The organism is Blastocatellia bacterium, assembly GCA_016713405.1.
GTDB lineage: Bacteria > Acidobacteriota > Blastocatellia > Chloracidobacteriales > JADJPF01 > JADJPF01.
This window is the reverse complement of sequence record JADJPF010000004.1, coordinates 346,029-403,699: the sequence shown is the minus strand read 5'-3', so window position 1 is coordinate 403,699 and position 57,671 is coordinate 346,029. Positions and strand designations below refer to the sequence as shown.

General features: G+C 35.2%; 44 protein-coding genes and 1 pseudogene (2 of these 45 cut by a window edge). 26 read left to right on the top strand and 19 right to left on the bottom strand.

Annotation, left to right across the window (positions count from 1 at the left end; translation table 11 throughout):
• From IPK14_08085 to IPK14_08065, 5 genes are all read left to right on the top strand, one after another.
• A protein-coding gene (locus tag IPK14_08085; protein ID MBK7993375.1) for a peptidylprolyl isomerase crosses the window boundary here: on the top strand, positions 1-188 show its final stretch. The gene continues 1,111 nt to the left of window position 1, outside the view; the window shows 188 of its 1,299 coding nt (coding positions 1,112-1,299); its start codon lies off the left edge, out of view; its stop codon occupies positions 186-188.
• 136 nt (positions 189-324) lie between these two features.
• Entirely contained in the window at positions 325-1,164 is an 840-nt protein-coding gene (locus tag IPK14_08080) for an MBL fold metallo-hydrolase (protein MBK7993374.1), read from the top strand.
• 25 nt (positions 1,165-1,189) lie between these two features.
• Positions 1,190-2,068: an S-methyl-5'-thioadenosine phosphorylase gene (locus IPK14_08075; protein ID MBK7993373.1), complete on the top strand. Its 879-nt coding sequence runs from the start codon at positions 1,190-1,192 to the stop codon at positions 2,066-2,068.
• Between the two features lie 69 nt (positions 2,069-2,137).
• Positions 2,138-2,605, top strand: coding sequence for a hypothetical protein (locus IPK14_08070; protein ID MBK7993372.1), 468 nt, complete (start codon positions 2,138-2,140; stop codon positions 2,603-2,605).
• Positions 2,605-2,778 (top strand): hypothetical protein, encoded by a 174-nt coding sequence (locus IPK14_08065; GenBank protein ID MBK7993371.1) that lies wholly within the window; start codon positions 2,605-2,607, stop codon positions 2,776-2,778. Before IPK14_08070 ends, IPK14_08065 begins: the two co-directional genes overlap by 1 nt.
• 2 nt (positions 2,779-2,780) lie before the next feature.
• Here the strand turns inward: IPK14_08065 and IPK14_08060 are convergent.
• The 8 genes and pseudogenes from IPK14_08060 to IPK14_08025 form a co-directional block, all read right to left on the bottom strand.
• Positions 2,781-3,203, bottom strand: a pseudogene (locus tag IPK14_08060) (RNA methyltransferase).
• Positions 3,158-3,535, bottom strand: a complete 378-nt coding sequence (locus tag IPK14_08055; protein MBK7993370.1) for a 16S rRNA (uracil(1498)-N(3))-methyltransferase — start codon at positions 3,533-3,535, stop codon at positions 3,158-3,160. The pseudogene IPK14_08060 and the gene IPK14_08055 overlap by 46 nt, the downstream one beginning before the upstream one ends.
• Before the next feature lie 4 nt (positions 3,536-3,539).
• Positions 3,540-4,430 (bottom strand): 50S ribosomal protein L11 methyltransferase, encoded by an 891-nt coding sequence (gene prmA / locus IPK14_08050; GenBank protein ID MBK7993369.1) that lies wholly within the window; start codon positions 4,428-4,430, stop codon positions 3,540-3,542.
• Positions 4,417-5,364: a GTPase Era gene (era, locus tag IPK14_08045; protein MBK7993368.1), complete on the bottom strand. Its 948-nt coding sequence runs from the start codon at positions 5,362-5,364 to the stop codon at positions 4,417-4,419. Before era ends, prmA begins: the two co-directional genes overlap by 14 nt.
• Positions 5,351-6,646 carry an HlyC/CorC family transporter gene (locus IPK14_08040; GenBank protein MBK7993367.1) on the bottom strand — a complete coding sequence of 432 codons (1,296 nt, stop codon included), beginning with the start codon at positions 6,644-6,646 and terminating at the stop codon, positions 5,351-5,353. The genes era and IPK14_08040 overlap by 14 nt, the downstream gene beginning before the upstream one ends.
• Before the next feature lie 33 nt (positions 6,647-6,679).
• The gene (gene ybeY / locus IPK14_08035; protein ID MBK7993366.1) at positions 6,680-7,186 is read right to left on the bottom strand and encodes an rRNA maturation RNase YbeY; all 507 of its coding nucleotides are present in this window, start codon (positions 7,184-7,186) and stop codon (positions 6,680-6,682) included.
• 2 nt (positions 7,187-7,188) lie between these two features.
• Entirely contained in the window at positions 7,189-8,142 is a 954-nt protein-coding gene (locus IPK14_08030) for a PhoH family protein (GenBank protein ID MBK7993365.1), read from the bottom strand.
• Positions 8,143-8,282: 140 nt separating this feature from the next.
• A complete protein-coding gene (locus tag IPK14_08025; GenBank protein MBK7993364.1) occupies positions 8,283-9,077 on the bottom strand; it encodes an endonuclease/exonuclease/phosphatase family protein in 795 nt (264 codons plus the stop codon).
• A gap of 383 nt (positions 9,078-9,460) precedes the next feature.
• Here IPK14_08025 and IPK14_08020 point away from each other — a divergent pair, with 383 nt between their 5' ends.
• The 11 genes from IPK14_08020 (at position 9,461) to IPK14_07970 (ending at position 27,551) form a co-directional block, all read left to right on the top strand.
• Positions 9,461-10,681 (top strand): type II secretion system F family protein, encoded by a 1,221-nt coding sequence (locus IPK14_08020; protein ID MBK7993363.1) that lies wholly within the window; start codon positions 9,461-9,463, stop codon positions 10,679-10,681.
• Between the two features lie 98 nt (positions 10,682-10,779).
• Entirely contained in the window at positions 10,780-12,360 is a 1,581-nt protein-coding gene (locus IPK14_08015; GenBank protein ID MBK7993362.1) for a type II/IV secretion system protein, read from the top strand.
• 127 nt (positions 12,361-12,487) lie between these two features.
• Positions 12,488-15,097: a hypothetical protein gene (locus tag IPK14_08010; protein MBK7993361.1), complete on the top strand. Its 2,610-nt coding sequence runs from the start codon at positions 12,488-12,490 to the stop codon at positions 15,095-15,097.
• Positions 15,090-15,593 carry a type II secretion system protein gene (locus IPK14_08005; GenBank protein MBK7993360.1) on the top strand — a complete coding sequence of 168 codons (504 nt, stop codon included), beginning with the start codon at positions 15,090-15,092 and terminating at the stop codon, positions 15,591-15,593. The genes IPK14_08010 and IPK14_08005 overlap by 8 nt, the downstream gene beginning before the upstream one ends.
• 5 nt (positions 15,594-15,598) lie before the next feature.
• Positions 15,599-16,018 carry a prepilin-type N-terminal cleavage/methylation domain-containing protein gene (locus IPK14_08000; GenBank protein ID MBK7993359.1) on the top strand — a complete coding sequence of 140 codons (420 nt, stop codon included), beginning with the start codon at positions 15,599-15,601 and terminating at the stop codon, positions 16,016-16,018.
• Positions 16,019-16,084: 66 nt separating this feature from the next.
• Positions 16,085-17,023, top strand: a complete 939-nt coding sequence (locus IPK14_07995) for a hypothetical protein (GenBank protein ID MBK7993358.1) — start codon at positions 16,085-16,087, stop codon at positions 17,021-17,023.
• A 223-nt stretch (positions 17,024-17,246) separates the two neighbouring features.
• Positions 17,247-19,916, top strand: coding sequence for a glucosidase (locus IPK14_07990; GenBank protein MBK7993357.1), 2,670 nt, complete (start codon positions 17,247-17,249; stop codon positions 19,914-19,916).
• Positions 19,917-20,093: 177 nt separating this feature from the next.
• Positions 20,094-20,636: a WGR domain-containing protein gene (locus IPK14_07985; GenBank protein MBK7993356.1), complete on the top strand. Its 543-nt coding sequence runs from the start codon at positions 20,094-20,096 to the stop codon at positions 20,634-20,636.
• On the top strand, positions 20,591-23,257 hold the full coding sequence (locus IPK14_07980; protein ID MBK7993355.1) for a hypothetical protein: 2,667 nt from the start codon (positions 20,591-20,593) through the stop codon (positions 23,255-23,257). The genes IPK14_07985 and IPK14_07980 overlap by 46 nt, the downstream gene beginning before the upstream one ends.
• Positions 23,247-24,890, top strand: a complete 1,644-nt coding sequence (locus tag IPK14_07975) for an SWIM zinc finger family protein (GenBank protein MBK7993354.1) — start codon at positions 23,247-23,249, stop codon at positions 24,888-24,890. Before IPK14_07980 ends, IPK14_07975 begins: the two co-directional genes overlap by 11 nt.
• Before the next feature lie 1,116 nt (positions 24,891-26,006).
• Positions 26,007-27,551 carry an RNA-directed DNA polymerase gene (locus IPK14_07970; protein ID MBK7993353.1) on the top strand — a complete coding sequence of 515 codons (1,545 nt, stop codon included), beginning with the start codon at positions 26,007-26,009 and terminating at the stop codon, positions 27,549-27,551.
• A gap of 29 nt (positions 27,552-27,580) precedes the next feature.
• On the opposite strand, the gene IPK14_07965 is transcribed toward IPK14_07970, so the two are convergent.
• The 5 genes from IPK14_07965 to IPK14_07945 form a co-directional block, all read right to left on the bottom strand.
• Positions 27,581-28,972 carry an MATE family efflux transporter gene (locus IPK14_07965; protein MBK7993352.1) on the bottom strand — a complete coding sequence of 464 codons (1,392 nt, stop codon included), beginning with the start codon at positions 28,970-28,972 and terminating at the stop codon, positions 27,581-27,583.
• Positions 28,973-28,988: 16 nt separating this feature from the next.
• The gene (locus tag IPK14_07960) at positions 28,989-31,391 is read right to left on the bottom strand and encodes a WecB/TagA/CpsF family glycosyltransferase (GenBank protein ID MBK7993351.1); all 2,403 of its coding nucleotides are present in this window, start codon (positions 31,389-31,391) and stop codon (positions 28,989-28,991) included.
• A gap of 2 nt (positions 31,392-31,393) precedes the next feature.
• Positions 31,394-32,296, bottom strand: coding sequence for a class I SAM-dependent methyltransferase (locus tag IPK14_07955; GenBank protein MBK7993350.1), 903 nt, complete (start codon positions 32,294-32,296; stop codon positions 31,394-31,396).
• 5 nt (positions 32,297-32,301) lie between these two features.
• Positions 32,302-34,206, bottom strand: coding sequence for an asparagine synthase (glutamine-hydrolyzing) (asnB, locus tag IPK14_07950; GenBank protein ID MBK7993349.1), 1,905 nt, complete (start codon positions 34,204-34,206; stop codon positions 32,302-32,304).
• A gap of 64 nt (positions 34,207-34,270) precedes the next feature.
• On the bottom strand, positions 34,271-35,449 hold the full coding sequence (locus IPK14_07945; GenBank protein ID MBK7993348.1) for a glycosyltransferase: 1,179 nt from the start codon (positions 35,447-35,449) through the stop codon (positions 34,271-34,273).
• A 472-nt stretch (positions 35,450-35,921) separates the two neighbouring features.
• Here IPK14_07945 and IPK14_07940 point away from each other — a divergent pair, with 472 nt between their 5' ends.
• Complete coding sequence (locus IPK14_07940; protein ID MBK7993347.1) at positions 35,922-36,353, top strand: hypothetical protein; 432 nt, start codon at positions 35,922-35,924, stop codon at positions 36,351-36,353.
• A 125-nt stretch (positions 36,354-36,478) separates the two neighbouring features.
• Here the strand turns inward: IPK14_07940 and IPK14_07935 are convergent, their stop codons facing one another.
• Positions 36,479-37,312 (bottom strand): glutaminyl-peptide cyclotransferase, encoded by an 834-nt coding sequence (locus tag IPK14_07935; protein MBK7993346.1) that lies wholly within the window; start codon positions 37,310-37,312, stop codon positions 36,479-36,481.
• A 121-nt stretch (positions 37,313-37,433) separates the two neighbouring features.
• Here IPK14_07935 and IPK14_07930 point away from each other — a divergent pair, with 121 nt between their 5' ends.
• Both IPK14_07930 and IPK14_07925 read left to right on the top strand, forming a co-directional pair.
• Entirely contained in the window at positions 37,434-38,411 is a 978-nt protein-coding gene (locus IPK14_07930) for a hypothetical protein (GenBank protein MBK7993345.1), read from the top strand.
• 10 nt (positions 38,412-38,421) lie between these two features.
• A complete protein-coding gene (locus IPK14_07925; GenBank protein ID MBK7993344.1) occupies positions 38,422-38,850 on the top strand; it encodes a class I SAM-dependent methyltransferase in 429 nt (142 codons plus the stop codon).
• A 332-nt stretch (positions 38,851-39,182) separates the two neighbouring features.
• On the opposite strand, the gene IPK14_07920 is transcribed toward IPK14_07925, so the two are convergent.
• Positions 39,183-43,292: a tetratricopeptide repeat protein gene (locus tag IPK14_07920; GenBank protein ID MBK7993343.1), complete on the bottom strand. Its 4,110-nt coding sequence runs from the start codon at positions 43,290-43,292 to the stop codon at positions 39,183-39,185.
• A gap of 127 nt (positions 43,293-43,419) precedes the next feature.
• On the bottom strand, positions 43,420-44,808 hold the full coding sequence (locus tag IPK14_07915; GenBank protein MBK7993342.1) for a cation:dicarboxylase symporter family transporter: 1,389 nt from the start codon (positions 44,806-44,808) through the stop codon (positions 43,420-43,422).
• 323 nt (positions 44,809-45,131) lie between these two features.
• Between IPK14_07915 and IPK14_07910 the strand changes: the two genes are divergently transcribed.
• The 6 genes from IPK14_07910 (at position 45,132) to IPK14_07885 (ending at position 52,884) form a co-directional block, all read left to right on the top strand.
• A complete protein-coding gene (locus IPK14_07910) occupies positions 45,132-45,680 on the top strand; it encodes an AP2 domain-containing protein (GenBank protein MBK7993341.1) in 549 nt (182 codons plus the stop codon).
• 179 nt (positions 45,681-45,859) lie between these two features.
• Positions 45,860-46,924 carry a DUF362 domain-containing protein gene (locus IPK14_07905; protein MBK7993340.1) on the top strand — a complete coding sequence of 355 codons (1,065 nt, stop codon included), beginning with the start codon at positions 45,860-45,862 and terminating at the stop codon, positions 46,922-46,924.
• A 57-nt stretch (positions 46,925-46,981) separates the two neighbouring features.
• Complete coding sequence (locus IPK14_07900) at positions 46,982-49,159, top strand: 4Fe-4S binding protein (GenBank protein ID MBK7993339.1); 2,178 nt, start codon at positions 46,982-46,984, stop codon at positions 49,157-49,159.
• Positions 49,160-49,185: 26 nt separating this feature from the next.
• Positions 49,186-50,442 carry an aldo/keto reductase gene (locus IPK14_07895; protein ID MBK7993338.1) on the top strand — a complete coding sequence of 419 codons (1,257 nt, stop codon included), beginning with the start codon at positions 49,186-49,188 and terminating at the stop codon, positions 50,440-50,442.
• 375 nt (positions 50,443-50,817) lie between these two features.
• The gene (locus IPK14_07890) at positions 50,818-51,183 is read left to right on the top strand and encodes an RNA-binding protein (protein ID MBK7993337.1); all 366 of its coding nucleotides are present in this window, start codon (positions 50,818-50,820) and stop codon (positions 51,181-51,183) included.
• A 180-nt stretch (positions 51,184-51,363) separates the two neighbouring features.
• A complete protein-coding gene (locus tag IPK14_07885; protein ID MBK7993336.1) occupies positions 51,364-52,884 on the top strand; it encodes an FHA domain-containing protein in 1,521 nt (506 codons plus the stop codon).
• Between the two features lie 83 nt (positions 52,885-52,967).
• Here IPK14_07885 and IPK14_07880 read toward each other — a convergent pair whose 3' ends face one another.
• The gene (locus IPK14_07880; protein MBK7993335.1) at positions 52,968-55,280 is read right to left on the bottom strand and encodes an oligopeptide transporter, OPT family; all 2,313 of its coding nucleotides are present in this window, start codon (positions 55,278-55,280) and stop codon (positions 52,968-52,970) included.
• A 223-nt stretch (positions 55,281-55,503) separates the two neighbouring features.
• Between IPK14_07880 and IPK14_07875 the strand changes: the two genes are divergently transcribed.
• Positions 55,504-56,304, top strand: coding sequence for a Uma2 family endonuclease (locus IPK14_07875; GenBank protein ID MBK7993334.1), 801 nt, complete (start codon positions 55,504-55,506; stop codon positions 56,302-56,304).
• Between the two features lie 44 nt (positions 56,305-56,348).
• Here the strand turns inward: IPK14_07875 and IPK14_07870 are convergent, their stop codons facing one another.
• Positions 56,349-56,723 carry a hypothetical protein gene (locus IPK14_07870; protein ID MBK7993333.1) on the bottom strand — a complete coding sequence of 125 codons (375 nt, stop codon included), beginning with the start codon at positions 56,721-56,723 and terminating at the stop codon, positions 56,349-56,351.
• 42 nt (positions 56,724-56,765) lie between these two features.
• Positions 56,766-57,671, bottom strand: partial view of a penicillin acylase family protein gene (locus IPK14_07865; protein MBK7993332.1) — the 3' end only. It continues 1,203 nt past the right edge of the window; the window shows 906 of its 2,109 coding nt (coding positions 1,204-2,109); its start codon lies off the right edge, out of view; its stop codon occupies positions 56,766-56,768.

Genomic DNA, 57,671 nt, shown 5'->3' with positions numbered 1-57,671 from the left:
AAAAATTCATTGAAAAAATAGACGCTCTAAAAGCTAAAAATACTGTAGTAATTGAGGAAGGTTTTAATTTTCCAGCTATTGATCCAAATGCTGTAAGTCCACCACCACCAGCACATGCTAATCCACAAGCCAATCCACAAGCCAATCCACAAGCTAACCCAACTAGTGATGGTCATAGAAGGTCATGATCACGGTGAAATAAAAGGTGCTGAGACAGAAAAAACTAATCCTCAAAAAGAACCTGTTAGTAAAGAAACAGGAAAAGCCAGTAGCAAAGCTGCAAAGACAAATAAATAATTTTGTCTTTATTTTCAAGGATTGTTTGTGAAACTTTTGGATTGTCAATTAGATATTATTTCTGATGGTACTTTACGATTAGATGGTGGAGCAATGTTTGCTGTTGTTCCAAAAACAATTTGGGAAAAAGTAGCCCAGCCCGATGAGAAAAACCGAATTCTTATCGGGCTAAATTGTTTGCTAATTCGCACAGAAAAAGAAAATATTCTAGTAGATACTGGAATTGGTGAGAAATGGACAAAAAAACAAATAGATATTTACGCAATTTCTCATCCACCAACAATTTTAACTTCCCTAGCTAAACTAGGTTTAACGGCTGATGATATTTCTATTGTAATTAATACTCATTTACATTTTGACCATGCTGGTGGAAATACTAGTTTTAATTCTAAAGGTCAAATAGTACCAACTTTTCCTAAAGCTCGTTATTTTGTTCAAAAACAAGAATATCTTCATGCCTGCAATCCGCATGAACGCGATAGGGCCAGCTATTTAGCGGAAAATTGGGAAGTGCTTTTAGAAAATAACCAACTTTATTTTATTGATGGGACTCAAGAAATATCAAAAAATATTACTGTTTTTCGCGTTCCTGGACATAATTTAGATACACAATTAGTAAAAATTACCTCTCAAGATACTACAGTAATATTCTTAGCAGATATAATTCCAACAACTGCACATCTGCCAGTAGCTTGGATAATGGCTTATGATCTTTATCCTGTGGAGTTAATAGAGCAAAAAAAGCATTTACTTGAAGAGGCATCTAGCCAAAATTGGGTTTGTATTTTTGAACATGACGTTAAAATACCCGCAGGAAAAATTATAAAAAGTAATAATACTTATCAAGTAATTCCAATAGACTTTTAATTTTAACTTTTATGGAGAAGAATTTATGGCACAAGCAACAATAGGTGTAATTGGTGGCAGTGGACTTTATCAAATGGAAGGTTTAACAGATATAGAAGAAGTTAGTGTTGACACTCCTTTTGGCGCACCTTCAGATAATTTTATTATTGGGACATTAGAAGGTGTAAGAGTAGCTTTTTTAGCTCGTCATAGTCGCGGCCATCGTTTAATGCCTTCAGAATTGCCTTTTCGCGCCAACATTTATGCAATGAAAAAGCTTGGAGTAGAAAGAATTATTTCTGCTTCGGCAGTAGGCTCACTTAGAGAGGAACTTAAACCTTTAGATCTCGTAATCCCAGATCAGTTTTTTGACCGCACTCGTGGAAGAGTTTCTACATTTTTTGGTGAAGGCGTAGTAGCACATATTACTTTTGCTGACCCTGTTTGTCATCAGTTATGCAATGCAATAGAGTCAGCAGGAAAACCTCTAATAGACATTAAGATTCATCGTGGTGGTACTTATATTTGTATGGAAGGCCCTGCATTTTCTACTCGTGCAGAATCAAATGTTTACCGTTCTTGGGGAATGGATATAATTGGAATGACAAACCTTCAAGAAGCTAAATTAGCACGTGAAGCAGAACTTTGTTATAGTACAATTGCTTTGGTGACTGACTATGATTGCTGGCATGAAGGACATGATGCAGTAACAGTTGATATGGTAATTCAATATCTAACTCAAAATGTTATTAATGCTCAAAGAGTAATTCGAGGTACAATTAAAGAACTTGCTGGATTAGAGAGAACTTGCAAATGTTCTTCAGCATTAAAACACGCTGTGTTAACCTCACCTCAAGCAATACCTGAAGCAGCTAAGGAAAAATATAAGTTATTAATTGGTAAGTATTTTCCTAGTGAAAATTAATTTAACAATCTCAAAAAGGCCCAAAGTATTTTGGGCCTGTAAATTAAAAAAATTTAAGGGGGTTACGTTTTGAGTAGCCAAATAGAATCCGTAAAAAAAACAGATAATGAAAGCATTGTTTCTTATCCAGCCCTACCAATTCATCAAACAATTATAGCTTGTATACTTGCTTATTTAATTCCTGGTCTTGGACATATTTATTTAACTCGTTGGAAAAGAGGTCTAGCTTTTTTTGCTAGTATCTATGGGATGTTTCTCTTAGGTATAATAATGAAAGGACATTTATATGGTCTAGATATTAATTTTGCTACTGAAAAACTATCTATTTTGCTGGCTTTTGCCAACGCTGGAACAGGTTTAGTTTATTGGGTTCTTCATCTTTTGCACTCGCTTTCAAATATTTCAATAGGCTTTGGTCTACCTCAAGCAGAAGTGCCTACTTATGAATATGCTAATACATTTCTATGGACAGCCGGACTACTTAACTATTTAGTAGCAATGGATGCTTATGATATTGCCGTAGGGAGAAAAAAATAATGCACTTGTTAATGATGATTACTTTTGCTTTTTTTGTTTCAATAGTTTTTGCTGGAATTAATTTTGAGACTAATACAGGTAAAGAGCGTTTTTCCTATGGGTTAAAGATATTTGGCTCATTTATGGGGGTTGGTTTAGTTCTAGCTTGGTTAATTTATTTCTTAGGTTATTAAATCTAGTTAGTTAAATCACCAAATAAATATTGTATTAAAGCAACTGCTGTAATACCTGCTGTTTCTGCGCGTAAGATTCGCTTGCCTAAACTAGCTAAATAGAAGTTAGCTAAACCCGCTTCTTTAAGCTCTTTTGTTGTCCAGCCCCCTTCAGAACCTACTATTAAATTAATAGAATTAATAGAATTAATAGAGTCATTTTCTAATTTTATGTGGTTAATTATTTGATTAAGTGGTTTTGCGTTAATTTCAGCAAAAACTATTGTTGGTGTAGAAAGATTTTTAACAAGATCTGACCATTTAATTGGAGAAAGAATTTCTGTTAGTTTTCGTCGTTTAGATTGTTTTGTAGCCTCTAAAGCAATTCTTTGCCAACGTTCTAAACGTTTTTCCCTTTTGTTGGTTGTATATCTGTATGTTCTGTTATTAAAGGTTGTATTTTGCTAACACCAAGTTCAACCGCTTTTTGAATTACCCAGTCAAATTTATCACCCTTGATCAAGCCTTGAGTCAAAGTAATTTCTAACACAGACTCAACATTATCAACAAATTTTTCTTCTAAACTTAGCTTAACATTTTGCCCAATAAACTCATCAATTACAGCTAACCATTCATCCCCTAAACCATTAAAAATAGAAACTTTATCACCTATATTTAGGCGTAAAACTTTTCGTAAATGATGTGCTTCATCTCCAGATATTACAGCATTACTACTAGTAAAATTTTCTGATGATGAAAAAAATCTATGGCCAGGCATTAAATTAATCTACTTGATGAGAGCTAACAATTGCTATCCATTCACCTGCTGCAAGAATGGTTATTATTTTTTGTTTGTGAGAGCTTAAAACACTACAAACTTGTTCTTTTTGATCAGCCAAAATTCCTGATAAAATCAATCGTCCTTTTTCGGCTAAACAGGCAGTTAAATCATTAATAATACTAGCAATAACATCTGCTGTAAGATTAGCAACAACTAAAGAAAATTTTTCAGTGCAATAATCACTAGCTGACCCAACAAAAAGTTTTATATTCTCTACTTTATTAATTTCCAAATTTTCCTCAGCAACCGTTATTGCTTCAGGGTCGTTATCACAAGCTACAACTCTAGAATCAGGATAAAGCTTTGCTGCTGCCATTGCTAAAATTCCTGTTCCACAGCCAACATCTAAACAAGATCCGCCTTGCCAATAATCTTCAATAGCCTTTAAGCAAAGTTGTGTAGTTTCATGTGTACCTGTACCAAAAGCCATTTTAGGGTCTATTTCAATGATAATTCTTTTTGTATCAGTAACTTCTGATCTTAGCCAAGAAGGTGTAATTAAAAATTTTTCCCCAACATTAACTGGACGATAATTTTCTTTCCATTTCTTTAACCAATCCTCATTTGGCACTTCTGCTTGTTTTATTTCTTTTAAGTCTTCAGATGAATAACCTAGATTGATAAACATCTCTTGCAATAGGTTTTGCCAATATAAAACATCTATCTCTTGATTAAAGTAAGCTTGTAAGGTAATAGACGCTGGTGTTTCTTTACTAAGAGTTATACCAAGAGTCCCTTCTTCCCACAAAATTGCAGTTACAATTTCTTCTAATTCTGGGCTAATACTTAGTTCTAAAACAAACCATAGATTAGCCGTTTTAACTTGACTCATGACTTACTCCTTCTAAACCTAACTCATCTAAAACTCTTTCATCATTCCGCCAATTTTCTTTTACTTTAACAAACAAAGAAAGAAAAATTCTTTTTCCTAGTAAATGCTCAATGTCTTTTCTAGCTGCACTACCAATTTGTTTTATTTTTTGCCCTGCGCGACCAAGAATAATTGCTCTTTGGGAATCCCGCTCAACATAAATTGCACAATTTATATTTGCCTCCTTTGCATTCTCTTGCCAATATTCCGTTACTACGGCTGTAACAAATGGTAATTCTTCACCAGTAAATCTAAGTACCTTTTCCCTTACCATTTCAGCAGCAATTGAACGCATACTGCGGTCAGTTAAAGTATCTTCCTCAAATAACCTAGGGCCAATAGGCAAATGTTCTAGCAATTTATCAACTAAAATATTAGTGTTTTTTCCTGTGCGGGCTGAAAGTGGGATGATTTCTTGAAATTCATACTCCTGGCGATAAAAATCAATTATTGGAAGTAATGAGGTTTTATCTTTTACTAAATCAACTTTATTTAAGAGTAAAAACGTAGGCCGAGCAGACTCTTTTATCAAATCTAAAACATAGCGTTCACCTTGCCCCATTTTTATTGATACATCTCGCATAAGTATAACTATATCAACAGATTGTAATGCCTCGGCTACTGCTTGCATCATACGGCGATTAAGTTTATATCCAGGTTTATGTACACCTGGAGTATCAACAAAAACAATTTGTCCTTTAGGTAGATTTAATATGCCTTTAATTTGAGTCCGTGTAGTTTGTGGTTTATCAGATACGGCTGCAATTTTTTCGCCTACTAGTTTATTTAATAAAGTAGATTTGCCAGAATTAGGACGACCAATAAATGCAACTATTCCTGAGTGAATAGCTTCTTCTGCTCCATCAGAAACAGAGTTATTTTCAGTATTTTCCATTTCCATTTCCATTATTATTTCCATTATTTATATCTTCAAGAGAAAGCTTTACTCGACCAATACGACCGCTATCAGCTTCCATTATTTCAGCTTTAACTCCATGATAACTTAAAGTATCGCCTACAGAAGGCACTCGACCAGCATTTTTTATAATAAATCCTGCTAGAGTAGAAAAATCATCTGACTCCAACTCTTTATCAAAAAGTAGTTCTACTTTTCTAATTTCCGTACTACCTTTAACTAAGTAGATTCCTTTATCTGTTTCAATAATTTCTGGGTCTTCTTTACTTTCCTTGTCAGTATCTTCATTACCAATTTCTCCAACAATTTCCTCTAGTAAATCTTTTATAGTAACTAGCCCAGCAGTAACACCATATTCATCAATTACTAAGGCAATTTGACGTTTAGCACGTTGCATATCTGCTAGAAGTTCAGCAACTAATTTAGTTTCTGGAACAAAATAAGCAGCGCGAGCAAGTGAGCCTACAGCCATTTCTGTTTTCCCTGCCTGACAAGCAGCCAAAACATCATACATATAAACTATACCTTCAATATGATCTACAGATTCGCGGTAAACAGGTATCCGGGAATATTTTTTTTCAACCATTAATTCCTGCATTTCTCTTACTGTAGCATTAGCATCTAAAACAATCATATCTGGGCGAGGTACCATAACTTCTTCTACAGTAGTATCAGTAAATTCTATTACAGAATGAATTAATTTACTTTCAGCTTCTTCAATTATTCCTTCTTCTGTGCCAACATCTAGCAAAGCTTTTATATTTTCCCCTGAAACTTCTTCTACCTGTTCAGGAGTCAAACTACTTTCATCTGTTTTGCGAAAGCGTTTTAGTAGCCAATAAACTATTTGTGCTGGAATAGAAAAAATTCGGTAGTAAATTTCAAAATAAGGTAGGAGCAATAGCAAAACATTAGCAGGATTATTTTGACTAAATAATCTTGGTAAAAACTGACCAAAAAATCCACCTATTAATAAGGAGACAATAAAAGAAGAAGTCAAAGCTTCAAGTTTGGTTAAACCTAGCTTAACCCCTATAGAAACCAAAAACAAAGCGATGCTTACAGCAGCAAACTGTAATCCAGAGAGTGTAGTCATTTCCAGTAACTGATGATGATCTAATAAATAGCGTAAAAACCTTGAACGTTTTCGCCCTTTACTTTCAGCAGTTAATGAGCGCAATGCTACATCACTTAATAAACCTAAAGCACTTGCAAAGGTAGCAATAAAGACCAGCATCACAATTAGAATGCTGGTCGCCACTATTTCATATTCCATTTTATAAAAACTTGTTAGTTAAGAAATTACTGATGTATTAGGTAAAAATTCAAAACCTAATAGTTGCTTACGTAATTTTTGCTCTAGCTCGTCCATTTCCCCGTTATCAGTCTCATGGTCATAGCCACATAAATGAAGCAACCCGTGTAATATCAGTGTTTTAATTTCTTGATCAAATGTCAATCCTAATTTTTGGGCATAAATAACAGCCGTGTGTGTAGAGATTACCACATCACCTAAATAATTGCTTGTAGAATTAACTATGTTTTCGTAGAAGTTTTCTTTTAGCAGTTTGTTATCCTCTGTATTTGCAACATCTTGATAACTAAATGATAAAACATCTGTAGCTTTATCAATAGATCTAAAGTCTCGGTTTAACTCTTGAATTTTTTGATCACTTACAAAAACAATACTAACTTCTATATTTTCTAAGTTAAGTTCTTTAAGTACATCAATGGCAAATTCTTTCCATTCTTTTTTTGCAATTTTTTGGCTTCTTTGACGATTAATGATTTCTACTAGCATAGTTACAGCCGCACTTTAGTATGTTCATCATAAGCTTTAATAATTAGTTGTACTAGTTTATGTCTTACTACATCTTTTTCTGTAAAATGAATCATAGAAATACCTTCTACATCACTTAAAACAGTTTGTGCTTCTACTAGGCCAGAACGTTTACCCACAGGTAAATCAATTTGAGTAATATCTCCTGTAATAACAGCTTTTGAACCATAACCAATTCTAGTTAGAAGCATTTTCATTTGTTCAGAAGTAGTATTTTGAGCTTCATCTAAAATGATAAAAGAATCTGACAAAGTACGTCCACGCATAAAGGCAAGTGGGGCAACTTCTATGACACGTTTTTCAAGCAACTTAGTAACTTTTTCATAATCAGCTAAATCAAACAAAGCATCATAAAGAGGACGCAAGTATGGGTCAACTTTATCCTGAAGATCGCCTGGTAAAAACCCTAGTTTTTCACCTGCTTCTACAGCAGGTCTAGTTAGCACTATACGGTTAACTTGTTTAGACCAAAGGGCTTGTGTTGCCATTGCTACAGCTAAATAAGTTTTACCTGTTCCAGCCGGCCCAATACCAAACACAATATCATGTTGTTGAATGGCTTCTATATATTTTCGTTGAGTAACAGACCTAGCACTAACCATTTTTTTCCCAGTAGGGTTAAAATAGAGGCTTTTAGAAAAGTAATCTCTTAAGGAAAAGGCTCTATCTTCAGCAATTTGCTTAAAAGCAACCTTTAATTCTGCTACTGTAGGCATATGTCCTTCTTTAACTAATGAAGCAAAATCAGACAAAATATTCTCTACCGTAGCTATATCTTTAGCACTACCATCTAAGGCAATTTCATTACCACGTATATTTATAGTTACATCCAAAAGTGCTTCTATATACTTAATATTTTCATCATAAGGGCCAAGTAGGACATCTAAACCCTTTTCTGGTAACACTAATTTCTTCAAAATTTCCTCTACTCCTAAAAAACAAAATTTCTGAAAAACTTTGAGGAATTTTAGCAGGATTTATAAAAAAGTCCTTAAAAATCCCGCTAAAACCACTCAAATAAATCTATTATTTCTAATTATTTCTAATTATTTCTAAATTATCTCCAATCAAGTTCAACACAAATTGGGTAATGGTCAGAAGGATAAATATAACCTTGGCTAGTTGTATCTATTTTTGCTAAACGAGGAAAAAAATGTTTTGAGGAAAATAATACCCAATCTATTGATGTTGGCATTGATAAACTACCATACTCATGAAAAGTCCCTTCTCTGTCATGTGGATGCAATTGCCAGTAAGCTTCTACCAAAGGATTAATACTATCTAAATCCACTAATTTACGAAAAGGTTCACTACCCCGATTAGCATTAAAATCTCCTGTTATGATTGCAGGCATTGCCGGCCCAAGAGCCTCAACCCTTGTACGTAGTAGTTCAGCAGATTTGATTTGCACAGTAAAACTTTGATAGTCAAAATGAGTATTAAAAAATGTGACTACCCTTTTTTTGTTGTCATTAGCTTGTAATGCAACCCAAGTAACTGGTCTAGGAAAAGCACTTCCTTGATAAACACTAGCGGGTATATGAGGAGTATCACTTAACCAAAAAAAATTCTTAGCAATAGCTGTAAAAACTGATTTCTTAAAAAGCAATGGTGACATTTCTAAGCTATCATTACTATCATCACTACCCCGACGTACTCCAATAAATTCATAATCTGGTAATTTTTCTTTTATATATTCCGCTTGTTCATCATCTCGGCATTCTTGAAGTCCAAGTAGGTCAGGATCAAAACTCCTAATTCTATCTATTACTAAGTGTTTACGGTTATACCAACTATTCATCCCATCATCCGCACTACCATAACGAATATTAAAAGTCATTACTTTAACCATAGCATTATCCCTAATACAATTATTAATATAAATAAAAACTGTAGCTATTATAGTGGAATTTTTCTTAAAAAGAAGTGGCAAAGAAAATAAGCCGCTATATAAAAACTTAAACCATTTGTTACAAGTTATTTAAGCGTCTACTTAGCATAATGACCTTATTAGATTTCTTAATTTCTTGATCCTAAAATATATTATCTTGATTTATAAAGTGTTTGCTTGTTATTAAAATTTCAATGGGAACTTTTTGCTAACTAGCGCGTGTTTTGTAAAAAGTTAACTAGCTTTGTTTACTTGGTAGATAGCCAAATAAGCTAAATTTGTGCTATAAATAAACAACTTTAAAATAGATTCTATTTTAACTAACTTAAAGAAAACTAATAATTATGCCAGAATTTGTTTGTCGTCTTGGAACTCCTAGCGGAGAAGTAGTAACTCGTAGTTATGAAGCAGAAGCCATTAATGATTTACGCTCACGCTTGCAACGAGAAGGATATCAAATTTTTTCAATATCTAAGCAAGGCGGTGGGGGTATTTTCTCTGGTAGCATTACCCTAACTCAAAAAGTTAGCATTGATGAATTTTTAATCTTTAACCAACAACTTTCTGCAATGCTTAGAGCAGGTCTACCAATACTTCAGGCCCTAAATATCTTACTTAATCGCCAAAAGGCTGGATATTTTAGAGAAGTTTTAGAAGATGTCGAACGTCGCGTTCGAGGCGGTACAGCACTTTCAGAAGCTTTTGCAATGCACAACAATATATTCCCTCGCCTTTATACAGCTTCAATACTTGCAGGTGAAAGATCTGGCGACCTTGATAATGTTCTACTACGTTATGTTGCTTATACTAAAACTATTACAGAATTACGTAGAAAATTAAAAAAGACCTTAGTCTATCCCATTATCCTAATTACAGCATCTATTGGTCTAATTGTTTTAATGACTACTTATGTAATCCCTAAATTTGCAACTCTTTATGAAGGTGGCAATAATAAATTACCTTGGTTAACACAAGTGGTTGTAGCTGTAGCTAACAATGTTAGAGATAATATAGCTTGGATTGCACCTGTTTTGATAGTTTCAATCATAGCAACTTTAATTTGGCGACGTACTGAAAATGGACGCTATAAAATTGACGAATGGATGCTAAAACTACCTATACTAGGTGAATTAGTACGTCAACATACTACAGCACAACTTTGTCGTAGTTTAGCTACCCTCTTAGCAGGTGGTATAACTTTATTAGAATCCTTTGAAATTGCTAGCGAATCTGTTACTAATCGAGCATTAAGAAAAACTATGCTTATGGTAGCAGCAAGGCTACGTACTGGAGAAAACTTTACCGAAAGCCTACAATTAGCAGGTTGGTTTCCACCTCTAGCTTTAGATATGATTGGTGTAGGTGAGCGTTCTGGCTCACTTAGGGAAATGCTTGATGAGGTAGCTAATTTTTTTGATGCTGAACTAGATGTCAAAATAACAAGCCTTACAGCATTAATTGAACCAATAATTCTAGTAGTGATGGGATCAGTAGTAATGACAATACTATTAGCAATGTACTTACCTATATTAGAATTAATGAATAATAGCAGTAAACCTCACTAGAAAAATTACTAATAGCTATTTAGCTAAGGAGATTTATGTCAACAGTAGCACAACAACCTAGTAACAAAGAAACTGCGCCAGTTCGCCCAGATGAACGAATGAACCTAGAACAAAGAGAGGCTCGTGAGCTAGCACGCCGTTATCGGCTTCCTTACATTGATCTAAATACTCACCCATTAGACCATGATTTAATTAACAGCATGCCTATAGAGCTAATGTTACGAAATGCTTTTCTTCCTATTAAGCGTGAACTAGATGCTTTAGTAATTGCTGTTTCTGATCCAACAAATTTAGATTTAATTGATGAGCTTTCTTCACGCCTTAAAACTAAAATTAGATGTGTTATAGCTACTCGTGCTGCTATTGAATATGCCTTAAAAAGAGGTGAAACCGCCCAAAGAGTTCTGCAAGATGCTACTCAATCCCTAGGAATGACTTTAGTTAAAGAAACTGACCAGGGCGAAACTGAGTTAGATATTGATAAGCTTACAGAAGAAACTTCCCCAATTATTAAACTTGTTAATACCATTGTACTTAATGCTTTAGAGCGCAGAGTATCAGATATTCATATTGAAACTGGAGACACAGCAGTTAATGTTAAATACCGTATTGACGGAGCTTTATACAAGGCTGTAGACCCACTTGATATACAACATCATCAGACCCTAATCTCAAGAATTAAAGTAATGTCAGAACTAGACATAGCTGAACGCCGTGTTCCTCAAGATGGTCGTTTTCGTGTTAAATTACGTGGTCGTTTGATTGATTTTCGTGTCTCAATTATCCCTGCAATTCATGGTGAAGATGCTGTTATTCGTATTTTAGATAAAGAGCAAATTAATGAATCATTTAAGGAATTAAACCTTAATGTAGTTGGCTTTGAACCAGAAGATTTACGCCGTTTTCGCCGTCTTATTACAGAACCTTATGGAATGGTGCTAGTAACTGGCCCAACTGGTTCTGGTAAAACTACTACTCTTTATGCTGCGTTAAATGAAATTCGCAATGAAGAAGATAAAATCATCACTATTGAAGACCCAGTAGAGTATCAACTGCGGGGTATTACTCAAATTCCTGTCAATGAGAAAAAAGGGCTAACCTTCGCCCGTGGACTGCGCTCTATCCTTCGTCATGACCCAGATAAAATAATGGTTGGAGAAATTCGAGACTCTGAAACTGCTCAAATTGCTATTCAATCAGCCTTAACTGGACACTTGGTTTTTACTACTGTTCATGCTAACAATGTTATTGATGTAATTGGACGTTTTCTTAATATGGGCGTTGAACCTTACAACTTTATTAGTTCTCTTAATTGTGTCTTAGCTCAACGCTTAGTAAGAATTTTATGTGCTAAATGCAAGCGTCCCTATAAAGTTACTGAACAGGAACTAAGAGAAGCAGCACTAAATCCAGAAAAATATATTGATCACCCTTTTTATGAATTTGTTGGATGTGAAGAATGCCATTTTACTGGTTATCGTGGTCGAACTTGTATTCATGAATTATTAGATGTTAGCGATCATATCAGGGAATTAATCTTAGCTCGTCGCCCTGGTTCAGAAGTAAGACGTGCTGCTAGAGAAGAAGGTTTAACTAGTTTACGTGAATCTGCACTAAAAAAAGCTTTTCGTGGTACTACAACACTTAAAGAAATTAATCGGGTAACTTTTGTGGAATAAAAATTTTACTTTTTGGAACTTAACTTTTACTGAAACGTGAAAAAAGTTAATCTTAAAAGTCAAATGCCTAGTTTATTTATTTTCAAATATATAGCCGCAGTAGTAATTAATACGGAGATTTATAAGCATGAAAAAATATTGGATTATCCAACGCATCATAGCAATAATACTAGTAATAGCCATAATAACACCATTAGCTTTAGCTGGTGGCGGCAACAAATACTTCAAAAAAGGTCGTAAGTTTGAAGCCGCTGAACAATGGGATTTAGCTGCCGAGCAATACGCACTAGCATTAAGTGAAGATCCTGGTAATCCAGAATATAAACTCCATCTCCTACGCTCACTCTCAAGAGCATCTCTTACTTTTATGGAACGAGGAAAAACCCTTGCTGAACAAGGTGACTATGAAGGTGCTTACCAAGCTTTCCGTCAAGCCTATAGCTATGATAACAGTAATGAAATGGCTCTAGCTAGAATGAAAAATATGTTAGAAAAATTAGGTATTAGCAATGATGGGCCTGATTCCTTTGGCAATGATGATTTGAAAAAAACCAGCCTTAGCAGTGATACAAATAATCAAAAAAATATTGCTTTATCAATTAGCAATTTCCGTCCACAAAACTTTAGCTTCCGAGATGCTCCTGCCTCAGTAGTTATTAATACTATAGCGAAACAATCTAATTTTAATGTGGTTTATGATGATCAAATTGTTAGACTTATAGAAAGTAAGAAAGTTAATTTTGACCTAGAAGGTGTAACAGCACCAAAAGCATTAGAAGTTTTCTTATCTACCCAACGTTATGCTTTTGCTCCAATAACTCGCCGAACTATTGTAATTTTCCAAGATGTAGCACTTAATAGACAAAAGTATGAGGATCTTTTAATCCGAACTTTTTATATAAAAAATGCTGTAGCAAAAGATATTGCCCAACCCTTACAACAAGCTCTTACTGTCCCTGGCACAGGGAAACCATTACAAATTATTCCTATTGATAAGTTAAATGCTTTAGTTGTTCGAGAGACAAAAGAAAATCTAGCTTTAATTGAAACTATGCTTGAAAGACTAGACAAAGCTCAATCTGAAGTTGTTATGGATGTAAATTTATATGAAGTAACTGATAACGCATTAGTACAAATAGGTAATCAATTGCTTTCTTCTACAGGAAATAGAAACGTTGGATTAGATAGCCTAGGTGGTATTGGACAAAATAGTATACGTCGTATTTCTCCTGGTGGCATTTTTGATTCAACTTTAGGAATTGCTCTTTCTGTACCAAACAGCACAATTAGTTTACTTCAAAGTAAATCTGTAGGTAAATTAGTAGCATCTACACAAATTCGTGCATTTGAAGGTGAAAACGCTTCTGTAAATATTGGTTCACGGGTTCCTATTCGTAGTGCAACCATTCCAACTGGTACAGTAGTAACAGGAGGTCAAGGTCAAGGTCAAAACCAAGGTCAAAACCAATTTAATTTTCCTGGCTCAATAGGTGGAGTTGAACAAATCACTTATGAAAATGTTGGTCTTAATATAAATATTTCAAAACCAACTGTACTTTATGATTATGTTCAAATGATGTTTGAAATAGAGTCTAGTAGCGTAGTGCCTGACCCAGACCCACAAAGAAGAAATAACCCGACTTTTACCCAAAGAAAAGTAAAAGGAACTACCCGTATTAAAGAAGGTGAAACCAGCATTGTAACTAGTGTAATGCGTTTAGATAAAAGTGAAGGAGCTTCTGGAATACCAATATTAAGTTTTATACCTATTGCTGGAAGGTTTTTTGCTACACCAAATAATAGTTCTATGTCTACTAATATTGTTGTTACTGTAACACCACACGTTTTACGTGCGCCAAATGTTAGTGACTCTGATTTGGCTATGTTAAGTGTAAATACCCTTACTTTAGAACAAATGGTAGCAACAGCAGATTTATTAGACCAACAAGACAAAGAAGCAAAACAAAATCCTCAAAGTAATCCCCAAAATAACCCTCAAAAGTCTGTTCCACCTCAAAGTAATCCACCTATTCAAGGTGTAAATCAAAGACCTGTTCAACCTGTTCAACCTTCAAATGTCACACGACCTATTAGCAATAATAATCAACCTTTACAAAATACTTCTCCAATACAAAACCCTCCTCCAGCACCAATAGATACTGGTTCAGAAGCCCCAGTAAACAATATAGATAAAACAAATAATTCAAATAATTCAAATAATGAGACAGAAAAAAATCAAGAAGCAACCTCTACATCTCCTGTAACAGTTATGGCACGTGTCCTTAATCCAGAGATTAAAGTAAATCAAACAGGCTTAATTGCTGTTGTACTAAGCTCTAGTAATGTTCCTATGCTAGAAGCTAATCTTGCACTACGTTTTAACCCTGCTGTAATAAAAGTAACTGCGGTTAGAGATGGTGGTGTAATGAGTATAGGAGCTATAGCAGAATTTAATTACTCAGATGGTGGAGATACAGTAATAGTTAATGCTCGTAGACCATCTGGAGCTGCTCCTGTACCCGCATTTGGACAATTAGCACTAATTTATTTTCAAGCTGTAGGAACTGGATCAGCAGACCTTAACTTAAGTGAAGCTCAACTAATAGGAGCTAACGGACAATCATTACTAGTTACTTTAGTTAATAGTAATGTTGAAGTAAAAGCTGATACACAACCAAACACAGGTGGTAACGATGCAACTACTGATGATGAGGATGAAGATGATGAAGATGAATAAAAGCATTTTCTCAAGATCACTGAAAAATCGCTCTGGTTTAAGTTTGCTAGAGCTAATTATTACACTAGCTATTTTGTCAATTTTAGTAGCAACCACTTTACCATTAGCTTATAACACTGTTCGCCGTAATCGGGAAATTGAACTACGACGCGCACTTAGAGAAATAAGAACAGCTATTGATATTTATAAGCGTTATAGTGACGCAACTTCTCCACCAGGACAGCTAGTTCCAATTCAAGATCGTACTGTCTCTGGTTTTCCTAAAACTTTAGAAATATTAGCAAAAGGTTTTACTCCTGCTAATCGAATTGATGATAAAAAACTTCGCTTTCTCCGTAAAATCCCTATTGACCCAATGACAGGTAGAACTGATTGGAAAGTAAAATCTTCCACTGATGACCCTGACTCATTTTCAACTAATGGAGAAGACGTTTTTGATGTTTATTCGCAAAGCGATGAAACTGGATTAAATGGGACTAAGTATAAAGATTGGTAAAAATTATGTGGCAATTAATAAACAATAAACTTAGACAAAAACTCAACCTTAAATCAGGCTTCACTTTACTAGAACTAGTAATAGTAATTAGTATTATACTGGTTTTAGCAGCATTAGTAGTCCCTATTTTCCAAACTACTATACGAAATGCTAAAGAAACAACCTTAAAAGATACCTTATTTAAGCTTAGAGACTCTGTTGATAAATACACTTTGGATAAAGAGGAAGCTCCTCAATCATTAGAAGATTTAGTTAAATTTAAGTATATCCGTGAAGTACCTATTGATCCGATTACCAATCAAAGGGATTGGCAAGTAGAAATGGAAGAAGAACCTATCAGCCGTTCAGGAAAAAGGGGAATCAAAAATGTCTATTCTGCTGCTGAAGGAACAGCTAGCAATGGTGTTAATTATAGTGATTTTTAGTAAATCATAATTTGAAAAAATCAGCATTTCCCTCAACCTATAGCAAACAGATTTAGAAAGGTTTTTATGGCAATCTTAACTTCTCTTTGGCAGTTTTTGACTTCTCCACGTCTGCCACAAGTAGCATTAGCATTTATTGATAATGAAGCTGTTTTACTTAATATAAAAAAGAGACGTGGAAATTTTTATGTTGAACATATAGCAACTGCGTTTTTGCCAAAAGCCCTACTGCGTCCTGATTTTAGTGCATCAAATATTTCTGAAGTTAATTCACTAGTAGATTTAATTCGTCAAGCTAGCAGTCGTGCTAAACTTTCCCGTCAAAGCCGTTGGTCTATTGCTTTACCAGAAGAAGTTGCACGTACAATGGTAGTTAAATTAGATACAAAGCCTCAAAACCAAGAAGAACTAGAAAAAATGCTAGCGTGGAAAGTCGAAAGAATTGTTGGTCTACCTATGTCACAATTAAGATTAGTTCATCAACAAATTCCTAATATCTCAATGACCTATTTAGTAACTGTTGTTGCAGAAACAGTAATGGCTGAATATGAAAAAGTATTCTCCCAATTAGGCTGGCAAACAGGTTTAATTATGCCTAGACATATTGGAGAAGCAACCTGGCTAATGAAAAGTAATTTAGCTGGAGATAAATTATTAGTTAGTCATAACAATTGGGGATTTACAGCTTTTGTTTTAAGAGAAGGTAGCCCTGTTATGATTCGCTCTAGAGAATGTGCAAGAGAAGATTTAGAAAGTGAACTCTTTCGTTTAGCTACTTACTATCAAGAAAAAATCATGTTGCCAGAAAATAATAATCTTAACCTTTTGATTATTGGCGATAATGAAAAAGTGGAATTAACTAGCAAAACTTTTGCCGATGCACTAAATCAAATAAATCTTAAGGTCTTACAACCATCAGAATTTGCAATAAATATCCCTGACAATAATTACCAATTTAACCAAATTGCAGCAGCAGCAGGACTTGCAACTTTAGCTTATAATTAAAGGAATTTTTACCATTTATTTTCCCTCTCTAGTTTTGAAGATTTTGATGATTAAATACTTTTTTACTTTGTTATAACTTTTTCTTTTACTACAAATTAAAAATTAATCTCCGCAAATTGCCTTATATACTTGCGATAAACTCTAGCCTACCTTATATTAGCCCATTGTGCGCAGAAATGTGCCTACCCAACTGGGAACTTCCAAAATAAGAGGCCAAACCACTATGTCAACAACTGCTGAACACAAAAGATTAAAAGAAAAACCTGAAGGCCATTCATCCTGGCGACGCTGGGGGCCATATGTTAGCGAACGGGCTTGGGGTACAGTTAGAGAAGACTATAGCCCTGATGGAAATGCATGGGAATATCTACCACATGATAAAGCTCGTAGCAAAGCTTATCGTTGGGGTGAAGATGGGCTAGCAGGTATTTGTGATCGTTATCAATTATTAGTTTTTGCTCTTGCCCTTTGGAATGAACAAGATTCTATATTAAAAGAACGTGCTTTTGGTCTTATACCTAGCGAAGGTAATCATGGAGAAGATGTTAAAGAATACTATTTTTATTTAGATAGTACCCCAACACATTCTTATATGAAATATCTTTATAAATATCCTCAAACTGCTTATCCCTATTGGGATTTAATTCAAGAAAACCGCCGCCGTGAAGGAAGAGGCGATGAATATGAGCTTTTAGATACAGGCATTTTTGATCAAAATAAATACTTTGATGTATATGTTGAATATGCTAAAGCAGGCCCGGAAGATATTTATATTCGTATTGAAGCCTTTAACCGTGCTGATGAGGATGCTCCATTACACATTTTGCCACATCTTTGGTTTCGTAATACCTGGGCATGGGGTGAACATTATGGCCCTGAACCAACTATTGAAGTTGGTCATTCAGGTAAAAATTTTTCTACAATTGTTGCTGATGACTCTTCAGCAGAAATGCTAAAAAACCTCCCCTTTGTTTATCGTTTAGGCCCTCGCTATCTATATGGTGAAACAGGCGCAGATCTACTTTTTACTGATAACGAAACCAACATGAAGCGCGTTTATGGCCCATATTCAAATACACAAAGAGAACATTTTAAAGATGCCTTCCACCAATATGTTATTGAAGATAATAAACAAGCCATCAATCCACATGATAAAGGAACAAAAAGCTGTTTTCATTATAAACTTAATATACCAGCTAAATCCTCTGTAGTGCTACGTTTACGGCTAAGTCCAGAAAAACTTGATGACCCATTAGCTAAATTTGATGAATTAGTTAATTTACGTAAAAAAGAAGCAGATGATTTTTACACTACTGTACATCCAAAAACTGCTTCTGAAGACGAAAAATTAGTTCAACGTCAAGCATTAGCAGGAATGCTTTGGACTAAACAAATCTATTTATTTGATATTCATCAATGGCTAGAAGGTGATAATCCTAAACATCGTCCTCCTGATTCCCGTTGGAAAATTCGTAACCACCATTGGATGCACTTAAATTCAATGAGAATTTTATCAATGCCTGATAAATGGGAATATCCTTGGTTTGCAGCCTGGGATCTAGCTTTCCATTGTATTGCCCTAGCCTTAGTTGATATAGAATTTGCTAAAGACCAGCTTTGGCTAATGCTTTTTGAACAATTTCAACATCCAAATGGTCAAATTCCTGCTTATGAATGGGAATTTTCTGACTTAAACCCACCTGTTTTAGCCTGGGCATGCTGGCGTGTTTATAACATGGAACGTGTAAGAACTGGTCAAGCTGACCGTGCTTTCCTAGAAAAATGCTTCCATAAACTTCTAATAAACTTTGCTTGGTGGATAAACAAAGTTGACGCTGAAGGAAATAACGTCTTTGAAGGTGGATTTCTTGGATTAGATAATATTACTGTACTTGACCGAAGCCAAAAAATGCCTGGAGGCGTAGTTTTAGAGCAATCTGATGCTACTGGCTGGATGGGTATGTACTGTCTAAACCTAATGCGTATTGCTTTAGAATTAGCTAAAGAAAATAACGTCTATGAAAGTCTAGCTACCAAATTCTTCCAGCACTATATTTATGTAGGTGCAGCTATGAAGAAAATGGGCGGTCGTAACTACTCATTATGGGATGAAAAAGATGGCTTTTTCTATGATGTACTACGTTATCCTGATGGCTCATTCCATAAATTTAGAGTTCGTTCACTTGTAGGTGTAATTCCTATTTATGCAGTAGAACGTTTAGAAGTTGATTGGATACAACCGTTTAAGGAATTTGACACAAATCTAGCTTGGTTCTTAGAAAATCGCCAAGATGTAGTCCAACGCTGTTGTTATACTGTTACTCGTGATGGAAAAGATGTTCATGTGCTAGCAATTGTCAATGAAGAACAACTTCGCGGACTACTACAACGCATCCTTGACCCAAATGAGTTCTTATCTGATTGGGGTATTCGTAGCCTCTCTAAAGTTCATGAAGAACATCCATTTGTTTTTGGTACTAGCGAAGTCCGTTACGAACCAGCAGAAGCAGATTGTAAAATAAAAGGTGGTAACTCTAACTGGCGTGGGCCAATTTGGTTCCCTACCTCATTTCTTTTAATTGAATCTTTACGCAAACTAGGCAAAGCCTATGGAACAGACTTCACTGTTAAAGGCCCTGATGGAACAGACTTTACTTTAGATAAAATGGCAGAAGAAATTGCTAACCGAATGATTAGAATGTTTACCAAAAATAAAGATGGTAAACGCCAAATTTATGGCAACATTTCTAAATTCCAAACAGATCCTCATTGGCAAGATAACTTACATTTTTATGAATATTTTCACGGTGATACCGGCTCTGGCCTAGGTGCCGCTCATCAAACTGGCTGGTCTGGTCTTATTGCCTCCCTTATAGATGAATGGAGAAAATAAAAATTTCTAAATCCAGGTAATTAATAATTACCTGGATTTTATAGAAAAAATTTTATTGACTCTTCGCTTATGTTTCGCTATACTTTGCCCTGTCTTGGTGATATAACTTTCGCTCAAAAAAATTATTAACAAAAACCTGGTTTAACTAAAAAGCCCTAGAAAGTTGAGCTATTAGGCATGAAATTAATCAGACAAACTACTCTTTATTATCGTGAAGGCAGTTCTGACAAAGTTTATGAAGTTGATCTTTGTGAAGTAAGCCCCGGTCGTTATTTGGTTAATTTCCGTTATGGCCGACGTGGTACTAACTTAAAAGAAGGCTCTAAAACTACTAGTGCCGTAGCATTAACCCAAGCTCAAAGGCTTTTTGCAGAATTAGTTAGTGAAAAAGTTAAAAAAGGTTATTCAGAACAAACACCCACAACTTCTGTTACACCTCCACAACCAATCCCTAAAGTAAAAATAGATAATACCCCTAGTTCTTCAGATCCTCGCAACCAAAAGATTTTAGACCACTTAAGCAACTTTCTTTCTTCTCGTTCAAATAAAACTAAGCATAAATGGCCCATTGAACGAGTAATTTGGAGAGCAGGAGAACTAAAAATTCGTGAAGCTACTCCCCTACTTATAAATTTAATTAGCAATAGCAATAGCTTAAGAGATTATTGTATTGCTTGGGCCTGGGCTGGTGTGCAGATGAGTCAGCCGTTTCTGCTCTAGGTCGTCTTTATGGTGACTCTCGAAATAGTGATTCTGTACGTCGTATTGCTGCTGAAGCTCTTCTTAAACTTTCTGATGAAGAAACACAAAAAGAGTTTCGTCAAGATATGATTGAGCGTCTCCCACTTGAACTTCGTGATAGTGCGCGAAATGGTTCAGCAGAAAAATTTACTCAACTACTTAAAAATTACTTAAAAAATGCTACTCCTGCACAATTTGAAATATTAGACACTATCTATTTAATTGATAATAAAAATGTTCGCCCCGCTTTATTAGAAATTTTACGAACTGCAACACTTAAACCCAATTATTTCAAACACTTCAGACACATCTTTAAGGCTGCTGAATATCGACTTGATGCAGAAGTCTTTGGACTTATTGCTTATCGTTTTGAAAAAGAAAAAGAAATGTTCCAAGCTAATTCTTATTCAAACACCTACTACATAACTATTGATGGTCGAGTTACTGCGGTAAACAAAAAAGCTCTAAAAACACCTGACTCACCTATTGCATATAGCAACCACACCCGTATGTATTTACGTAAGCGTGTTTGGCGTACATTAAGACGAATGGGTAATTTAAATAACTATGATTATGTAAAAATGGCTGTAGGTGTTTTACTTCCTTATACTGACCAAGACGCTCTACCTACTCGTCAAACTAGCTACTATAATTGGCAAACTCGTAACTATACATATACCAACTATGATAAGTATGCTAGTTATATATCATTTAATTATATTTTATATGGTAATAGCACTCGTTATGTTGTCTCTCCTGGACACAATAATTGGCGATGTCGGCCTACTTATAAACCCGCAGACCCAGCACCTAAAATCCGGGAAGAATCTTTTCCTAAACTTTGGGAAAATGTTCCTGTAGGCTTATTACATCTTTTAGTTGAAAGTAATTGTGAAGAAGTGCATAACTTTGCTACAAAAGCTATAGAATCCTGTTCAGAGTTTTGCGATGAATTAGATATAGAAGTATTAATGTTACTTCTAACTCGACCCTATCAAGTAACAGCAGAACTAGCTTTTAATATAGTAAAAGCTAGATATGACCGAAATAATCCTAATGGTCAGCTTCTTTTAGCTTTAGCTAACTCAAGCTTTGCTCCTGCTCGCTCTCAAGCCTACAGATGGATTGATGAATCTAGGCATCATTTTACTAAAGATATTAATTTTATTTTTTCACTGATTACTAGCCAACAAGTAGAAACTCGTAATTTTTCACGTAATTTCTTAAACTCTGTTATTTTTGCTGATTCTGTAGCAAAAGAGCTTATTTCACAAGTAATTGCTTATTTACTTTCCTTAAGAGTTGATACAAACAACTTAAATTTATCTATAGAAATTAAAGAGATTACAGACATTGTATCCAGCAAATTTACCTATGCACTAGCTTCTTTAGAGCTAAATATAATCTTAAAACTTCTAGATCATCCAATTCTTGAAATACAAGAATTTGGTGGAAAGATTTTACTTAACCATCAAATAAAATCTGTTTCTCTCCAAGAAGATATTATTTATTCTTTAATGAATTCTACTTATGAATCAATGAGGGCTATAGGCATAAACTTACTTGGTCAATTGCCTAATGAATCCTTATTAGCTAAAGAAAGTCTTTTATTATCACTTTGTACTCATACCTTGGCTGATATACGTTCTACAATCCGACCAATAATTGGCCGTTTAGCTAGTGCTAATAGAGAATTTGGACAAAAACTAGGTTTAACATTAATTGACAAACTATTAGTTGATGAACCTTTTGCTAAACTACATTCATATATTGTTAGTCTATTAAGCAGTGAGCTTAAGTTTATCTTACAAACTCTTGACTGGGAATTAACTTTAAAACTCACTAAATCAAAATCTCCTTCTGCCCAAGAAATGGCTGGTGTTCTCCTACAAGCTAATTCTCACTGGGCTAGCCATTACACTACAGATGATTTAGTTAAACTATCTAATAGCGAACTTCAAGCCGTAAGAGTCGCAGCCCAAGAGCTTTTTAAAAATTCTCTACCTCGTTTTTATAACGATCCAAATGAAATGGCTATTTCCATAAGATTTTTAGATTGTAAATGGGACGAAGAAAGAAAAACTTGGTTTAAGATATTTCAAGATTCCTTTACATCAGAACATCTTAGCCCAGTTATTTTAGTTAGTATTTGTGATAGTACACGCGAAGACGTACAAAAATTTGGTCGTGATTTAATTCTTAAGTATTTTTCCAGCGAATCAGGCCCAGAATACTTAATGAAATTAAGCGAGCATCCTTCCCACACCATGAAAATGTTTGTTACTAACTATTTAGAAGAATACGCCGCTAACAATGCAGATCGTCTAAAAGAACTAACACCTTATTTTATCAGCACTTTATCAGCCATTAATAAAGCTCGTATAGCCAAAGAACGTGTGCTTAATTTCTTAGCAAAAGAAGCTGAGAAAGATGTAAAAGCAGCAGAAGTTGTTGCAGAAATTCTTACTAGACAATCTGTAACTATGGCAATAAGAGATAAAGCCCATAGCATTGAGTCTATGCTCAAGATTCATAGTATCTACCCACAGATAGCTTTGCCAATACAAGTTAAAGCTTTGGAGGTTCGCCGTGGAATTTAATTACTCATACAAAGGTAGTTCAGCAGTAACTAGCCATTCTAGCCAAACTAAGATGTCTTTTTCTCCTGATACTAAACGCGAGCCTACTTTTTTTATTGGCGAACTACAAAAAAATATTGAATTTCGTGAAGCTATTAGTGCTTTACACAATGTTGTAGTTTCAGACTTACGCTTTAAGCCAAAAGATAAAACAGCTTATAAAGAATGGGCAGCAGAAAGAGATAAAATAGATGTCCAAATGCTAGCAGCCCAACGAACAGACTTAGTAGAACAAATTAAAGTTTTACAAACGGAACTAAATCAAATTTATCAACAACATACAGCCCGTCATGCCCAATTTAATCAAGCTAAACAACGCTTTTTTAACTATCTTTATGAAAAAGAACGGGATGTTTGGTTTGTTTTAGATCCAGTAATTACAGTCCATCCTGATGAAGTATTTTTTGAATGTTTTAGCCAAGATGAATCTACTTATGGTCGTCTAGGTACTAGTTATGAAGTCTTTAAAAATATTAGTGAGTTTTCCTGCGGTACAACTAATATTGATTATTCTGCGACGCTTTACAATGAATTTCAAAAAATCCGTAGCTATAAAAATACTCGATTTGAAGTAGAACCTTCAGGTTTTGAAGTAAAAACTCAAGGTGAAGAAGATTATAAAGAAGTAAAAATTGACTTGCCTGATAGTTGGGTTAGAGGCTTTCTACAAGTAAGCTCTGCAATGTCTTTACCAACTACCTCTTTTACTCTACATCCAATGGATGTTTACAATATTTGTTTTGTGCTGCGTCGCCATAAAGAAAACCTTGGCCCTCGTAGCCTGCGTTATATCCTTAAACCAGGTGAGCCTATAAAATTAGTTTTTGACCCTTGGGACATTGAAGTGGTTTGTCCTCGTTCTATTTACCAAGGTACAACAGCAACTACAATTCGGGTTTGGGGTAGACGTAGAATACTTATTTTAGAAAGACTTATACCTATTGCTAAAAGTTTTACTGTTCATCTACTTGGAACTGGACTTCCATCATTCTATGTTGCTGATCTAGGAGATATGTCATTTACTTTAGGTCTATCAGGTTGGACGGCTAACGATTGGTCAACAGCAGGAAATTTTGATTTAATGGCACCTCGTGCAGAGGTAGATAGTTTTACTAAACGCCGTATTTTTGATGCACTAAAAGAAAAATGGGTAGAAAAACCAGATGATCTTTCAAAACGCCTAGGCATAGACCGTAACATTATCTTAGGTGCTTTAAGTGCTTATACTCAAGCAGGACGAGCAATTTATGACCTAAATAAATCTGTTTATCGAGTTCGTGAGTTAAGCCGCGATCCTCTACCAATGGATAAGTTAAGATTTGCTAATGCTCGTGAAGAAAGCGCGACAAGTTTTCTTTCCCAAAATAATGTAAAAATTAATGTTGTAGAACAAGACGCAACAGGAACATTAAATATTTTAGGCAATGTCAAAGATAAGTCCAAAAATTACAATACAATGGTAGGCATTGATAAAGATGAACGGATTGCTAAAGCAACTTGTGAATGTTATTGGCACCAACAAAACAAGTTATTCAAAGGCCCTTGTGAGCATATCTTAGCTTTAAGAATGCAGCATAGCCGCCAAAAACGTTAAATCACCAGGCATTTATATTAAAATTATTTACTTAGATCTTTCTCAATTTTATAGCAGTTTAATTACTAAGTAGAAAGCAGAGCTTAGAATCTTGCAACCCGAATGGTGAATCGCCATTCTTGTACTTAGTCTAGTCACGCTTCACTAGTCTGCTCTTTACTTTTGCACTAGCTAATACCTATTACGTTTTTCGGTTTGTATTATGTAAATACAAAATCGTAATAGGTATTGCTAGTGCATCGAGTTGAGCAAGCCTAGTCTTTAGAATTTTACGAAGATATTCTGTTGATTATACCTAGTAATTAAACTGTTTTTCTCTAATTCAAAACTTAGTGCAAAAGTAAAGAACTTACCTTGCAACCCGAATGGTGGATCGCCATTCTTGTACTCAGTCTAGTCACGCTTCACTAGTCTGCTCTTTACTTTTGCCGGTGCTAACCACCGGCGGGTATTCCGGTTTGTGTTTCGTAAAGTGAATAACCCGCCGGTGGTTGCACCGGCATCGAGTTGAGCAAGCCTAGTCTTTAGAACTTTACGAAGGTTTTGCTTTTGCACTAAATTTTTGGGTTAACTAATTAGTTCTTTAAAATCTAAAATTTTGTGTAAAAGTAAAGAGCTTACCTTGCAACCCGAATGGTGGATCACCATTCTTGTATTTAGTCTAGTCACGCTTCACTAGTCTGCTCTTTACTTTTGCCGTAAATTGCCTGCGCTAGCACTTTCGGTGTGTGTTTGGAAAATAAAAATGCAAGCGCAGGCAATTACGGCATCGAGTTGAGCAAGCCTAGTCTTTAGAACTTTACGAAGGTTTTATTTTTACACAAAATTTTTAGATAAATATTTCCAAGTTTTAGTAGGTTTAATAGAGAATTTTCCCTTGCAATCTGAATAGTGGATCGCTATTCCTGTGTTTAGTCTAGTCATGCTTCACTAGTCTGCTCTTTACTTTTGCCGTATCAGCGTACAGCCAAGGCTTTCGGTTTGGATCTGAAAAATCAAAAACCTCGGCTGTACGCGATACGGCATCGAGTTGAGCAAGCCTAGTCTTTAGAACTTTACGAAGGTATCTATTAAACTAAAATTTCTTTTAATTCTGTTATTTGGAGATACCCTGTTATGTCTAACCAACGTCCAAGAACCCGCCAAGAACTTTATGAACGTATTCGTCAAACTTCCCGCGAAGAGTTTATCTTAGAAGAAATGATTCGCTTTGGCTTTTGGCCTGCACAAGGAGAAATACCACAAGATCCAGCCGACGAAATTCGCCGACGTGGGGAACTCCAACGCCAATTAGGAGAACTTAACTCACAAGAACGTAATCTTCGTAATGAAGAAAAAATGCTTAAAGAATTACGTAAGCGGCGGATGGAAGAATCTAAACGTAAACGTCAAGAAACCAAAGAACGACGAGAACGCCAACGTCAAGAACGCGCTAAAGCTTGGCAGGAAAAAAAGAAACAAGACATAACTTATTTAGGTGAAGGCGTTTCCGCAGGGTTAAATAACAAAGAAGTTAATTCCAGTAGACTTAATCAACATAATTTACTTTCGTATTCTAATGCTAGTGAAATAGCATCAGCAATGAATATTTCAATTAATGCTTTAAGGTTTCTAGCTTTTACACGTAAAACTAGCACTACTTCACATTATGTTCGCTTTAAGATTCCTAAAAAAACTGGTGGAGAAAGAATTATTTCTGCTCCAATGCCACGACTTAAAGCAGCACAAAACTGGATACTTCATAACATCTTAGAAAAAGTTACACTTCATGATGCAGCGCATGGATTTTGCCAAAAGCATTCCATTGTTACTAATGCTAAACATCATATAGGGGCTGAAGTTATTGTTAACATTGACTTAAAGGATTTTTTTCCTTCCATATCTTATAAAAGAATTAAAGGGCTTTTCTTATCTTTAGGTTATTCTGAAGCAGCAGCAACTATTTTTGGATTAATTTGTACAGAACCAATAGTTGAACAAGTAATTCTTGATGGAAAAACTTATTATGTTGCTACTTCTGAAAGACATCTTCCACAAGGTGCGCCCACTAGCCCAGCTTTAACCAATATTCTTTGCCGTCGTTTAGATAAACGTCTAAGCAAGATGGCTAGCAATTTAGGTTTTACTTATACTCGTTATGCAGATGATTTAACGTTTTCTGCTAAAAGTGAAGCTAGTCGTAATGTTTGCAATATTTTAGCTAAAACTGACAACATTGTTAAACATGAGGGTTTAACAATTAATAGTGAAAAAACTCGTGTACTGCGTAAAGGCCGACAACAAGAAGTAACAGGAATTGTTGTAAATAAACAACTTAGTATATCTAAAAAAACTCTTAAACGTTTCCGGGCAACTTTATTTCAAATAGAAAAAGATGGCCCAGATAACAAACATTGGGGACACTCCAAAGATGTAATTGCATCAATACAAGGATTTGCCAATTTTGTTTATATGGTTAGCCCTGAAAAAGGGCGACTCTTAAAAACTAAAGTTCGAGCTATCATTAAAAAATATAATTGGAAAGCTGCTCAAAGGAAAAGACTTCCTCTACCATTAACAACAGTTCCGCCTACTGTTCAAGAAATTCAAAAAGTACCTGAAACAGTAATAGAAAAACCTCAAGAGCAAAAAACTAATAAGAAATGGTGGAAACTATTTTAGGTTATTTAATTTAAACCATTTAATATTATCTACCCTAGAGCTAAGTTTTTAACTCTCTGTTGAAATCTAATTATAGTCAGCGAGGCTCTAAAGAAATGGCCTAGCAAAATTGCTGTCCAAATATCTGTAGGTTGTAGAACACGAAAGGATTTAATAAAAAAACAAAGTCCTAGAGGAATAATAACTTGTGAGACTAGAGAAATATAAAGCGGGCTGCGAGTGTCTCCTGTGCCTTGCAATCCTCCAGTGCAAGTTAAAGCTATTGTGATAAATATTCCAGAAAGACTTAAATAAGCAAGTAACTCTTTACCAATACTAATAACCAAAGGGTTTTCAATCCCAAACAAAGTAAGCATTTGAGTAGGAATTGCAACAAAAAGCAAGCCAATAATTAATGCTAAACTAAACCCTAAAAGACTAGTTGTAACAACTGTTTTCTTTACTCTATCAAATTTTTTTGCCCCTAAATTCTGCCCTGTAATAACGGCTGAGGCACTCATTAACCCTACCGATGTCCAGGTGATTAGGGAAAAAAGTTGGCTATATGCAACACTATATGCAGCTTGAGTTTCAGCACTGTTTTGCAACATACCAATAAATCTTAGAAGTATTACACCTCCGATATTCATTGCAATGCCCTGAAAACCTGCTGGAAGTCCTAAGCTAAAAATACTACGAATAATACTAAAATCAAAAGCTAGATCTTTAAGAGGTGGCAGGCGTAAAACTAGTTTTTTACTTAACAATAAATAAAGACCTATTAAAGTCATCACAGCAGCAGCAGAAGTAGTTCCAATAGCTGAACCTTTTGTTCCAAGTGCAGGTATTGGGCCAAAACCACGAATTAAAACAATATTAAAAATAATATTTAAGATTGTTAAAATTGCCCCTAATTTTAGCGGTGTTTTAGCATCACCTGCGGCCCGAAGTCCTCCACCCATCATAAAAAAGAAAAGTAGTCCAATATTAAAAAGAAACATTATTTGCAAATATGGCAAGCTTTCAGCTTTTACTAAACTTTCAGCTTTTACTAAATCTAGTAAATATGGCGCGGAAAAATAACCTAAAGGAGCAATAACCAAACAACCTATAATTAATGCTGTAATTAAAGCTTGGTAAAATATCTTGTTGACTTGCTCTTTATCACCAGCACCAACAGCTTGTGCAATTAAAACACTCATACCAATTGATAAACTACTCATAAAAACAACTATTACCAAAAAAATCTGCCAACCAACTCCAATAGCAGCATTACCTTGATAGCCTACATAATGACCAACCAAAGTATGATCTATAAGCCCTTGTAGCCCAGCAATCATATTTTGCATTATCGTGGGCCAAGCCATTTTCCAAACAGCTTTTGGGATTGAGCCTTCAATTATCGTTTTATCAAATTTTTGTTCTTTTTTATCATTTTGCATGGAAATTAATGGGAAATTATTTAGACTTTTTATCTTTAAGGACTAGTAGCATAAACTTTGTATTACCAACTAAATAGCGTTGCCAAAGTCTTGTAGGTTCCTGCATTAACCTATAAAACCATTCCAGTCCGGCTTTTTGCATCCAAAGGGGGGCGCGTTGTGAAAAACCTGCTACATGGTCAAAACTCCCACCTACACCAATAGTAAAACTTACACCTAGTTTAGCTAGGTTTGCAGCTTGCCATTTTTCCTGTCGAGGTGATCCCATTGCTACAAAGAGGACATCTGGAGAAGCCTGTTTTATATCCTCAATTACATCTTCATTACGGCCAAAATAGCCATCGTGATAACCTGCAATTTTTAAGTTAGGTAAGGTTTTTTGATAGTGTTCTACTAGTGTTTTAATAACTTCTGGCTTTGCACCTAAAAAATAAACTGAGTAACCTTTTTCTGCTGACATTGCTACTAGACGCTCAAAAGTATCAATTCCCGTAACACGTTCCTTTAAGGGTTTACCTAAAAATCTTGATGCCCAAACAACAGACATTCCATCAGCAGTAACAATATCTGCATTAAGAATAATTTGCTTTAATTCACTATCTTCTTGAGCTAAAACAAGTTTAGAAGCATTGACTACAACCATAAAACGAGCCTTTTGCTTATTTTTAATATACTCATCTATTAAAGTTAAAGTTTCTGTTTGTGAAAGGTTATCAACCGTAACACCAGCCATCATAATAGGTTCTGGCCGCTTAAATGATATAGTTTCTTTCTGCTCATTTGCTCCTAAAATAGGAGTTTCCATAGTTTTAGATTCTTCATCAAAATTTAATATATTTGGATCATAATTATTAACATCTACTTTAGTATTAGTAGGAATTGTAAGCTGTTCAAAAGGAGCAACATCCAAACGTTTAGCATAATCAGGAACTAATATTGCGTTACGAATTTGGCGAGGTATTGCAATAAATATTGTGTAAAAAGTTACCCCATAACAAATAAATAGTAGACAATGCGCAGGTAAAACATATCTAAATTCTGAGTGCATAGTTGATTGAGCAAGTAAATAATAAAAAGGAACTGTTACAACTAATAACCAACTATGAAAATTTTTTATGCTAATTAATAAGCCTAAAATAACAAAGATCCAAACACTTTCCTTAAAAATACGCTGTAAGGTTCTTACTAGTGGCCTAAAGTAATCTATAAAAGATCCAAATTCACTATAGTAGCTAAATAAGCCAAATATTGAGCCTTTTGTTCTTTGAGCTTCTTTTAAGTCAACTTTTCTTCCCTCAAGTTCTAGGCGAATTAGCGACGCAGAAGCAGAATATTTAGTCATTATTCCGATATGATTTAGCATTACGCCAAGATACCAAATAGGACGTTCAGAAATAATTTTTAGCGAACGATCTATTCGGTCTTTTTCACGTAAAAATCCATCTGGTGAAATTAAATTTGCGGCATAATCTGGGCGGTTATAGGTTTTAGCATCCCAAACTAGAGTTTCATAGTCTGTTGTTGGTAGCCCTAAAGATGGATCTGCTATAGCAAGTCCCGCTTGTAAAATATTTCCTACATTTAGCGAAATAGGGACAAATTTGCCATATAAATAATAATTTCTAATAGTTATTGGAGAAATAGCTAAAAAAGTTCCTAAAATCAAAATAGCTAAGCGTTGTGCAGGATTAACAATAGACCTACGCATTAGCAAAAATGCAATAATCCAAAAACCCCAGACCAACATTGCATTACCACGTAGCCAACAAGAAAGTCCATAAAAAAGACCTGCTAAAAAAAGTTCTTTATAGCCTTTTTCTTTATGCCAACTAACTTTATAAGCTTTAATTAAAAATAGCGTTCCTGCCATTACAAAAACAGACACTAAACTATCTGGTAATAGCAACATTGAGTAATAAGCTAAATGGTGTGATATAGCTACAGCAATTCCAGCAATACTTGCAATAGTTCGGTTAAATAGCTCTAAGGCAATAAAAAAAACTAGCACAGCCGCTAAAGCATCTAGCAACCCTTGAGCAAATAGTACTCCAGCCGGATTTTTACTAGTTAAACTATAAATCAAACTTAAAAATAAAGGATAACCCGGAGGATAAAGTAATAAACTAGTATCTCCTGGCGCAACACTGCTAGGAAATACTGCTTCAATACCTTTATTTAATATTTCGGTAGCAAACCCATCATGAATTGCTGTTAGTCCAGCAAAATCTTGTTGGCCTGTTTTTAGTAGTGGAAGGAAGTCTAAATACTGTAAATAACGGACTAAGCAAGATAAAAGAAAAATTCCAGTGATAATTAGCCATTTACTTTTTTTTGATAGTGGTTCGGCTTCGGCTGGGGGTTCAGGGATATTTTGCCAAAAAGAAATCAGTTTTTTCCAATATTTATTGCCATTTATCAACCCTACTTATTTGCAATAATCCATAAATGCCAACCCCAAAGTCGGGCTAAGGGTGATTCTATAGCTTTGGGTAAAAATTTACCAATAATAGGAATCCAACGCTTATTAAGGAATCTTACGGCTGTTTCCACTTTCCCAAAACGTGAAAATAGCTGTGCTGCCTCCGATCGGTTATAAACCCGAGCCAAAGGATTTCCAGCACCATCAGTATTTTGATTAAGAAACTCTTCTTGGGAAAAAAATTGTTCAGGATTTTTTTTCATATCGTTTTGCAGACGTTTAAGGGCATTAATATCTTCTTTAGTAATTAAATTAACTACTTTTGGCCCCCATTCATATTGAAGTAATTTAGCTCCAAAACGACGAAAAAACATAATATTCCCATAATAATTATAAGAATTACGATGATAGAGCATTACTAAAGCTCTTCCACCTGGTTTAATTACTCGGTGAACTTCATTAATAGCCTTTTGTGTGTCTGGGGTGTGGTGTAACACTCCATGAGAATAAACTAGGTCAAAATGGTTATCAGGAAAAGGGAGGTTTTCAGCATCAGCAACTTGAAAATTACCTGTTAGATTTTGCTGTTGAAAACGTTTTCCTACAAGTTCAATAGAACGTGGGGTTAAATCTACGCCAGTATAAATAGCACCTGCACGGGCAAATTGTACAGCATCGGTGCCTAAACCACAGCCTACTTCTAAAACAGTTTTTCCTTTCCAAGCAGGAAAATTAGCCATTTCTAAAATATGCCATTCAGTTTCATAGCGATGTTTTTCAATGGCATTAAAAAATTCTACTGTACCAATTTCTGCTTGAGCAAACTTAGTCCCACAAGGGTTTTCATTCCAAAATTCTCTAACTTTTTGTTTTAATTCTTCAGGTCTTTCCACACTTTGCAACACAAATACTAATTCCTATTTTCAATAAATCTTTGATACCAAAGTTCAAAAGTTAATAGTTGAAAAATTTTTAAGCTATTATCTTCTCTGCCTTGATTATTGGCTTCAATTACTCGCTGAACTTCTGCTGGGTCAAAATAGCCTCGAGATGCTATTTTTTTAGGGGAAAGTAGTTCTGCTACTAGTTCTGCTAGGTCACGTCTTAACCAGGCGCGAAGCGGTGCGCTAAAACCAGCTTTTTTTCGATGAATAATTGACTTTGGTAACACTCCTTCAAGAGCGCGTTTGAGTATATACTTTCGGGTAAAGCGTCGCAACTTTAGTTCTGCTGGAATACGCATAGTTAAATCCACTAATTCTTGGTCTAAATAAGGTACGCGCACTTCTAAAGATGTTGCCATACTGGTTTTATCTGTATAGGTTAAATTTAAACAAGGTAAAAATAATTTTAAGTCAATATAAAGCATTTGATTAATCCAATGCTCATCTTTAACTCTCTTATAAAAATGTTGATGCTGTTCATAAGCATTAAATTTTGCTGTCTGCTCTTTTAGATCTTTGCTATAAAGCTTTTGTTTTTCTGGATCTGTAAAATATGTTCCATAGCCCAAATAGCGGTCTTGAAAAGGCAAATAAGCTGATTTTGCTAGTTTTTGTAGATTGCGAAATAATGCGTTAAATTTTCCTGGCATTGAAGCGGGCAGAGATGAAACTACAGGCTGAGTAATTGAGCGAGGAACTAAATTATAAATTTCTGCTAATTTTATTGCTAAATGCCTAGGATAGCCGGAAAAAACCTCATCTCCTCCCATTCCACTAAGCAAAACTGTTAAAGTCTCCCGCGCAGCACGACAAATTAAATAGCTAGTAATAATTGCTGGATCTGCAATTGGCTCGTCCATATGCCAAATTAACTTAGGAAGTAGGTCAAAAACTTCTGGTTTTAGAATAGATTCCTGGTAATTAGTATTAAATAATTTTCCTACTTCTCTAGCATATTTAACATCATCAGGAATTACATCATAGCTTAAATCTTCGCTAGTAAAACCTATAGTATAAGTTGTAATTTGTTGCTCTACTTCTTTACCCATTAGAGCAACAAGGCTAGAAGAATCAACCCCACCTGATAGAAAAGCCCCTAGCGGGACATCGCTAACCATTTGGCGTTTAACAGAACGCTTTAAGGTTTCTAAAACTGCTTCTGACCAATATTTTTCGCTTTGGCTATGGTCTTCATTAAATTTAATATCCCAATATTCTTTAATGTCCAAGTGTCCTTGCTGGTAGGTTAAATAATGTCCGGGTGCAAGTTTATAAATACCCTGAAAAAGAGTTTTAGGATCTGGAACCCAAAGAAAAGTTAAATACTGATTAAGTGAGCTTAAGTTTATTTCTCTAGGTATATCTAAAGTTAACAAGGCTTTAATTTCAGAAGCAAAAGCAAAACCTTGTTTAGTTTGAGCATAATAAACAGGTTTAATTCCTAGTGGGTCACGAGCAATAAAAAGTTTTTCTGTTCGACTATCCCAAATGGCAAAAGCAAACATTCCATTAAAGCGTAAAACACACTTTTCACCCCATTCTTGATAAGCAGCAATAATTACTTCTGAATCTGTATTTGAGCGAAAGCGATGTCCACGAGTAATTAAATCTTGGCGAAGTTCTAAATAATTATAAATTTCCCCATTAAAAACTAACCAGATACGCCCATCTAAAGATGACATTGGCTGATGCCCTGCTGGAGATAAATCAATAATTGACAGGCGTTTATGCCCTAAGCCTATGGTTTCACCTGTAGAAGTTTCGCTAATATAAGAGCCAAAATCATCTGGCCCACGATGATCAATTGTTTTTAACATAGCACCAAGCTTTTGACTCTCAGCCTGACCGACTAAACCACAAATTCCACACATAAACAACCTTTTGATTAGTTTTTGGAATGGTTAAACTAGCAAAACCTTTTGTTAGTTCAATAAGCTATTTTTTACTAGCTTGTAGTTTTTCTTCTATTAAAGTGCAAACTTGTTCGGTACGCACATCCCAAGTTGAGTTAACAACCGTTGCTTGACGTTGAGTTTTAGCGGCTAAGTCATTTTCTTTTAACGCCTGCTCTACAAGCTCAATAAAATGGTCATAGCCTCGTGCAATACGCAAAATTCCATCTAGCTCTTCATATTCATAAAGCGGTGTAATTACAACTGGTTTACCTGTAGCTAGGTACTCACGAACTTTTATAGCACTTCCATAATTAACAAATTCATTATTTGTCACCCAAGGCAAAACACAAACACTAAATTGTGCAGCATAAGCAGGTAGGTCATAATAATTTTTTGACCCTAGCATATGCACATTTGGTAAACCTTCTACAGTTAAAGGTGTTGTTTTTAAGCCAATAAACACCCATTGCCAGTCTGGACGACGCTGGCTAACATATCGGATTAGGTCTTGGTCAACTAACCAGCTTTCAATTGCTCCAAAATAGCCAAGTATAGGCTTTTTAATTGGTTGAAACTCGCTAGGGATAGGAAAACTTTTTGCTGTTACAGCAGAAAAATGCTCAAAATCAACAGCTTGTTCAAGTAAATAAGACTTTTCTTTATATTTAGCCTCCCCAAAAAGCTTTTTTCCAGAATAGTAAATAATTGCTGCTTTGTCCTGTAACTCATCGTGAAGTGAGCGAATTAGCCCACCTCGCGCACCATGATCCATATCATTAGCTTCGTATTTATCAGACACTTGATAAATTAATAATTTTTCTCCTAATCGTCCAACAATATCCTTAGCAGTAGGGATAGCAATCCAAAGTATAGGGTTACTAAAGCCTAGAAGAATCATTAAGATACGAAGTTGAATAATAAGCAACCATTTATTTAGAGTTCTTCCCCACTGACTAGAAAAAAACGGGGTGACAATAGGAGTAACAACCCAAATACCTTCTGGAGAACGGCGAACAAATTTTAAGTAGCTTTTAAGTTTACGGCGAACTTTGGCAAAAAAATCTTTGCTACGAACACTTGGCAACCCCATAGAAATAGAATTAATAAACATTACTTTATTATTACGAGCTAAACGCTTCATTATATGGTTTTTAGAGTGTGGATGGTGATACCACCAATCTTCACCAGCAAAACAAATTATTGAGTGACCAGAAAGCATTAATATTCCTTCAATAGATAAATAAGAATAGATAAGAGATAAGATATTGCCAGAAAATACTAAAAATAGTAAGGTCTAAGCGAGAAATTTTTCTAACCTATAGATTTGTGATCAGCATTGTGATCAGTATTATTAATCTAATAATATAATTATAAACACTAGTCCAAGTATAGAAACCAAGTATATTTTTTGAATATTACTAGAATATATTAAGTCTTTAACTATGTGATCATAGCTAAATAACTAGTATAAAATAGGCTAAAAATACAATAAATTTGCTAGTAAAAGTATAGTAAGTTTACGTTTAAAATTGGTTATAGCAAATATAATAAAGAGTTAATAAAGCAAATAATATTTAATTATAAAGATAATTTATTATTTTTATGCAAAAGATAGTAGTAAAGAAATAAAAGTTAATATATTATATGCGTACTTATCTAATATAATTAACCACAAAATAGGAGCATAAAAAATGGGCTTTACAGAAATACAAAAAACTTCAGATACTCGCAGAGCTAATGTAGATGCAATATATAGAGTCAATGAAAAAGGCGTAGGTATATTAAGATTTACCAAAAGCGGTGTAGAAAATCTAAATAGAATGAAAAATCTAGACCTAAATAAACCTTTTAAGCTCTATGTAGATAAAGATAATTTTGGTTTAGCATTTGAACAATCAGAGCAAGGAAAGTTTAAGATTGCTGGTGTAAATATTGGAAAATATAGTTTATCTTATAGTGATGTGAGCAAAACAATTACACAAGATGTTAAATATAATATAGTAAATTCTGATAGATATTCATTAGTATTAGCTCCAGCATCAGACAATCCACAAATAGTAGTGGCTGTTGTAGAAACCGAAGAAGAAAAACCAGCCGCTAAAAAAAGAAAAACTAAAAAATAATAAAGTAAAATATTAAAAATAAATAAAAACTCACAAACAATAAAGTAAAACCTATGTTGTTTGTGAGTCTTTATTTATCTGATAACAATTTAAGTTAAAGTTTTTTTAGAGAGCTTAACTAAACTTTAAGCTTTCTTTTTTAGTTTAATTTCAAATATTTTAGGCCAAAGTTTTCCAGTAACAAAAAGCCGGTCTTTTGCTGAGTCATAAGCAATTCCATTTAATACATCAGGGTTCATAGCTCGATCTGTTGGTGAAAGTAGCCCTGTTAAATCAATACTACCGGTAACATCCCCGCTATTTGGGTCAATTATTACTATTCGGTCAGTTTGCCAAATGTTGGCATAAATCAGCCCTTTAATATACTCAAGCTCATTAATGCTTGTAATAGGCATTTGGCCTTCTTTAACTGTGATAGTTTTAAGCACTTCAAAAGTAAAAGGATCAATAAAACGAATTTTATTTGTACCATCACTAAGTATCAGGCTTTTACCATCGTTAGTTAATCCCCAACCTTCGCCAGAATAGGAAAATTCCTTTTCTTTTTCAAAACTCCCCAAATCATAAACAAAGCCTTTATTATGTGTCCAAGTTAATTGATAAACTTTTCCTTGAAAAATCGTCATTCCTTCGGCAAAGTAGGGATTAGGAACATCAATCTTTTTCTGCACTTTGCCGGTTTCTAGCTCAACTCTACGTAGGGAAGACATTCCTTGTAGTCCTGTACTTTCATATAAAACACCTTCATGAAAGATTAAACCTTGTGTAAAAGCGTCTATGTCATGCGGCCAACTATTAACAATTTCATAAGTATATTTTCCAGTCATACTCTCACCAATTGAAACTACTTGTCCTACTTGAATTTGTTGCTGTTGTGCATTAGTACAAGCAATAAAAAGAAATGTAAGAATTGTAATGATTGATAATAATAAAATTAATCTATAAGCTGATATTGTCATTTTTTAGATTCCATGTTTGCAATAAAATAAAAAACGAATTATAACAATTTCATATGGGTTTTTAGTAAAAGTTTGTCCGAATAATTATTTTAAGTTTCCTCAGCGAAAGGAGTTTAATTTAGTGGAAAAATTAGCTGAATTAACCAATGCAAAAGCCGTTTTAGGCCAAGCTTTTAATTATTATAAAAATAATTTTGCTAGTTTTTTTAGATTTACTTTAATGACTTTTCTTCCACTTCTATTTTTAACAGGTGTACAAATAATAATTTATTTTATTAAGGTTAATGATATTAGTTCTTTTATTTTATTAGATATTTTATCTTTTTTATTTAGCATTTTAACTTTAACTATTTCTCAATTTACTGAACCAACTATATATTTAATACTAACAATTCTTGGACTACAAATATTAACTAATAGAGATACTAATTTTATTAGTATTTCAAAATTATTTCAAAAATATTCATTTAATTTTGCTAAAACATTTGTAATATTTTTTCTTTATTTTATAACTGTTCAACAACTTGTTCATTTACTTTTACTTATACCATTATCATTTAGTATAATACAGCAATCTATTGACTTAGAAACTCTTATTTTTGCAGAAAACTTAAATGATAAAATAAATAGTATTTATTTAGATAAAATAATTCATAATTTATATCCTATTACTTATTATTTTACAGAAATTATTTCTATAATTATTGCTGCATTTTTCATCAAAAAATACTATTTATATATTCCTATAACTATAATAGAAAATGTTACTAATGTTATACCATTAAAAAATTCTAAATTATTAGTTAATGAAGTAAAATCGTTAGTAAATAAACTATTTTTTCTAACAATATTTCTTCCCTATTTTATCAATGCTAGCTTTACAATAGCTTTTACTAAACTACTAGGTTTAGACACAACTCTTAGTATAATGTTAGCTAATCTTGGAGCAGCAAAACAAATTTCTTTATTTATTTCTGCCTTGATTAATAGCTTTATTTATCCAATACTTGCACTAAGTATGATATTAGTTTACTTAAAAGCTAGAGAGGCTTTAGGCGAGAGTCCAACACAAGTTTTAGAAACATATCAAAAAAATTAGGCTAAAAATTATGGAACAACAAGAATATAGTACAATGTTTGAGCTAGAAAATGATTATTGGTGGTTTGTTGCTCGTCGTTCACTAGTAGAAGAAATTGTCAAAATCGAGACATCTCATCACAAAGAGCCAAATATTTTTGATGTAGGTTGTGGCACAGGTGCAAATCTAGCTGCTTTTAGCCGATATGGAAAAAGTTTTGGTATTGATATGGCTACCGATGCAATAAAGTTTTGTCGTAGTCGAGGCTTAAATAATTTAGTCCAATCAAAGGTTGAATCTCTTGCTTACCCTTCAGATGTTTTTGATGTTGTAACTGCCCTAGATGTACTAGAGCATATTGATGATGATTTAGCTGCAATGCAGGAACTTTATAGGGTATGTAAACCAGGTGGAATGCTGCTAGTAACAGTGCCAGGCTTATGGTTTTCTTTGGAGTGAACACGACGAAGCCTTACATCATCGCCGCCGCTATGCTGCCTATGAACTACGCAATAAATTAACCCTAACAGGCTTTAATATAGAGCGTTGTAGCTATTTTATTACTATATTTTTCTTTCCTATTTTGTTTATTCGTATTCTGCAAGGAATATTTAAGAAGTCTACACATCCAAAAACTTCTCATATTGAGCTTCCTAATGTAGTTAACCAGCTTTTAATAGGAATTTTAGCTTTTGAGCAATTATTGTTTAAGTTTATTAACTTACCCTTTGGAGTTTCTATTGTTTGCACTGCTCGTAAGTTGCCAAACTCTTTACCATCAAAAAGTTAGCTTATTGGCCTTCCATAAGCTGCGTTAGCATATCATAAACTATATGTTTATCAGCTAAAAAGGTTTGTCGGTCAATACCTTCTGATAGCTCATCACACATTGCTTCAATTGTACCAACACTTGAGCGAAGTTCTTCGCAAGCTGTTTCTAGGTCTTCTTTTGCCATAAGAAGGCGAGCATTAAGAAAATGTGATCGCCAAGAAAGCGTAGGGTTACTTAATTTTTCCGCTAATTCACTTGCTTGTTTTGCTAAAAATTCTGTTTCTTCAAAGTTTTTCTGTTCTAAATGAATTTCAGCTAAAGCTAAAATTATGGCGGTTTCCGCACTTTTATTGGAAACATCGCGTTGTTGTTGTAAGGCTTGGTTAAGCGTCTCAAAAGCCTGTTGTAAGCTGTCGGTGGCTTGGTAAATTAAGCCTAAGCTAAATTTAGCTAAAGCTTCGCATTGACGTTCGCCAACTTCGCGGCTAATTTCTAAGGATCGTTGAATACAATCTATAGCTTGACGATAATGACCTTGCATTCTGTGAACTTCGCCAATATTAAATAGTTCTATAGCTTGTCCTCGTCGGCGGTTTAGCTGACTAGCCATTTTTAAGGCTGATTCATAATATTCATTAGCTTTCTTTAAGTCGCCTTGATGAAAATAAATCTGTCCCATTATGGAATTAGCTATCATTTCATTTAATCGATCACTAGACGACTGAGACAGTTTTAATGCTTCACTAGCTAAACTTAAAGCCTCTCGATAGCGGCCACAACGAATTAAAGTAAAAGCTAACTCTCGTCGTGCAGTAGCGTTTGTAACTAAATTAGGAGTGCTTTTAGCTATTTCTATTGCTTGCTTAAAAGCTTCTATTGCTGTCTCATATTGACCCAACCTGTCATAGGCAGTTCCTATAAAACAAGTGCTAGCGGCTTTAACTGCTGTATCAGATAGTTTATCTGCTATTTCAATAGCTTTTTGGCAATAATCTATTGCTTCATTATATTGACTAGCGGCTTCCTGACGTTCTGCTAACACATTGTAAGCTTTGGCTCTTAGTAACTCGTCTTTTAGTTGTTTTCCTAGTTCTAAAGTATTTTCTAGCTCTTTTTGAGCTTGTTCTAACTTTCCAACATTAATTAAAAGTTGCCCATAGTTAAGCGTTAGATCTGCAACTTGCCTAAGTTGTTCTTCTGTAGGTTCTTCTTCTGGTTCATCACTACCAGGTAGAAAGCCTAATTTATCAGAAGCCTCACTAGCCCAGGCTAAAAACTTTTGCGCTTCATCAACGGAATGCGCCCGCCAAGCTCTTAAACCTGCTTCAGTATTAAAGTTAAAGCTCTTTAAATATTCTCCTGCTGCATGAAAGTGATAGCCAAGCTCACCAGCAACTTTATTAGGATTACTGCGGTTGATTTTTTCTAAAGCTTGCCCTACTTGTGAATGCAAAGTTCGCCTCAATCGCCGATTAAGCCGTGAGTACAATACTTTTTGTACAAGGCTATGATAAAAACCATAAATTTCATCGCTACCGCTATTGTCTCTTTCCTTGATTAATTGCGCTTTTAAGCCGTTGTCAATATAGTCTAATAACTCGTCTTCATCTAATTTAGTAACTTTTTGTAACAAACTAAACTTAAATTCTTCACCAATAACAGCAGCTTTTGAGAAAATATCTAAAATTTCATCATCTAAACGACCTAGCAAAGCCTCTACAACATCAATAACCGAACGTGGGAGAGTAAGGTTTTCTAGTTCTTCGCACCGCCAAACGCCTTCACGGAAGGTAATAATGTTTTCATCTATTAAATAGCGGACGATCTCTACTAAAAAGTAAGGGTTGCCTTTTGTTTCTCGATAAAGCAAGCGAACTGCACTAGGAGGAAAAACAATTCGAGAAAAAATACTTTCTACCATTTGTGCTGTTTCTGCTTCAGAAAGCGGTTGCAATTGTAAAATTTCTGCACCTGAACGGCCAATATTTCTTAACCATAAGCGCAACGGGTGTTTATCCGCTAGCCCTTCTGTACGCGCACATCCAACCAACATTACCCGATTATGATTAGTGTTATGGCTAAGGTAGGCTAAAAACTCTAGGCTAAGAGCATCTGCCCATTGCATATCTTCAAGAAAACAAACTAGAGGGTGTTCTTTTGCTAGCCCAACAAAAATTTTAGTCAAGTAGTCAAAAATTACATATTTTTCCTGCTCGCTACCTGTTTGGACAGTTGAATTAAAAAATCTAAAACTCTCTCCCTCTTGAAAATCTTTTACAATTTTATCCGCTAAATTACCAAACAATGCTCGAACATGATCAAAACTTTCTTCAATCATTAAGGATAAATGAGCAAGTAAGCTATCATAAATAGTTTTATAGGGGATAGCCTGGCTAGACTCATAAAACCGACCTTGTAAAAATAAGACATCTTTACCCGTTAAACGTCGGCGAAATTCTTCAGCTAAACGCTTTTTTCCTACTCCAGTATCGCCAGTAATACAAAATGTCCGACCTTGATTAGTTAAAGTACGGTCAAATTCTCTAGTTAATTTTTCTAGCTCTACTTTACGACCAACAAACACATCAAAAGAATAGCTAGCAGTAAGTGAAGTCAAGGTTTGAACTTGCTTTAGCCAGTATATTTGATTGATTCCCGTAGATTTAGCCTGGCGCATCCCTAAATGAGCTTGCTCAACTAAGTCGGGTGCGTTTTCTCCATCCCCAGGAAATTGAGCAACTCCAGCCGAGCAATTAACTTGTATTTGTGCGTTTTGTCCCTCAATTGCAAAATAAAGCCCTGCTTTAACTTTTTCTAAGATTTCTTGGCCCCGTTGCAACGCACTTTTACCATCTGTTTTAGAAAAAATTGCAATAAATTCATCCCCTCGATACCGCCCAACAATTGCACCATCTCCAAAGGCTTGTTCTAACCAACTACCAAATTCTTTAAGTATTAAATCCCCAACAACAAAACCATAACGTTGATTAATATTCTTAAAGGCATCTATACCAAAAAGTAAAATAGCTGTTCGATCTCCACTTAATTTTGATTCTGAAATTTCATTTTCTAGCTTTAAGTTCATAAACACATTGTTATAAAGTCCTGTCAATGTGTCATAAACCATTAAATTAGCGCGTTTAGCTTTACTTAAAGTGTTACGTCCGCTGCTTTGTTGAAAATGAACTCCTGTTGTTGGTGTAGTGCGATGACGTAAATGCTCTGCTGTTACTCCAGTATTATCTCCTCTAATACTAGTAACAATTTGTTGGTAAAGTTCCCGTGCCGAGCTTTGACGCTTTTTAGGATCTTTAGATAAGGCTTGAAGGACTGCTTCATCAACTCCAGCAGGAATGTTTGGGGTTATTTCTCGAATAGGTTTTGCAGAATTTTCCAAATGTGCTAAAAGCAAGTCTATAACATTATCTGAGTTAAAAGGCAGACACCCAGTTAACATTTCATAGATAATTACCCCTAAAGAATAGATATCAGACTTTAATGTTATTTCTTGCTCCCTAATTTGCTCAGGTGACATATAATGAGGTGTTCCAACTAAGTAACCTGTTTTAGTCAATCTTTCTTTATAAGCAGTATCATTAACATTAGTAAGTTTAGCTACACCAAAATCTACTACTTTAACAATCTCTGAGCCATCTTTAAGACGATGTAGCAATATGTTAGAAGGCTTTAAGTCTCTATGAATAAGCCCTTCAGCATGTGCAGCATTTACAGCTTCACACATAGGTTGCATTAATTCTAAAGCTCGGTCTACATCCAAAAATGTTTTTTCTTCAAGCTCTCTTTCCAGCGATGAGCCTTCTAAAAGTTCCATCACCAAATACATTAGACCATCGGAGGTAGTACCAAAATCAAATATAGAAACAATGTTAGGGTGCTTAATTTTTGCGGCTGAACGTGCTTCTAGCTCAAATCGTTGCAAATCTACATCGCTTAGAGGAACACCTGTATTAAGCACTTTGACGGCAACACTATCACCAATGTGAAGTCGTGTAGCTAAATAAACTACCGCCATTCCTCCAATACCAACTTGGTATTCTAACCTGTACTTTCCGTCTAAGGTACGACCGATGAGGGGATCGTCCTCCGTGTAGATAGGGTCATCAGACATAAAAAAGCCTTTTATATTGTTAAGAAATAGAATTATCTAAGGATGTGGCTAAGTTTAACATAAGCCCAAGAGCAACAAAAAGTAACAAAAGTAGCCTTAAATTAGAGTAATTAAGCTTATTAGAATCTTAATTTTGGGTTATAGGTTGGCTTTCTACAGCAATATCTTCTGTTGGAGGTTTAAACTCACCTTCCCAACGAGCAACTACAACTGTAGCCAAACAATTACCTATTACATTTACAGCCGTTCGTGCCATATCCATAAGCTCATCAATACCTAAAATTATATAAATTGGTTCTACAGGAAGACCAAAGTTAACAACTGTAGCTAGTAAAATTACTAGTGATGCCCGAGGCACTCCTGCTACACCTTTGCTAGTTAACATTAGTGTTAACATCATTAAAATTTGTTCGCTCCAAGAAAGTTGGACATTAGCAGCCTGGGCAACAAAAACAGAAGCTAGTGCAAGATAAAGTGTTGTTCCATCTAAGTTAAAACTGTAGCCAGTAGGCATTACAAAAGCAACTATTGGTTTTGGTACACCAAATTTTTCCATTACCTCCATTGCTCTTGGCAGTGCGGCTTCTGAACTTGTGGTAGCAAAGGCAATAGAAACAGGTTCAGCAATTGCCTGAGCAAATTTCTTAATTGGCAATCGAACCATTAAAGCAACTGGGAGTAACACAAGAACTATAAAAGCTAGTAATGCAACGTAAAGAGTACCAAGTAACATAAAAAGGTTTTTCAGTACTCCTAAACCTTTTTCTCCTACTGTATAAGCAATTGCGGCTCCTACGCCAATAGGGGCAAATAGCATAACAATATTAGTAAACTTAAACATTACCTCCGACAAGCTTTCGGCAAACTCTAGCATTGGACGGCGTTTTTCTTCCTTTAGCATAATCATTGCTAGAGCAAATAAGACGCTAAAAACTACTATTTGCAAGACTTGGCCTTCGGATACAGATTTAGCAATATTTTCTGGAAATACATGCAAAATAACATCTGTTGGAGTTTGTTTTGCTACTTTTGTTATTTCTTCTTTGCCTGCACTATCAACATGTACACCAACCCCTGCTTGGCTAATGTTGATGGCAGCTAGTCCAATAAATAAAGCTACTGTAGTAACAATTTCAAAATAAATTAGGGCTTTTATGCCCATACGCCCAACTTTTTTAATATCTGAATGTGCAGCAATTCCTACTACTAAAGTGCTAAAGAGCAAAGGTGCAATAATTGTTTTAATTAGTTTTAAGAATATTTTACTTAGTACTTGTAAGTTTTTTGCAACTGCGGGAAAATCGTTTCCTATTTCTGCACCAATAATCATGCTAATCATTATCCATGTTGTTAGCGAGCGTCGTTTTATCCCATAAAAAACGAGGCAAATAATAGCTACCCAGCGAAGACTAATCAATAAAATGTCTGGTAAATCTGTAATAAAGTGATCAACACAAGCAAACGTAGCAGCTAAACCAATTGCAGCTAATGCAACAAGAAAAGATTTTGATTTCATGAGTCTAAAAAACCTTTCCGATACAATTATTTATTTAGATATTTTGTGGTGCTTAGGAAATTAGATAGAAAAAATTTAAGCCTGAAGTTTACACTAATAGCACCAAACTATACACCAACTTATGAGCTATTTAACCTAATTTACTTAGAAAATAAGTATTTACAACTAGTTGATAAGGCTAGGTTATTACTTTTAGGTTAAAATTTTTCTTAACAAATATATATTGAATTGTTAGGATATTAGCCATAAACCCTCCAAATCAAAGTTTTAATCAAATCTTAATAGAAAGACTAAAAATTTTATTTATTAAGGAAAATTTTCTCATGAATTATAGTAAAACTAATAAAAAGACTAACAATAAAGCTACTAAGGTAAGCATTGAAGATACTTCTTATAACAAAGGCATTAGCCGAATAGATAGTTTTAAGTCTCGCACCTTTGGATGGTATGTTAGAGTTTTTTTTAATGGAGAAAAACGAGTTAAATTTTTTAGTGATGGCCGTTATGGTGGCCCAGAAAAAGCACTCCAAAAAGCATTACAATTTCGTAACCAAGCAGAAAAACAGTTAGGTAAGCCACGAACAGATCGAGTAGTTGTCACTAAAACTAACAATAACACTACAGGAATTATTGGTCTTCACCGTAAAAAAGAAAAGTTTATTACTAAAAGTGGAGAAGTTCGCTACCGTAATATGTATGAAATTACTTGGTGTCCAGAACCTAATAAAATGGCAAGAACTCGTGTATCAATTGATAAATATGGAGAAGAAGCAGCACTCTTAAAAGCTTATCGGATTAGGCGAGCCAAAGAACGCTTAGTTTATGGCAAAGCCCTACAACCAGCTATCATTAGCAAAGAAACTCCTCAATAAAACCTACTTAAATCAAGCTATTTGGGGGAAACTTATCCAACAATGTCTTATCAACTGTAGAAAAAGTTTTCCCTTGTAGGAAAAAAAGTCTAAAATTCCTTTTATTCAAAACTTTTATCAAAAAACAATAATGTTAGCTAGCAACTTTTAGGGTAATCCTAAAAAGGGAGCATTTTCTTATGAGTCAAAAAAATGGTGAAAAGACAAATCAGCCTAATCAAGCTAATGAATCCAAACAAAATCAACCAAACTTAATTTCACGCCGTCAAATGTTGCGCACTCTGGCAACTACTAGCTTGGTTGCTGGTGGTTCTGCTTTGGGAATGAGATATCTTTGGGATCAAAAAGGTGATGCAGGTTTACAAGGGCCTCCTAAACTACTACTCCCAAACTTTTTGGTTGAGCCTCCTAGCTCTAGCACTCCAAAAATGGCTATTGCGCACGGAGCAGATGTAATGCAAATGATTCGTGCCGCAGTTGGTGAACTTGGCGGTTTTGAACATTTTATTAAAAAGGGTGATATTGTTGTAATTAAACCTAATGTTGCTTTTGATCGTGCGCCGATTCTTGGTGCTACTACTAATCCTATGGTGCTTTATGCAGTAGTAAAATATTGCTATGAAGCTGGAGCAAAAGAAGTTCGTGTAGCAGATAACCCAATTAATTCACCTGAAGGAGCTTTTTATAAAACAGGTATCCGAGATGCAACATTAAAGGCGGGTGCTAAACTCTTTTTACCAGAAACAAACTCTTTTGAAGATTTAACTATCACAGATGATCCTCAAAAACCTAGCTATGCAATAAAAAAACCTTGGCCGTTTTTCTATAAACCTTTCCATAAAGCTACTAAAGTAATAGGTGTTGCACCATTAAAAGACCATAATTTATGCCATGCTTCAATGACAATTAAAAATTGGTATGGTTTGTTGGGTGGTCGTCGTAATCGATTCCATCAAGATATTCATAACATCGTCTATGATTTAGCATTAATGATGAAGCCTACTTTAGTAATTTTAGATGCTACTAGAATTCTAATGAGCAATGGCCCGACGGGTGGACGTATGAGCGATGTTGTTGATGGAAATACTGTAATTGCTGGCACCGATCCTGTATCAGTAGACGCTTATGGCTACACTTTATTAGGTCGTGATCCTGAAAAACTTACTTACTTGCTCCATGCACACGACAGAGGCGCAGGTAATCGTCATTGGAAACAACAAAAATTCAGCGAAATCACTATCTAATAATTAATTTACTAACACTAAACTGTTTATTTAGCCATAGTTACAGGAAATAAATCTATGAGAATTACAACTGTTCGTATCTTAGTGCAAATCTTCTTTTTTAGCTTATTTCTATTTTTCTGTTTTGTTACAGAATTTAGTTACTTAAAAGGCTATCCTGTTTCGCTATTTTTAGAAGTAGATCCTTTAGTTGCTATTGCTAATGCAATTACTACACATACGGTTTATAAAGGACTAATTTGGTCACTAGTCTTGCTAGTGCCAACATTACTTCTTGGACGCTTTTTTTGTAACTGGATTTGTCCTTATGGGATTTTACACCAGTTTATTGGATGGGTGTTTAATACTAGAAACGTCCAAGAGCGTATCACTTCTAACCGCTACCGTCCAATTTATCAGTTTAAGTATTATTTACTAATCTTTTTTATAGTTACTGCATTTTTTGGTAGCTTGCAAATAGGCATTTTAGATCCAATTTGTTTACTTTTCCGTTCATTTACTGCTTCTGTTTTACCAGCAGTAAATATGCCTACAGGCTGGGTTTATGTACAAGAAAAAGAGCACCATGCAGCTTGGTTTATAGGCTTTTTCCTATTTACTTTAGTAGCAATGAATTTAGTTATCCCTCGGTTTTTCTGCCGTGTGCTTTGTCCATTAGGAGCAACTTTAGGCGTACTTTCTCGCTTTGCTTTGTGGCGAATTGACCGCGACCCTCAAAAATGTACTGATTGCGATTTATGCTTAAAAAGCTGTGAAGGTGCTAGTGATCCTCATACTCTGCTTAGAAAAAGTGAATGTTTTGTTTGCTTTAACTGTATTGAAGATTGCCCACATGATGCACTTAGCTTTAAGTTTATGCCTAGACAAGAAAGCGGTGTTCAATCTCCTGAAGTACCAATTAGACGTGCTGTTTTTGCTGGCTTAACGGCAATGTTTTTTATTCCTTTTAGTCGTTTAAGTGGAAATACTAGCAATAAAACTTTTGATCGTGCCGTAATTCGTCCACCTGCTTCAGTTGATGAAAAAGAATTTCTTAAACGCTGTATTAAATGCGATCAATGTATTCGCGTTTGTCCAACAAATGTTTTGCAACCTGCTCTGCTTCAAAGTGGTTTAGAAGGTCTTTGGACTCCAATTATGGATATGCGTTTAGGCTACTGTGAACTAAATTGCACGCTTTGCGGCCATGTTTGCCCAACAGGAGCAATTCAACAAATTAGCATTAAAGAAAAACTTGGGTTAGCTGAGTACAAAGAGCAAGGCCCTGTAAAAGTTGGAACAGCATTTTATGATCGTGGTCGTTGTCTTCCTTGGGCAATGGAAACCCCTTGTGTAGTTTGTGAGGAAGTTTGTCCAGTTTCACCAAAAGCTATTGAAACTTATGATGAAGTTATAACTCGTTTAGATGGTGTAAAAGTCACATTAAATAAGCCTTTTATTATCCCTGAGCGTTGCATTGGCTGTGGAATTTGCGAAAAAGAATGCCCTGTTTTAGATGAACGTGCTGTTTATGTTACTGCTGTTGGCGAAACCCGTTTTCGTAATCATTCTGACCGCCGTTTGTTGCTAAACGACAAAGACAAACAAGCAATGCTCAATATTCAAGATGGCGAAGAAAAAGTTAGTCTTAACCCTGCTTTACTTTCAAGCGCAGCATTGCTAGCTAGCCCATCAACCAAATCTAAAGCTAAAACTGGTAGTTGTAAAAGTGGTGGTTGTAGCACTGGTTCTTGTGGAACTAATAAACCTACTAATAATTTAGTAACATTAAATTCTAAAAAATCCTCTTCTCTCCCAGTATTACCCGTAAGTCAAATAACTAGTAAAACAAACTCTATTTCTCTATCAGGTGTTAAGAAACGTAATAGTCTATCTCACTTAATAGCGAGCATTAGTGCTGTATGGCAAGAAGGCGGTTGTGGAAGTAGTTGTGGAAGTAGTTGTAGCACAGGCGGTTGTGGCACCAAAGCATCAACGGCTAAAGCTGTAAGTAATACACAAAAAAGCGGTTGTGGCTGTAAGAGTGGTGGATGTAGCACTAAACAAACACCTCAAACAGATAAAGTTTTACCTAAATCTTTACCCGTACCAATTGTTCCGACAAATTTTGTACAATCTAAAGAAAATTCTGTTAAACTAGCAGACACTAGACCAATCCCTAAAGCATTATCTGGACATCAAGATTTTGACCTAGTTGCTTGGGCAAAAGAGTTAAACGAAAAAAAAGGTCACTAAAAATTTATTAAGGAGCCATCCATTTTATGAGTAATTGCAGTAGAAGAAATTTCTTAAAAAATTCTGTTTTAGTAGGTGCTGCTAGTATGATTGGTTGTAACACAACTAGTAGCGACACTAACCCTACATCAAGTTCCGTAGAAGTAAAGTCAGCCGCACCTCCAGCAGTTGACCCTACTATTAATACATTAGCTGGAAAACAGCTTCCCACTGCCACATTAGGCAGAACTGGTGTAAAAGTCCCAATTCTTTCTCATGGCGGTTTATATGAATTAAATACAATAATGGTGGCCCGCGCCTTTGAGTTAGGAATAAATTACTTTGACGTTGCAGATTGTTACCTTAATGGTCAAAGCGAAACTGTTCTAGGAAAAACCTTAGCAAAACTAGGTAAGCGAAAAGAAGCTTTTATTGTTTCCAAATACCATCCTAAACAAGCTAGCGAGATGTTAACAGGCATTGACCAACGTTTAACTAACCTTCAAACCGACTATTTAGATGCTTTTTATATTCATCAAATTGGCGATGGAGAATATCCAAAAGAATGTGTTGACTGGCCTAAAAGTAAAGAATGGAAAGATGTTGCTGAAAAATTAAAGAAAGAAAAGAAAATTAAATACTTTGGTCTTTCCTGTCATGCTGGCACTTTACCCCAAATAATGGAAGCAGCCGCAGAAGGCGGTTTTGTTGATATGATAATGTTTAGATATAACTTCCGTTCAGTTAATAGCGATGCTCTTAATCGTGCAATTGATAAAGCCAAAAAAGCTAATATTGGCTTAATTGCAATGAAAACCCAAGGCGGGCGTGTTTCTTTCCAAGAAAAGGCTGATCCATTCACCGAAAAAGGCTTTAACAAAGCTCAGTCCACATTAAAAGCTGTTTGGGCTGATGGTCGTATTGACACAATTGTTTCCAATATGCCTTCACTTCAAATTGTCCAAGAAAATGCTACTGCTGCATTACAAAATCAAATTAGTGCCGCAGAACGTCAACTATTAGATGAATATGCTAAACAAACTAATCATCTAGTTTGTCATGGTTGTGATCATCTTTGTTCCCCACACGTTAATACGCCTGTTCGTATTGGCGATACTTTGCGCTATTTGATGTATCATGACAATTACCAAGACCCAACAATGGCTAAAAATCTCTTCTCTCAACTACCAGTAGATGCTCGTAAAGCAATCCTTAATACCAATTATTTACAAGCTGAAGCTGCCTGTCCACACGGTCTTCAAATTAGTAAGATGATGAGCGAAGCAGTACATAAATTAGCTTAACAGCAAAATACTTAAGAAAACCAAGTAGACCAAAGTAAAACGTTTACTTGGTTTTTCTTTAGGCAAAAGCAAACTTTCAATCAAAAAAAACGATTTATAAAAATTTTATCGATTTACACCCCTAGAGACTTATGCTATGCTCCCCAACATAAGTGGGTCAAAGTCACTATCTTAATTTTGGATAGAAGTTTATTAGAATCTGATAGATAAGACATATCTATTCACGTAAACTTACTGACCAACCACACTTAAGCTAACTTTGGGGCTGCTTGTGCTGACACGATAGATTCTTCTCTTCTGGAAACCTGTCTTTCAGTCTGAAATTTGTCAGTTACTTAAATAAATCCATTTTTATTAATTTTAGAAAGGCATTTAATTTTTATGAAATTGTATGTAGGCAATCTCCCCTTTTCAACCACTGAATCAGACTTAACCAGTCTATTTTCTGAAGTTGGCAACGTTCAATCAACACGACTAATGACAGATCGAGAAACCGGACAATCCAGAGGATTTGCTTTTGTAGAACTAGCTGATCGTAGCGAAGGTGAAGCAGCAATTACCCGCTTTAATGGTCATATGCTTAATGGTCGTGCCATTAAAGTAAATGAAGCCAAACCCCAAGAAAATAATCGTGGTGGTGGCGGTGGCGGTGGTCGTGATCGTGGAGCTAGTCGCGGCGGTGGTTATGGTGGTGGCGGCGGCCGTGATCGTGATCGTGGTGGTCGCGGTTATAATCGCTAATTAACTAAACAACTGCAAAAAGGTTTTTAGGGTGACAATACTAGGTTAAAACTAATTGTCACCCTAAATTATTTTCTGGGAAAAAGTTTTTGATGATTCAATAATCTATGGTTTAAGAAGCTAAAAAGCTGCTAAAATAGCACGTCTCAGCCTAATTTTAAGCCCCCAAGGAATAAGCTTATGGTATCAAATGTTGATAATGATGTAGAAAATCCACAACATCGGGAAGCAACCGATTGCTTTATGCAAGCTCGTAGTGCGATTAAAAATGGTGAAGTAGGAAATGCAGAAAGATTGCTACGGCGTGCCTTAGAACTTTGGCCTGATAACTATAACTATACATTGCAGTTAGCTAAATTAGCTATCCAAGTAGGCAAACAAGACCGTGAAGTAGAAGACCTGTTACAAAAAACCAGTGTGCTTAATTTAGCAGCAACAGAGCCTAGATTACTTTTAGCAACGCAATATGAAAAGTCTGGTCAAAACAAAAAAGCTCTTTCTGTTTATAAAGGAGTGCTTAATATTGACCCTACTAACCTGATTGTTAGACGTAAGTTAGGCCAGCAACAGCTTGATCCAGGGCAGGCTATGAATATAACTATGCTTTCAAATAAGCTGATGGATTCACCTGTTTATGAAGAGCCTGAAGATATATTTTCTACTAAACCTTCTCAACCTACTCCAGTTAAACCACAACCAAAGCTACCTTTTCCAAGTGACCCACTAGCTACAAAACCCTTGCAACCTTCAACGCTTGATAAATTAAGCGATTCTGATAACCCTGGCGAGCTAAAAACAGTTAAAGATATCCCTCTCTCCCTAGTTCAAGCTATCCAAAATAAACCTCAACCATCTCCAATTGATCAAGCAGCATTTCAAGAAGAAATGCGTGAACGTCCAACTTCTGATGATATTGCCACTTATTCCCAAGAAAGCACAACTACAACAAATACAGGGCTTGCAGACAACTGGGAATCCTTGATGGAAGCCATCCAACATGATTCACAAATGTATGAAGTTGACGGACATTTACCAATGAATGTAGCCATTTCTTATATAGAAGTTGGCCTTTATGGTGAGGCTGTAGAAGAATTAGAAGAAGCTTGGAAATTATTTACTAAAAAATCTGACCCTGAAGCTGTGCGTTGCTGTTTGTTATTAATAGATTGTCTATTCTCACTTGAAAGATACCAAGATGCAATTGATTGGTGTAATAAAGGTATCGTCCTTACAGGCCGTACTTCAGCCGAAGGAAAATCCTTTGTCCATCGTCTAGCTACTAGTTATGAACGTTTAGGAGATTTAGCAGAAGCTAACAAAATAAAAGCAGAACTTGGCTCTGATGGAACATTGATGCCTAATCTACCAATGCCTTATGCACAACCTATTGCAGCCCTACGCTTTGTTTTACGCCCCAAACGTGGCTATGAAGGTGAAGATTTTAATCTCAACCCTGATTTAGTAGAACTTGTTATTGGTCGTGGCCCAAAAGCACATGTTTTGATAGATTCTCCAAGAGTTTCTAAAGAACATGCCTTACTTCGTTTTACTCAAACAGGGCTAAAAATTATTAACCTTAGCAGAACTAATGGCACATTCTTAAATGGTGAAAAATTAGAGCCAGATTTAGAATATCCTATTGACCCAGGTGATGTAATTGGCTTAGGCAAAACAATTGATGTAGAACTATTATCTAGATAAATAAATTTTCTGTAAAACCAAAAAGCTCAAAGACAGGATCTTTGAGCTTTTTATTTTATGAAATTCTCTAAGTTTTAATTATCTCAAGTCTTTTTACCGCTATTAATACCAATGTAGGCTAAAAGCGCGGCCAAAGATAAAAAGACACTTATTGCAATTAGGTTATTAAGTAATGTATCTGGATTAGCTAAAGAACCTAAGTAAGAACTTAAATCTAGCTTTTCATTATACTTAAAGGCTGTTAGACCAGCCAAAAGTAGACCACAAATTGAACCCCCTGCAATCAAACCAGAGCTAAATAATACGCCTCCAGAGCTTTCTGATTCTGCTTCAGAGGTAGGGCTAGTTCTACGATCTACAAAATATCGAACCATACCACCAATAAAAATTGGTGCTGAGGATGCAAAAGGCAAATAAAGCCCAACTGCAAAAGGTAATGCAGAAACTCCTGACAATTCCAAAACTATGGAAGTAAAAACGCCAAGCAGTACAAGACCCCAAGGTAATTTACCCGTTAAAATTCCATCCGTAATTAATGCCATAATTTGGGGTTTTGGGGCAGGCATTTTTTGTACACCTTTACTTGCAAACTTAATTTCCCCATCGTTTGTTACTAAGTAGTTACCTACAGGTAAAACACCATCTTCTTGGGTTTGTCGGTATAGCCTATAAAGTTCTCCATCAGTACCACGGGCAATTGTTTCTGAAGGCGCAACTTTAACATTAGGAAATGATTTTTGCTCATAAATGTTATTTTCTTTGCCACCAACACCAGGATCAACTTTGAACATCAATTGACCTTGATCATTAGCCAAGTATTTTCCTGGAGGTACTCCATTAGTCTCTACTGACAAACGATGAACTTTAAGATTTTGCCCGTTTGGTGCAGTTTCTGTATCAGTGCCAAGTTGTTGTGCAGTGTAATTTGGTAAATATACAGGAACAATGGTTTTATAAGCATTGTTTATGCTAGTTAAAGTTAGACCTACAACTAAGCCAGATGTAACCGTCCCAACCATAATAGCGATTTGCATATTTCGTGGTGTACCACCTACAAGAAACCCTGTTTTTAGGTCTTGGGAAGTCGTACCAGCATTAGAAGCACAAATACAAACTATTGCACCTACAGATAAAGCAATTGCTCTCATTTCTGGGCCGGTTTGCTCACGTAGTACAAAAATTAAACAAGTCATTAGCAAAGTTGCTACAGTCATTCCAGAAATCGGATTTGATGAAGAGCCTATTTCCCCAGTAATACGAGATGATACGGTAGCAAAAAAGAACCCAAAAATTACTACCATTAAAGCACCAGCCAAAGTCATTTGCAGTTGAGGAATTAACCAAATAGCTAGCACTAAAATAATTGAGCCAACTACTACAACTGTGATTGGCATATCCCGTTCAGTACGTAGTACAGAGGACGCTTTTTCACCTACCATACCTTTTAAGTCTTTAATGCTAGAGCGAAAAGCCCCAATGATGGTTGGCATAGCTTGGAGTAAACTGATAATTCCGCCTGCTGCTACTGAACCAACACCAATATAGTAAATATAGTTTTTATGAACATCATCTGGTGTCATATCCTTAATTAATAAGGTAGTTTCTGGATACATTGGAGCAATTAGAGCATCCCCAAAAAGCTTGATCATAGGAATAAATACTAAGTAAGAAAGTGCTGCCCCAGCTAGCATAATTGAGCCAACTTTTGGCCCAATGATATAACCAACCCCTAATAATTCAGGAGAGATTTCAGCAGAAACTTCAGCTATTTGGCGGGTACTTTCTGTTTTGCCTCTATAAAAAGGTAAAACATATTTAGGGTATTCATTCCACAAGTGAAATCCTGAGTTAAAAAACTTATAAAGAACACCCATTCCTAAACCAGCAAAAATTGTTTTGGCTTGTATACCGCCGCGTTCACCAACTATTAACACTTCTGCACAAGCTGTGCCTTCTGGATAAATTAAGTTGCCATGCTCTTTTACAATCAAAGCTCGGCGCAACGGAATCATCATTAGAATACCTAGTATTCCACCTGCTAAAGCAATAGTTGAGACATGCCAAACTGGTAAGTCATAACCTAAAATAAGTAAGGCTGGCATGGTAAAAGCCACACCTGCGGCAATTGATTCACCGGCTGAACCTGTGGTTTGAACAATATTATTTTCTAAAATGGTAGATTTTAATGTATAACGAAATAGTGTTATTGAAAGTACAGCAACAGGAATTGAAGCACTAACCGTAAGTCCAACTTTAAGAGCTAGATACACAGAGGATGCTCCAAAAATAATACCTAAAAGCGTCCCTAAAATTAGGGCTTTTGCAGTCATTTCTGGTATTACTTTGTCTGCACTAACATAAGGGTGAAACTCGGGTTTACCCTCAAGATTAGACATCTTTATTTTCCTCCTAAATAATTATGCTTAATATTTTAGATAAGAAAGTTTTTAAATGGCGGTTTTAAGGACAGTGTAACAGATTTGTAAATATAGCCAAAGCTTTTCCTAAGAGTTATAATTACAGGCGAATTAAGAACAATTTCTTTTAGTATGATTAAGCTATCTTTCTTATATATTAATAATTATGAGTCAAGTTAAAGTAGAAAATTTTAAAAGAAAAATGCCTCCTCAAGAAGACCCTCCGCGCTCGCCAAGGGAAACTTTACCAACAATGTATGATTTACCAAGTGAAGAAATAGGAGAAAGCGGATTGCCAGACGAATTTCATATTTTTCAATCTCAGCTTCTTAGAGAAACTTTTCAAACCCAAGAATACTCTATAGATGAAGTATTTATTGGTACAGATATAAACTTATATTATGATGTCACCACAAACTGGTATAAGCGGCCTGATTGGTTTGCTTGTGTAGGCGTACCAAGACTTTATGACAATCAGACTCTAAGGTTAAGCTATTTGGTTTGGCAAGAAAGAGCAAATCCTTTGATTGTAGTTGAGCTACTTTCCCCTAGTACAGAAAAAGAAGACCTTGGACAAAAAGTTAAAAAACGGGTTAGTGATAATGATCCCCTTAGTAAATGGGAAGTCTATCAAACAATCTTAAGAGTTCCATTTTATTTTACTTATGACCACTTATCTCAACAAATCCGAGCCTTTCGTTTAGAGGGTGATAGCTATATTTCCTTTCTACCAGACAAAGACGGACGTTTCTTTTTGCCAAGTGTTAGCGTTTACTTGGGCTTATGGCAAGGCAGCTATCAAAACATTAATGAAACTTGGCTTCGTTGGTTTGACCATCAAGGTAATTTAATCCCTACACCTTTAGAAAAAGAAGTTCTTGAAAAAGAACGTGAACGTGCTGAAAAGGAAACTGAACGCACTGAAAAAGAAGCTTTAGAAGAAAAGTTAGCTGCTCTAAATGAAAAGTTAAAAGTTATGGGAATTGATCCAAATAGTTTGTAGGCTTAAAAAACAAAATTGTAGGTAAAATAGCTAGCATCCATTGGCTAGCTATTTCTTGTTGTCTTTTGATCTTTCTTGCAATATTTAGCTATAGGTGAAAAATCAACTCCTGCGTCTGTCACCTTAAATTCTTGCTTTCCAAGCTTAACAGGAATTGAGCAAGACATATTTAAAAATCCATCCCAGTTAGGATTTTCTACTTCTCCACCATAATTCATTAAGCAATTATTTTTTTGTTTAGAGACTACTTCATAAGTAGTTGATCCAAAAGCAACATATATTACTTTTGTGTCAGGTTTGCATTCAGCAAAGTTTATTACAACGGTTTTATTCTCATCTGCTATTGTTGGTTTGATTAGTATTGTTATAGAAAGTATTAGCAACACAATAATTATTATTAAGCTAGATTTTTTTAACATTTCCTTACCTCTACAGCATTATATTTGTAGTGTTATTGCCAATTAGTTTTTCTGAGCAACTAAGGTTAGTTTAGCTACTGAAAATTTTTCTACGTTTTTTTCGCTAAATGGAAATCCATGTGGTTGTAGGCTTGCCCAATCATCTATTTGATCTAAATAATGAGGGCTGCCTAGCTGACCGGATGCACCAGGTGTAACAGCCAAAGTTGTTAAATCCCAGTCATCTAAAGAAATTACCATTCGCATAGAAGGCCCCCAAATACGATCCGCATTTGTATCATTACAATTAATTGTATGTGCTGAACCTCCCACAATAACATCTGATGAATTAAAAATAGTTTTTAATACAGAAATTTTTGCTAATGGGTGGTTAAAAGAAAATTTATTTATCCCTCCATAAGTCCATTTTGCACTATCAGACCCAAGTTTTTCCGTTAAAGTCTTATTTGCTGCTTGATAAGCATTTACTATCATTGTGTCAAAATCTTTATATTTTGTAGGTAAAAAGTCAGCCGACCAATTAGCAATCACATGATCAATTACACTAGAGCGTAAATACCAATTATAAGTTGGCCGTAAATCTCCTAACCAAGAAGTAAAAAAGTCTTCTGTAAAAGCATTTCGCATTGTTACAGCAATTGCAGCAGAACGGCTATTAATAGCTAAATTACCATCCCAATTATTTAAGTCTTTTTCCATTTGTTGCCAAATTGGGTCATTTTTATGCTCTGCTGCACGTTTTACCACTTGATCAGCAAAAAATTTAGTTGGTATTGCATAAACATCCCCATGTAATTTGTGCATATCAGCAAAAGTAAATTGTTTTTTCTCAGCTAATAATTTGTAAATTCGGTGTGCGCGATAAGGCGGGGCCCAATCGCTAGTCATACGATAAGGATATTTTTCTCCTACTAACCGTTGATTTGCTGTAGCAATATAGCCATTTTC

Coding starts and splice junctions, on each gene's coding strand:
- IPK14_08075 (MBK7993373.1), top strand. CDS start 1,190: ATGGCACAAGCAACAATAGGTGTAATTGGTGGCAGTGGACTTTATCAA.
- IPK14_08065 (MBK7993371.1), top strand. CDS start 2,605: ATGCACTTGTTAATGATGATTACTTTTGCTTTTTTTGTTTCAATAGTT.
- IPK14_08055 (MBK7993370.1), bottom strand. CDS start 3,535: ATGCCTGGCCATAGATTTTTTTCATCATCAGAAAATTTTACTAGTAGT.
- prmA (MBK7993369.1), bottom strand. CDS start 4,430: ATGAGTCAAGTTAAAACGGCTAATCTATGGTTTGTTTTAGAACTAAGT.
- era (MBK7993368.1), bottom strand. CDS start 5,364: ATGGAAAATACTGAAAATAACTCTGTTTCTGATGGAGCAGAAGAAGCT.
- ybeY (MBK7993366.1), bottom strand. CDS start 7,186: ATGCTAGTAGAAATCATTAATCGTCAAAGAAGCCAAAAAATTGCAAAA.
- IPK14_08025 (MBK7993364.1), bottom strand. CDS start 9,077: ATGGTTAAAGTAATGACTTTTAATATTCGTTATGGTAGTGCGGATGAT.
- IPK14_08020 (MBK7993363.1), top strand. CDS start 9,461: ATGCCAGAATTTGTTTGTCGTCTTGGAACTCCTAGCGGAGAAGTAGTA.
- IPK14_08015 (MBK7993362.1), top strand. CDS start 10,780: ATGAACCTAGAACAAAGAGAGGCTCGTGAGCTAGCACGCCGTTATCGG.
- IPK14_08010 (MBK7993361.1), top strand. CDS start 12,488: ATGAAAAAATATTGGATTATCCAACGCATCATAGCAATAATACTAGTA.
- IPK14_08005 (MBK7993360.1), top strand. CDS start 15,090: ATGAATAAAAGCATTTTCTCAAGATCACTGAAAAATCGCTCTGGTTTA.
- IPK14_08000 (MBK7993359.1), top strand. CDS start 15,599: ATGTGGCAATTAATAAACAATAAACTTAGACAAAAACTCAACCTTAAA.
- IPK14_07995 (MBK7993358.1), top strand. CDS start 16,085: ATGGCAATCTTAACTTCTCTTTGGCAGTTTTTGACTTCTCCACGTCTG.
- IPK14_07990 (MBK7993357.1), top strand. CDS start 17,247: ATGTCAACAACTGCTGAACACAAAAGATTAAAAGAAAAACCTGAAGGC.
- IPK14_07985 (MBK7993356.1), top strand. CDS start 20,094: ATGAAATTAATCAGACAAACTACTCTTTATTATCGTGAAGGCAGTTCT.
- IPK14_07970 (MBK7993353.1), top strand. CDS start 26,007: ATGTCTAACCAACGTCCAAGAACCCGCCAAGAACTTTATGAACGTATT.
- IPK14_07965 (MBK7993352.1), bottom strand. CDS start 28,972: ATGCAAAATGATAAAAAAGAACAAAAATTTGATAAAACGATAATTGAA.
- asnB (MBK7993349.1), bottom strand. CDS start 34,206: ATGTGTGGAATTTGTGGTTTAGTCGGTCAGGCTGAGAGTCAAAAGCTT.
- IPK14_07945 (MBK7993348.1), bottom strand. CDS start 35,449: ATGCTTTCTGGTCACTCAATAATTTGTTTTGCTGGTGAAGATTGGTGG.
- IPK14_07940 (MBK7993347.1), top strand. CDS start 35,922: ATGGGCTTTACAGAAATACAAAAAACTTCAGATACTCGCAGAGCTAAT.
- IPK14_07935 (MBK7993346.1), bottom strand. CDS start 37,312: ATGACAATATCAGCTTATAGATTAATTTTATTATTATCAATCATTACA.
- IPK14_07925 (MBK7993344.1), top strand. CDS start 38,422: ATGGAACAACAAGAATATAGTACAATGTTTGAGCTAGAAAATGATTAT.
- IPK14_07920 (MBK7993343.1), bottom strand. CDS start 43,292: ATGTCTGATGACCCTATCTACACGGAGGACGATCCCCTCATCGGTCGT.
- IPK14_07915 (MBK7993342.1), bottom strand. CDS start 44,808: ATGAAATCAAAATCTTTTCTTGTTGCATTAGCTGCAATTGGTTTAGCT.
- IPK14_07910 (MBK7993341.1), top strand. CDS start 45,132: ATGAATTATAGTAAAACTAATAAAAAGACTAACAATAAAGCTACTAAG.
- IPK14_07905 (MBK7993340.1), top strand. CDS start 45,860: ATGAGTCAAAAAAATGGTGAAAAGACAAATCAGCCTAATCAAGCTAAT.
- IPK14_07900 (MBK7993339.1), top strand. CDS start 46,982: ATGAGAATTACAACTGTTCGTATCTTAGTGCAAATCTTCTTTTTTAGC.
- IPK14_07895 (MBK7993338.1), top strand. CDS start 49,186: ATGAGTAATTGCAGTAGAAGAAATTTCTTAAAAAATTCTGTTTTAGTA.
- IPK14_07885 (MBK7993336.1), top strand. CDS start 51,364: ATGGTATCAAATGTTGATAATGATGTAGAAAATCCACAACATCGGGAA.
- IPK14_07880 (MBK7993335.1), bottom strand. CDS start 55,280: ATGTCTAATCTTGAGGGTAAACCCGAGTTTCACCCTTATGTTAGTGCA.
- IPK14_07875 (MBK7993334.1), top strand. CDS start 55,504: ATGCCTCCTCAAGAAGACCCTCCGCGCTCGCCAAGGGAAACTTTACCA.
- IPK14_07870 (MBK7993333.1), bottom strand. CDS start 56,723: ATGTTAAAAAAATCTAGCTTAATAATAATTATTGTGTTGCTAATACTT.